Annotated in this window: 43 protein-coding genes, 1 pseudogene and 1 other annotated feature; of the genes and pseudogenes, 42 read left to right on the forward strand and 2 right to left on the reverse strand. The window is 37.6% G+C overall.

Annotated elements, in window-relative coordinates:
• Positions 1 to 435: 435 nt before the first annotated feature.
• Positions 436 to 630 (forward strand) — a binding site (T-box leader).
• 49 nt (positions 631 to 679) lie between these two features.
• Positions 680 to 2,566 carry a threonine--tRNA ligase gene (gene thrS, locus P0N36_RS06365; protein WP_275842009.1) on the forward strand — a complete coding sequence of 629 codons (1,887 nt, stop codon included), beginning with the start codon at positions 680 to 682 and terminating at the stop codon, positions 2,564 to 2,566.
• Positions 2,567 to 2,912: 346 nt separating this feature from the next.
• On the opposite strand, the gene P0N36_RS06370 is transcribed toward thrS, so the two are convergent.
• Positions 2,913 to 4,274 (reverse strand): 8-oxoguanine deaminase, encoded by a 1,362-nt coding sequence (locus tag P0N36_RS06370; RefSeq protein ID WP_275842010.1) that lies wholly within the window; start codon positions 4,272 to 4,274, stop codon positions 2,913 to 2,915.
• A 366-nt stretch (positions 4,275 to 4,640) separates the two neighbouring features.
• Here P0N36_RS06370 and P0N36_RS06375 point away from each other — a divergent pair, with 366 nt between their 5' ends.
• The 36 genes and pseudogenes from P0N36_RS06375 (at position 4,641) to P0N36_RS06545 (ending at position 43,631) form a co-directional block, all read left to right on the forward strand.
• On the forward strand, positions 4,641 to 5,714 hold the full coding sequence (locus P0N36_RS06375; RefSeq protein WP_275842011.1) for a hypothetical protein: 1,074 nt from the start codon (positions 4,641 to 4,643) through the stop codon (positions 5,712 to 5,714).
• 58 nt (positions 5,715 to 5,772) lie between these two features.
• Entirely contained in the window at positions 5,773 to 6,957 is a 1,185-nt protein-coding gene (locus P0N36_RS06380) for a CpaF family protein (RefSeq protein ID WP_275842050.1), read from the forward strand.
• On the forward strand, positions 6,954 to 7,709 hold the full coding sequence (locus P0N36_RS06385) for a type II secretion system F family protein (protein WP_275842012.1): 756 nt from the start codon (positions 6,954 to 6,956) through the stop codon (positions 7,707 to 7,709). Before P0N36_RS06380 ends, P0N36_RS06385 begins: the two co-directional genes overlap by 4 nt.
• A 1-nt stretch (position 7,710) precedes the next feature.
• The gene (locus P0N36_RS06390) at positions 7,711 to 9,144 is read left to right on the forward strand and encodes a type II secretion system F family protein (protein WP_275842013.1); all 1,434 of its coding nucleotides are present in this window, start codon (positions 7,711 to 7,713) and stop codon (positions 9,142 to 9,144) included.
• Positions 9,145 to 9,153: 9 nt separating this feature from the next.
• The gene (locus P0N36_RS06395) at positions 9,154 to 9,354 is read left to right on the forward strand and encodes a Flp1 family type IVb pilin (protein WP_275842014.1); all 201 of its coding nucleotides are present in this window, start codon (positions 9,154 to 9,156) and stop codon (positions 9,352 to 9,354) included.
• Between the two features lie 40 nt (positions 9,355 to 9,394).
• On the forward strand, positions 9,395 to 9,916 hold the full coding sequence (locus tag P0N36_RS06400; protein WP_275842015.1) for a DUF6382 domain-containing protein: 522 nt from the start codon (positions 9,395 to 9,397) through the stop codon (positions 9,914 to 9,916).
• Positions 9,913 to 10,653: a hypothetical protein gene (locus tag P0N36_RS06405; protein WP_275842016.1), complete on the forward strand. Its 741-nt coding sequence runs from the start codon at positions 9,913 to 9,915 to the stop codon at positions 10,651 to 10,653. Before P0N36_RS06400 ends, P0N36_RS06405 begins: the two co-directional genes overlap by 4 nt.
• A 252-nt stretch (positions 10,654 to 10,905) precedes the next feature.
• Entirely contained in the window at positions 10,906 to 12,276 is a 1,371-nt protein-coding gene (locus tag P0N36_RS06410; protein ID WP_275842017.1) for a histidine kinase N-terminal 7TM domain-containing protein, read from the forward strand.
• On the forward strand, positions 12,273 to 12,923 hold the full coding sequence (locus P0N36_RS06415; RefSeq protein WP_275842018.1) for a response regulator transcription factor: 651 nt from the start codon (positions 12,273 to 12,275) through the stop codon (positions 12,921 to 12,923). Before P0N36_RS06410 ends, P0N36_RS06415 begins: the two co-directional genes overlap by 4 nt.
• A gap of 12 nt (positions 12,924 to 12,935) precedes the next feature.
• Positions 12,936 to 14,663 carry a sensor histidine kinase gene (locus P0N36_RS06420; protein ID WP_275842019.1) on the forward strand — a complete coding sequence of 576 codons (1,728 nt, stop codon included), beginning with the start codon at positions 12,936 to 12,938 and terminating at the stop codon, positions 14,661 to 14,663.
• 217 nt (positions 14,664 to 14,880) lie between these two features.
• A complete protein-coding gene (locus tag P0N36_RS06425) occupies positions 14,881 to 15,510 on the forward strand; it encodes a hypothetical protein (protein ID WP_275842020.1) in 630 nt (209 codons plus the stop codon).
• A gap of 267 nt (positions 15,511 to 15,777) precedes the next feature.
• Positions 15,778 to 17,082, forward strand: coding sequence for an HD-GYP domain-containing protein (locus tag P0N36_RS06430; RefSeq protein ID WP_275842021.1), 1,305 nt, complete (start codon positions 15,778 to 15,780; stop codon positions 17,080 to 17,082).
• Positions 17,079 to 17,651, forward strand: a complete 573-nt coding sequence (locus tag P0N36_RS06435; protein WP_275842022.1) for a DUF5317 domain-containing protein — start codon at positions 17,079 to 17,081, stop codon at positions 17,649 to 17,651. Before P0N36_RS06430 ends, P0N36_RS06435 begins: the two co-directional genes overlap by 4 nt.
• A gap of 117 nt (positions 17,652 to 17,768) precedes the next feature.
• Positions 17,769 to 19,502, forward strand: a complete 1,734-nt coding sequence (locus tag P0N36_RS06440; RefSeq protein ID WP_275842023.1) for a glycosyl hydrolase family 18 protein — start codon at positions 17,769 to 17,771, stop codon at positions 19,500 to 19,502.
• Positions 19,503 to 19,561: 59 nt separating this feature from the next.
• Entirely contained in the window at positions 19,562 to 20,401 is an 840-nt protein-coding gene (locus P0N36_RS06445) for a CPBP family intramembrane glutamic endopeptidase (RefSeq protein WP_275842024.1), read from the forward strand.
• A gap of 73 nt (positions 20,402 to 20,474) precedes the next feature.
• Complete coding sequence (locus P0N36_RS06450) at positions 20,475 to 21,521, forward strand: L-threonylcarbamoyladenylate synthase (protein ID WP_275842025.1); 1,047 nt, start codon at positions 20,475 to 20,477, stop codon at positions 21,519 to 21,521.
• A gap of 19 nt (positions 21,522 to 21,540) precedes the next feature.
• Positions 21,541 to 21,981, forward strand: a complete 441-nt coding sequence (locus P0N36_RS06455) for a low molecular weight protein arginine phosphatase (RefSeq protein ID WP_275842026.1) — start codon at positions 21,541 to 21,543, stop codon at positions 21,979 to 21,981.
• Positions 21,982 to 22,025: 44 nt separating this feature from the next.
• The gene (gene rpiB / locus P0N36_RS06460) at positions 22,026 to 22,454 is read left to right on the forward strand and encodes a ribose 5-phosphate isomerase B (RefSeq protein WP_275842027.1); all 429 of its coding nucleotides are present in this window, start codon (positions 22,026 to 22,028) and stop codon (positions 22,452 to 22,454) included.
• Between the two features lie 40 nt (positions 22,455 to 22,494).
• Positions 22,495 to 23,124: a uracil phosphoribosyltransferase gene (gene upp / locus P0N36_RS06465; protein ID WP_275842028.1), complete on the forward strand. Its 630-nt coding sequence runs from the start codon at positions 22,495 to 22,497 to the stop codon at positions 23,122 to 23,124.
• Positions 23,125 to 23,162: 38 nt separating this feature from the next.
• On the forward strand, positions 23,163 to 24,233 hold the full coding sequence (locus P0N36_RS06470; RefSeq protein WP_275842029.1) for a glycosyltransferase family 4 protein: 1,071 nt from the start codon (positions 23,163 to 23,165) through the stop codon (positions 24,231 to 24,233).
• Between the two features lie 28 nt (positions 24,234 to 24,261).
• The gene (gene wecB, locus P0N36_RS06475; RefSeq protein WP_275842030.1) at positions 24,262 to 25,371 is read left to right on the forward strand and encodes a non-hydrolyzing UDP-N-acetylglucosamine 2-epimerase; all 1,110 of its coding nucleotides are present in this window, start codon (positions 24,262 to 24,264) and stop codon (positions 25,369 to 25,371) included.
• 128 nt (positions 25,372 to 25,499) lie between these two features.
• Entirely contained in the window at positions 25,500 to 25,739 is a 240-nt protein-coding gene (locus tag P0N36_RS06480) for an AtpZ/AtpI family protein (protein ID WP_275842031.1), read from the forward strand.
• Entirely contained in the window at positions 25,726 to 26,154 is a 429-nt protein-coding gene (locus tag P0N36_RS06485; RefSeq protein ID WP_275842032.1) for an ATP synthase subunit I, read from the forward strand. The genes P0N36_RS06480 and P0N36_RS06485 overlap by 14 nt, the downstream gene beginning before the upstream one ends.
• Positions 26,155 to 26,197: 43 nt before the next feature.
• Positions 26,198 to 26,929 (forward strand): F0F1 ATP synthase subunit A, encoded by a 732-nt coding sequence (gene atpB, locus P0N36_RS06490; protein WP_275842033.1) that lies wholly within the window; start codon positions 26,198 to 26,200, stop codon positions 26,927 to 26,929.
• A gap of 50 nt (positions 26,930 to 26,979) precedes the next feature.
• Positions 26,980 to 27,255, forward strand: a pseudogene (locus P0N36_RS15660) (ATP synthase Fo subunit C); the annotation flags it as partial.
• Complete coding sequence (atpE, locus tag P0N36_RS15665) at positions 27,244 to 27,501, forward strand: ATP synthase F0 subunit C (protein ID WP_334305350.1); 258 nt, start codon at positions 27,244 to 27,246, stop codon at positions 27,499 to 27,501. The pseudogene P0N36_RS15660 and the gene atpE (P0N36_RS15665), both read left to right, overlap by 12 nt.
• A gap of 70 nt (positions 27,502 to 27,571) precedes the next feature.
• Positions 27,572 to 27,862: an ATP synthase F0 subunit C gene (gene atpE / locus P0N36_RS06500; protein WP_125137112.1), complete on the forward strand. Its 291-nt coding sequence runs from the start codon at positions 27,572 to 27,574 to the stop codon at positions 27,860 to 27,862.
• 43 nt (positions 27,863 to 27,905) lie between these two features.
• Entirely contained in the window at positions 27,906 to 28,487 is a 582-nt protein-coding gene (gene atpF, locus P0N36_RS06505) for a F0F1 ATP synthase subunit B (RefSeq protein WP_275842035.1), read from the forward strand.
• A complete protein-coding gene (atpH, locus tag P0N36_RS06510; protein WP_275842036.1) occupies positions 28,475 to 29,023 on the forward strand; it encodes an ATP synthase F1 subunit delta in 549 nt (182 codons plus the stop codon). Before atpF ends, atpH begins: the two co-directional genes overlap by 13 nt.
• Before the next feature lie 20 nt (positions 29,024 to 29,043).
• Positions 29,044 to 30,567, forward strand: coding sequence for a F0F1 ATP synthase subunit alpha (gene atpA, locus P0N36_RS06515; RefSeq protein ID WP_275842037.1), 1,524 nt, complete (start codon positions 29,044 to 29,046; stop codon positions 30,565 to 30,567).
• Positions 30,568 to 30,574: 7 nt separating this feature from the next.
• Positions 30,575 to 31,441, forward strand: a complete 867-nt coding sequence (gene atpG, locus P0N36_RS06520; RefSeq protein ID WP_275842038.1) for an ATP synthase F1 subunit gamma — start codon at positions 30,575 to 30,577, stop codon at positions 31,439 to 31,441.
• A 16-nt stretch (positions 31,442 to 31,457) separates the two neighbouring features.
• Complete coding sequence (gene atpD / locus P0N36_RS06525; RefSeq protein ID WP_275842039.1) at positions 31,458 to 32,843, forward strand: F0F1 ATP synthase subunit beta; 1,386 nt, start codon at positions 31,458 to 31,460, stop codon at positions 32,841 to 32,843.
• An 11-nt stretch (positions 32,844 to 32,854) separates the two neighbouring features.
• The gene (gene atpC / locus P0N36_RS06530) at positions 32,855 to 33,289 is read left to right on the forward strand and encodes an ATP synthase F1 subunit epsilon (protein WP_275842040.1); all 435 of its coding nucleotides are present in this window, start codon (positions 32,855 to 32,857) and stop codon (positions 33,287 to 33,289) included.
• 177 nt (positions 33,290 to 33,466) lie between these two features.
• Positions 33,467 to 38,329 (forward strand): hypothetical protein, encoded by a 4,863-nt coding sequence (locus tag P0N36_RS06535; RefSeq protein ID WP_275842041.1) that lies wholly within the window; start codon positions 33,467 to 33,469, stop codon positions 38,327 to 38,329.
• 14 nt (positions 38,330 to 38,343) lie between these two features.
• Entirely contained in the window at positions 38,344 to 42,741 is a 4,398-nt protein-coding gene (locus P0N36_RS06540; protein ID WP_275842042.1) for a hypothetical protein, read from the forward strand.
• A gap of 11 nt (positions 42,742 to 42,752) precedes the next feature.
• On the forward strand, positions 42,753 to 43,631 hold the full coding sequence (locus tag P0N36_RS06545; protein ID WP_275842043.1) for an S-layer homology domain-containing protein: 879 nt from the start codon (positions 42,753 to 42,755) through the stop codon (positions 43,629 to 43,631).
• A 29-nt stretch (positions 43,632 to 43,660) separates the two neighbouring features.
• Here P0N36_RS06545 and P0N36_RS06550 read toward each other — a convergent pair whose 3' ends face one another.
• Complete coding sequence (locus P0N36_RS06550) at positions 43,661 to 44,800, reverse strand: class I SAM-dependent methyltransferase (protein WP_275842044.1); 1,140 nt, start codon at positions 44,798 to 44,800, stop codon at positions 43,661 to 43,663.
• Positions 44,801 to 45,062: 262 nt separating this feature from the next.
• On the opposite strand from P0N36_RS06550, the gene P0N36_RS06555 reads away from it, so the two are divergent.
• The 5 genes from P0N36_RS06555 (at position 45,063) to P0N36_RS06575 (ending at position 49,475) form a co-directional block, all read left to right on the forward strand.
• Complete coding sequence (locus P0N36_RS06555; RefSeq protein WP_275842045.1) at positions 45,063 to 46,094, forward strand: peptidylprolyl isomerase; 1,032 nt, start codon at positions 45,063 to 45,065, stop codon at positions 46,092 to 46,094.
• 855 nt (positions 46,095 to 46,949) lie between these two features.
• The gene (locus P0N36_RS06560; RefSeq protein ID WP_275842046.1) at positions 46,950 to 47,162 is read left to right on the forward strand and encodes a hypothetical protein; all 213 of its coding nucleotides are present in this window, start codon (positions 46,950 to 46,952) and stop codon (positions 47,160 to 47,162) included.
• A 139-nt stretch (positions 47,163 to 47,301) separates the two neighbouring features.
• Entirely contained in the window at positions 47,302 to 48,153 is an 852-nt protein-coding gene (locus P0N36_RS06565; RefSeq protein WP_275842047.1) for an ABC transporter ATP-binding protein, read from the forward strand.
• Positions 48,150 to 48,809: a hypothetical protein gene (locus P0N36_RS06570; protein ID WP_275842048.1), complete on the forward strand. Its 660-nt coding sequence runs from the start codon at positions 48,150 to 48,152 to the stop codon at positions 48,807 to 48,809. The genes P0N36_RS06565 and P0N36_RS06570 overlap by 4 nt, the downstream gene beginning before the upstream one ends.
• On the forward strand, positions 48,810 to 49,475 hold the full coding sequence (locus tag P0N36_RS06575; protein WP_275842049.1) for an ABC-2 transporter permease: 666 nt from the start codon (positions 48,810 to 48,812) through the stop codon (positions 49,473 to 49,475).
• Positions 49,476 to 49,796: the final 321 nt, after the last annotated feature.

Raw genomic sequence — 49,796 nt, forward strand, 5'->3', positions numbered from 1 at the left:
TAACTTACGCCCCCCCTTAGGATTAAAGTCTAAAACTAAGTTTCACAAATCAGCCTATGATATATAGATTCCGTTGAAACATTCGGAACTATATATTATAGTCTGAAATTCAACTAAGTAGCTTTACCCTTTAATCCTCAAAAAGATTAAAGTCTAAAACTAAGTTTCACAAATCAGCCTATGATATATAGATTCCGTTGAAACATTCGGAACTATATATCATAGTCTGAAGTTCAACTAAGTAGCTTTACCCTTTAATCCTCCCAAAAGATAAAATTAATAAAAAGTACTTTGTAAGCCAATTGCTGTAGATGCAGATGGCGTGCAAAGTACTTTTTATTATTTTGCGAAACAGATTTCATAGATTTTTGAGGAAACGAACCATAATATATTGACATATGAGCGCCATCTGTTATAATTATGCTATTACATACGAATAAATCGTTGAAGAGACGAGTAAGATGAAGCACGGATTAACAGAGAGAAAATCATGGTTGAGAGATTTTTATTCCTATTCATTTGAAGACTACCTCTGAGAGATTCTAATACAATCCGTTGACTACGTTATCGTCGAATGAAGTGATAGGAAACTATTATTAGGGTGGAACCGCGGGTTGACTCGTCCCTTGCTAATGCAAGCGATGGGTCTTTTTTATTTCATAAAATTAGGAGGAAAAAAATGATTATTACATTAAAAGATGGTAATACATTAGAGTTTGAACAAAAAGTAAGTGTACTGGATATAGCAAAAACCATTAGCGAAGGTTTAGCAAGACAAGCCTTGGTCGGTGAGGTTAATGGTGATATAGCGGACTTAAGAGATGAAGTAAGTGAAGATGCTCATGTCAATATACTTACCTTTAATGACAAAGCCGGTAAAAAAGCTTTTTGGCATTCAGCATCACATTTACTGGCTCATGCTGTAAAAAGACTGTACCCAGAAACCAAACTGGCCATAGGTCCGGCAATTGACAATGGATACTACTATGATCTGGACCGTGAGACACCTTTTTCAGTGGAAGAATTGGCACTCATTGAAGGCGAGATGAAGAAAATCGCATCTGAGAACTTGGAAATCACCAGATTCGAATTACCGAGAGAAGCGGCTATTGAACTCATGAAGGAGAAATCCGAAGACTATAAAGTTGAGTTGATTCAGGATTTGCCGGAGGATGCTAAGATTTCTTTTTACCAACAAGGTGATTTTGTTGATTTGTGCGCGGGCCCTCATATTATTAGAACCAAAGATATCAAAGCTTTTAAGTTGACCAGTGTTGCAGGTGCCTATTGGCGTGGCTCAGAAGATAACAAGATGCTGACTAGAATCTATGGTACAGCATTTCCAAAAGCGAAGGATCTAAAGGAATATCTGGATATGCTTGAAGAGGCTAAGAAAAGAGACCATCGTAAACTGGGCAAAGAACTTGAGCTGTTCACCATGTATGATGAAGGACCGGGATTCCCGGTATTCTTGAACAAAGGTATTATTCTTAAGGACCTATTGATTAAATACTGGAAAGAAATACACAAGAAGAACGGTTATGAAGAAGTGTCAACACCGATTATCCTAAACAAAAGTCTATGGGAAACTTCAGGGCATTGGGATCATTATAGGGATAATATGTATACAACACAAATAGATGATGAAGATTTTGCGGTTAAGCCGATGAACTGTCCCGGAGGCATGCTGGCTTTTAAGACAAAGCAGCATTCTTATAGAGATCTGCCTCTTAGAATGGGCGAATTAGGTCTGGTACATCGTCATGAAATGAGTGGCGCTCTACATGGTCTTATGCGTGTAAGAAGCTTCACTCAAGACGATGCCCATATTTTCATGACAAGATCACAGGTCACGGAAGAAATTATAAATGTTATTAATCTTATTGATGAAGTCTATGCCAAATTCGGTTTCAGTTATCATGTGGAACTATCCACAAAGCCGGAAGGTAGTATTGGCGTACAAGAAGATTGGGATATGGCAGAAGCATCCCTAAAAGAAGCCCTAGATCAAAAAGGTATGGAATATATTTTGAATGAAGGGGATGGGGCCTTCTATGGGCCTAAGATAGACTTTCATTTAAGAGACTGTATCGGACGTACTTGGCAATGTGGTACCATTCAGCTCGATTTCCAATTGCCTCAGAGATTTGAACTTGAGTATATTGAACATGACAACTCCAAGCAAAGACCCATTATGTTACACCGAGTTGTTTATGGATCTATCGAGCGCTTTATTGGAATCCTAATTGAACACTTTGCCGGAGCATTCCCATATTGGCTAGCACCGGTTCAGGTGAAGGTACTACCCATATCACCGGAATTTGATGATTACGCCCAAGAAGTCATGGACAAACTCGATGAACAGGGTGTTCGTGTAGAAGGTGACCTTAGAAACGAGCGTATTGGCTATAAGATACGAGAAGGTGGCATGGAGAAAATTCCATTCCTATTAATCGTAGGCGAGAATGAGCGAAACGCAAGATCCGTCTCCATACGACCCTTTGGTCAACAAAAAAATGACGAAATGTTCTTAGTAGACTTCATCGAAAAAGTCAAAGAACTATAAAAAAGTTAAAGTGTCAAACTCAGTCTGACACTTTAACCATAATAAAAAAATTAAAATCCTATAATAAATGTTGAGGTGATATAGTCACTTCAACATTTATTTTTATGTGTACTTTCAGAAGATTATAAATTGTATCGTCATATATTAAGCAAGGAAATCTAAATTTACTACAGTAAGCCAACATCGACCATGAAGTTCCTGGAAGCAGTGTGTGAGATGGAGCTTGTCAGCATGGATGCTGACCGTCGACTTTTGGTGCATGGATGCACCAACTGGAGACCGTAATCACACACACTGTGGAAGGGTTTTCATGGGACCCACCTATAAAAGCACATTCATTTTACCCTTAACCCCTAACTCTCTTAACCAAATCAACTGCAGTCTTATGAGCATCTTTAGCCATTTGTTCGGTATCGATTTTCTGTAGCTCGCCGTCAATAGAGACAATCTCCCCGGCAACAATAGTCATCTTCGTATATGAATGATTACCAAGACAAACAAGGGAAACCAAAGGATCGTGACAACCGGCATACTCAATCCCGGATAAATCAAAAAGATTAAGATCAGCAGCCATACCGGGCGCCAGATATCCAGTGTCGGTTCTTCCAAGAACCTGTGCGCCGCCTCTTGTAGATATTTTTAGAATATTATAGGCATCTAGACCTTCTGTACCGTACTTAAGATGATTGAGCAAATAAGCCCGTCTGACTTCTTCCCACATATTTGAGCCATCATTACTAGCACTTCCGTCTACCGCAATACTGATATTGGCACCGATATTATGAAGTTCAGAGGTTCTACAGATGCCACTATTAAGCTTCATATTACTGGAAGGGCAATGGGCAATACCGGAGCCATTAAGTCGATGTATTTCATGATCATCTAAGAATATGCCATGAGCATACCAAACATCTTTTCCAACCCAACCTAGATCTTCCATGAGTTCAAAAGGTCTACGTCCATACTTCTCAAGACAGAAGGCTTCTTCATCTAAGGTCTCAGCCAAATGGGTATGCATCATCACCTTGTGTTCTCTTGCAAGTAGAGCTGTATTTTTCATTAGGTCTGCTGTTACAGAAAAAGGCGAGCAAGGTGCCAGTGCAATTCTGGTCATAGCGTAGTCAGAAGGGTCATGATAAGTCTGAATCAGCCTAAGAGAATCTTCCAAAATAAGGGATTCTTCTTGAACAACCGTCATGGGCGGTAAGCCACCATGATCTCTTCCAAGAGACATAGAGCCTCTTGTGGCATGAAATCGCATGCCAATGTCTTTTGCCGCTTGAATCTGTTCATCAATTAAAGTGGAAGGCTGACCGTTTGGAAAAACATAATGATGATCGGCGGTCAAAGTGCAACCGGTGCGCAACAATTCCGAGAAGCCAACCATAGCACCATGGTACACAGCTGTTGGTGTTAGATGCTGCCAGAACTCATAAAGGCCAATTAACCAAGGGAAAAGAGGTTTTTCTTGTACTTCTTTAAGCCCTCTGAATAAGGTTTGATAAAGATGATGATGGGTGTTAACAAATCCGGGTAAAGCAACAAGACCTTCACAGTCAATGACTTTGGTATCCGTTGTTGAAGGGAGATTTACGCCGATAGCTGTGATAACACCATTAACAATAAGTAGGTCCTGATGCTCCAAGTGGTCTTCTTGATTATTAAACGTATAGATGTGGTCAATATTCTTTAATAATAATGATGACATGGGAACCTCCTTGATTAAAAAAACCACAAAAAACCTGCAGAAAGAAAACAGAGTATTTTTTGTGGTTAACTCAACACGTATTTTATTATTTAGATCATTTTGATTCTATAATCTTAAGATAATTATACAATAGTCTACGTTTTGATGCAATCAAATCTATATAATCTATGTCACCTTAGACCAACTTAGCTAGATTAAAGCATACGCTATTAAAAACTGGAAATCATCTCCATTTATAGGTAAATATGTAAAAATGGACAATAAAATCATCATAAACGAATAATATATGTACAAAATATACAAAAACCTCTTTACAATTAAAAATCTGTTCAGTATAATTAGGAGGTCATGTAAAGGGAGGCAATTATGCGATGTAGATTATTAATTGGTGGGGGCGATCAAGAATATAATAATCAATTGATTGAAAATCTGGTTCTTTCTAAAGAAAACCAGTTTGAGATGACAATGTTAAAAAAAGGGGATGGTCTAGAAGAATATCTGAATTTGAATCACTATGATCTCATTTTATGTAGCGAAGAATTAATGCCATTTGTTCAGGGTATAATATCAAAAGAAATGAAAGAACATATGATATTAATGGTAGAAGATCATACGGACTATAATCTTCATGGTTTGCACCATATTTTTAAATATCAAAGCGTTAAAAAAATAGAGTCAATTATAAAAGACCTGTTTCTTAAACGAACAACCAAAGAGTTGGTCAATAAAAAAAACAGTAATCTGAAATTAATAGGTTGCTATAGTCCGGCTGGAGGATCGGGTAATACAACAGTTGCCCAGATTATCGCAGCGTCCAAAGCCAAACTAGGCCATAAAGTACTTTTCTTAAGTCTGGAATCCTTTCCCAGTTATCATCTAAACTACCAAGACAGATCATCAGATAACTTATCGGACTATATGATGCATATCATGTCAAAAAACAATTGGATGATGGGGCTTGAGAAGATGAAGTCTGTGGATTCAATCTCAGGCATTCACTATCTGATGCCCGCTGTCAGCGAAGGTGACTTATCAAGTTTTGAACAGCATATATGGATTACTTGGATAGATTATATGATTGAAAAAAGTGATTATGATTATTTGGTTATAGATTTTGCCCAAGATTTTTTGGGAAAAACCCTTGAGCTTATAAAAAAATGTCATCATAGAGTTTTTAATGTTCGGGGTGACATTAAGGGTTATAAAAAGTGGCTGGTTTTTATGGAAGACCTAAAAAGACTGAGTGAGGATCAAATCCTAAAAGACAAGACCGTGGTGGTAAATAAAATATTGCCAACATCTGTATATGGTGCAGTAGAAGGTGATATAATACTTGATTTTGATGATACCCTAATAAGAGAAATTGGCCAAGGTAAAATACAACTTAATAATCAATCATCCACCTATCAAAAAATCGAAAGGTTGATGCGCAATGTTTAATCAAAAGACAATAAGTGATGACCACTACAAGCATTTATTAGGTGAAGTTCGTAATGAAATGGGATTAATGGATGATGTGCTGGATGATCAAGTGGAAATTATTATTGAAGAGATTTTGAAAAAAATGACACGGACAACCTATCTACCTCTTACAATGCGACTACATCTTAAAGAGAAAGCTTTTAATGCCTTAAGACGCTTGGATATTCTCCAACCCCTTGTAGACGACAAGAGTATAACTGAAATCATGGTTAATGGGGTTAAAGATATCTTCATCGAAAGAAATGGTCATGTGACTCGGTTGGATTATTCCTTTGAATCACAAGAGCAACTTGAAAACATTATTCAGATGATTGTATCAAAGGTAAATAGAGTTGTGAATGAGTCTTCACCTATTTGTGATGCTAGATTGGCAGATGGATCAAGAATCAACGTGGTACTACCGCCCATTGCCTTGAAAGGACCAACCTTAACCATTAGAAAATTTCCACAAAAACCTATTGATATGTCAGACCTTGTGAAATGGGGAAGTATTTCATCAGAAGTGGCTTTGGTACTTCAAACACTTGTAAAAGCCAAATACAATATATTTATTTGTGGAGGTACAGGCTCAGGTAAAACCACTTTTTTAAATGTGTTATCGAATGCAATACCCGATGATGAAAGAATTATTACCATAGAAGATTCAGCAGAACTGCAGATTAATAAAGTGTCAAATTTAGTTAGCTTAGAGACCAGAAATGCAAATGTTGAAGGGCGTGGTACAATTACCATTAAAGACCTAATCAAATCATCCCTTAGAATGCGACCGGATAGAATTGTTGTAGGTGAAGTTAGGGGACATGAAGCGCTGGATATGCTTCAGGCGATGAATACCGGTCATGATGGCTCATTGTCAACAGGACATGGTAATTCTACTATAGATATGTTAAGTCGCCTTGAGACCATGGTACTTACAGGATCAGCCATGCCCCTTGAAGCTATAAGACAACAGATTGCTTCAGCTATTGAGGTCATGGTACATTTGGGTCGACTAAGAGATAAATCAAGAAAGGTTTTGGAAGTTGTGGAGATTGTAACCTATAAAGATGGGCAGGTTGTTATGAATTCTCTCTATACATTTCAAGAAGATGGGCAATCAACTGATGAAGAAGTATCCGGTCAGCTAATTCGAAGTGGTAACCGACTACAAAATCGTGAAAAACTACTTTTATCCAATAGGAAGGAGTGTTTACCCATATGAGTCAGCAAGGTGATATCTTTTATAATAGAAGTGATTATACTAAAAAAGAATGGACCCTTCATATCTTGTGGGGAATCGCTTACTATTTTATTATGGGCATGATTTTTTTCAATCATCTTATGTTTGCAGGTATTGCATGTTTAGGTGTTTACTTTCATATAAAAGAACAAAAATCACTATCCGTCAAAAAAAGAAAATATATTTTAAGAGAGCAATTTCGTGAAGCAATGTATACCCTATCTTCATCCCTGTCAGCAGGAAGATCAGCAGAACAAGCCTTCATACAGACATTAGCAGATCTTCGAATTCTTTATGATCATCAAACGGATATCATCACAGAGTGGTCCCTTATAGTAAAAAAGCTTAACATGAACGAGACCATAGAATCTGCACTTGAGGATTTTGCAATGCGCGCTGGTGTAGAAGATATTCATAATTTTACCGGTGTTTTTATTATGGCCAAAAGAACGGGTGGTGATTTAATTAGAATCATTCGAGAGACAACCCATATGATCAATGAAAAAATAGAGATACAAAAAGAAATAGACTTACTGGTGGTCCAAAAGCAGTTTGAACAAAAAATTCTCTCATATATCATTCCGGGGATGATCTTGTTTTTTCAATTAACATCACCGGATTTTCTCAGCCCCTTGTATGAGACATTTATTGGTCGATTGGTAATGGTTTTTGCACTATTTCTATATCTACTCAGTCGTAAAATCGGAGAAAAAATTGTTACCATAGAGGTGTGATATGTACGAAGTCATAATAATATTTTTTTTGGGGATACATGTACTATATTTTGTCTATGCCAAGCGCACATTACAAGAGGGTGAAGATAGAACGGACTTTTTGTATATTCTTGGTGCGCCTATTTTAAGGCGTCTGTCCTTTGATAAAGTAAAAAGATTGCTGACAGATCAGGAGCTAGAGAAGTTGAGTAAGATATATAGACCGAAGGATTATGAACAAGGTGTTTGTCGATATCAAGGTAACCGAATTGGTTTGATAATGCTTGTACTTTTCCTTGGAGGGCTTTTTGCTTTAGCTATTGGACAAGACCATGAAACTTCAAGAGAGATGGACCCTATAATTGAACGACCCCCATATGACCAAGACCCGGTTGTGTATGATTTGAACTACTTTATAGAAGATGAGGAAAGCCTGGCCGGTCGTTTGCCCGTCAGAGTCGAACCTAAGTTACCGAACAGAGATATGGCGGTTGAGTTACTAAGCATCAACTTTTCTAAGTTAGAACCACTTATGCTAAAAGGGATGAACCCTAACGATGTGCATGAGGATCTATTTCTGCCCAAGAAACCATTTGGAGAAGAAGTTACAGTACGTTACACTTCACTTACGACAGACTACTTAAGCCATGAAGGGGTACTGAAAAGGGATGTCATGGTGCATTCAACACCCTACGAAGTTTCATTATTGGTGAATTTAGGTCTTGGAGAAGTGTCCATGGCTTATGTCTATGATTTTCGGATTAGGCTTAAAGAAACAAGCGCAAAAGAATTCGCAGAAACCATAGAAGACCATGTTGTAAGAACAGAGGACAGAATCATTCTACCGGTTACAACAGGAGAGAGCCAAATTCCGGTGCTCTGGTCAACACAAGAAGTAGGTATCTCTGGATTCAAAATTTTTTTAGTGGCAGTATTAATGGCAATTGTATTTTATATTTTAAAAAAGGGGGAGTTAGATCAGACGCTTATTTCTAGGAAAGAAGAGATTTTGTACGATTTTCCAACCGTGGTAAATAAACTGACCATGCTAATCAACGCTGGTATGACCTTTAGTAGCGCATGGCAAAAAATAGTAGCCGATCATCAGCAAAATAAGATGTCCAAAGGCATACTTTATGAAGAGATGATGTTGGTCAGTCAAGATATCAAAAATGGTATATCTGAGATTGAGGCATTGGAATGCTTTGGAAAAAGAACACAGTGCAAAGAGATTATTAGATTTGTTGCGGTCATCACTCAAAATCTGAAGCGGGGCAGTCAATCTATGACCATTGCCTTAAAACAACTTAGTAGGGAAGCATGGACCATTAGAACAACAACAGCACGAAGACTTGGTGAGAAGGCAAGTACCAAATTGCTATTGCCTATGGGTATTAGCTTAATTACAGTACTAATCATTGTTATGGTACCTACTTTCATGGCGATGAAAATATAGGAGGGTGTTATGCGAAAATTATTTTTTAAAGGTATGTGGTTAAAAAACAAGATGCAAGCAGCCATTAAAGACGAGCGTGGTATGGGGGTTATTGAGATTGCCATCATCATTCTCGTATTAATAGCTATTGGTTTTTTGTTCAAAGAAAAGATTATGCAATTGGTAAATGAACTACTGGATAAAATGAGCGTTGATGGAATAACGCCATAAGGCTTCAAAAGGTTTGAGTTATAGAAATGAGGGTGAGCCATTGATAGAAATCTATCCATTAGAAAAATGTATCTACTATCAAATAAAAATGTGTCAACACAATCAAATTTCAAGTCTGATACCTTTTGAGTATAGTTTTGAAGAGGACGACATAAAAATATACTGGAAACTTAAGGGCTTTGAAGCACTTCATAAAAAAGATAAAAATACATATATTTCAAAAAGAAAAATGGAAAAACTATTATTACATCTTAAAGGAGCCCTGACAGATTGCATGGATTACATGTTGGAGCCTTGTCAATTGAAGTTACAATGGGAAGCCATTTATGTTGACCAAAGTGACAACTATAGATTTATATATTTACCGGTCCGTAATGAGGAAGAAATGAACATAGCAATTAATCTAAAAGGGTTTTTAAGTCAGTTGCAACCGTATATTAATTTAGGTGATGAAGATGTGATGATAAAAATGCATCAATTACGTTTAAGTCTTGAAGCGGAGGATTTTAACCTGGATACCTTTATTCATGAAGCCTTGTCTTCAAGTATTGGATCATTATGATGAAGGTTTTAAGTAAGTATAGACCGGCAATCCTGATTTTGGCCGTCATGGTGTTTCATATACTATTGATTAATGGTTTTCTTATTGGACAAGAAGCCTATCAGGTCGGCCTATACAAAAGTATTGATAAAGTCCTAAATGATGGTCCCTATCACCTTGAAGGTGGAGGTACGCTTATATTGATAGACGCAAACATGGCAAAGCTGAGCAATGAATTATCCATTCACTTTGAGATAGATGGGCATCTTGATTTTAAGAATAAAAATCATGGGTTGCAAATATCATTAAAAGATGCTTTTGGATATGAAAAAGTACCCCTAGGTCGTTACCGAGGATTGGGAAATACACATTTAATCCAGTCTGAAGTAGGCGGTAGAGAAACAATGGATATAAGTGCATTCATCCATCAAATGACTTCTAATGAAGTGACAATAAATCAGATATGGGAAAGTGTTCAAAATGAAATAGAAGTCAACCGTTCATGGATTAAAGATAATCAAAAAAGCTATAATCCAATTAAAAGAGAAGTGGTAACCTATGCTTTAGATCTAGGTTCAATACTGACACAAACGATGATTGAAGAAATGAGCCATTTACTTGCGACATCATTTATGGTTGAAGAAGCTCAGATAAGCTATCATACAGACCAAAAGGGAAATCCAATAGCCTTGGAATTTGATATAAAAACACAACAAGTGCATTTGAAAATGTCAATAAGTATAAATAAGACCATATAGTGACTAAAGTCATCTAATTAAATGACCTAAGGTACTATCAAGTGGCCATAATGACCTGTAGAATTAGAAATAGGACGGGCATAAAGCCCGAAATATAAAAATCAAACCCACAGAACGAGGTTTGTAAAGGATGCATGGGAGAAATAGGCGTGAGCAATCACGTCTATTATTTTGCACCCACATAGATTGTTAAAATATTGTCTTCTTAAGAGGATTATGGTTTAATAAATATAGGACAAGGAGGTAGGTACAATGGAAGGCATTGAACTATATAAAAATTCATGGATTACATTTGTACTGATATTTTCTGCTGCTTATATGATTATCCTTGGTATTGTCATAAGAGTTAAGAGTCAAGGTGGCGCTATAGTCAGATGGTTTCTATGTATCGTTTTTGTCATGTGGTTATGGACTACATTTTATATTTTTGAGCGCTTGGCGCCCAGTGTAGAAATCAAATGGCTGATATCTTGTGTTGAATATATTGCCATCTGCTATCTTGGTTTTTTTGCATATATGTTTTCCAGATCCTATCGCGGCTTAAAGTCGCCGAGTAAATTAAAGCTAGCGGCATTACTTAGTCCACCGACTTTCTTCTACATAAGTGTTTTGACCAACCCCTTGCATCATCAGTTCTACCGTAGCTTTACAATACAAACAGAAATCTATGGCCCACTTTGTTGGGCTTTGATCTATACGACATTATTATACTATTTGGGTGGTGTCTATCATTTTATTAGAAAATCAAAGTACCGATCTATATACAGAAAGCGGCAAATGCTTTACTTTTCTGCAGCAATCATAGTGCCAATTACAATACATATACTAAATACCATTAAGCTCATAGATTTGGACTTCAATATTTCTTTAGTGGTCATGCCCTATTCACTTTTCTTAATCACCATATCCGTACTCAAGTATAAGTTTTTGGATATTCTGCCCCATGCCTTGTTAGATGTTGTTGAGTTTATTGATGATGGTTTTATGGTGATTAATGTGGATAATGATTTAGAGGATTATAATGCCTTGTTTTTTAACCGTTTTATTGACTTGAATCACTGTGAGAAAATGGAAGATGTGATTGATGTTTTTGCCAAAATCGTGGATGATTCAGAAGATCTAGATAATCTAATTCTTGCATTAAAGGTAGGTAAGAACGATTATATTAGTGGAGAAATAGCATTTAAGAAAAAGCAGTCCGACACCTATTTGAACATTCAATATACAACGAAAGCCATCAATGATCTTTATGGATCCAAGATTGCAACCATCATTACCTTCCATGACATTACTGAGATTCAGAATCTGTACCTCGCCCTTGAGAACAAAAAAGAAGAATTAATGGAAGCAAAAAAAAGATTGGAAGACCATATCGCATCCATCCAGCAGTTGACCATAGAAAAGGAGCGTAACAAGCTCATGTCTGAGGTTCATGATACATTAGGACATTCAATGACGGAAGTGTTGGCACTTTTGGAAAAATGCGATTTAATACTTGATCAAAAGGATAATCAATTGCAATTTGAAGCGGTGCTTGAAGAGACAATAGAAAGAGCCAGGAAAGGTCTTGCAGAAATACGAAGTGCGGTCACAAGATTTAAAAAAATGGGGGTAGAAATATGATAAAAGTCATGTGCGTAGATGATCAATTATTACTAAAAGAAACCATGATTTACATGCTTAAACAAGATCCGGATATCGAGGCCATAGATGGAGGCAATGATGGCTATGAAGCATTAAATATTTGTGAAAGCTATCGACCTCATGTTATTTTAATGGATCTTAGAATGCCAAGGCTTGGCGGAATTGAAACGACAACAAAAATAAAAGCGCTATACCCATCCATAAAAATCATCATTTTAACAACCTTCGAAGATCAAAAAAGTATTTTTGACTCTATTGAACACGGCGCGGACGGTTACATTGTCAAAGACATTAAACCAGAGGAGCTTGTATTGGCCGTAAAAAGTGTACATCACAATCTATATGTGATGCACAAGAATGTGGTCAACATCGTAAAAGAAGAAATCATAGATGTGCATAGTAAAGAAAAAGATCAGCAAGAAACCTTAAAAAACTATGACTTAACACCAATGGAGATTAAAATTATAAAACTGATGGTCGATGGGAAAAGTAATAGGGAGATTGCCTACAGCCTGAAGTTCACAGAAGGAACCGTTAAGAATAAAGTGTCAAAAATACTGAGTAAGTTAGGACTAAAAGATAGAACACAAATCGCAGTCTTTGCTATTAAGCACAATCTTACATAGGGGAATAGTCATATGAGTAATGAGATTTTCTATGCAACATTTTACTATACTTTATCTGCGTTTATTTCAATTGCAATTAACGTAACCTTTTATTTAAAAGCAAGAAAAAGCAATCTGCTTTATATGTTTTTAAAAGCCCAAGGTCTAATGATTCTTTGGCTTCTAGCAAAAGTAATGACTAAAACAGTGATCAACGACGATGATGCATGGATATGGGTTGTCATCCAATACATTGGCGTTTGTTATTTTGGTGCAACTTTTTTTGAATTCACCTATTATTATAAAAAAACTAAAAAATTACCAAAGCTTATCAGAGCCCTAATATATGGTATACCAACCATTAACTATGTAATGGTCTTAACCAATAAATACCACTATCTTTTCTTCACATCGGTTACCATTTATCAGAACAGTTATGGATTTTGGTTTTATATTCACACAGCCTTCAACTACATAATGGTAGTCGGTTCCTATTATTTTTTGATTCGTACACTTATGGATAAAAAAGATGAGGTTTCATGGTTGCAGAGCGTCTTATTTAACGTAGGTCTTCTGTTACCAATTGTTGCCAATATTATTCACGTTTTTCGGTTAATAGAGATCGGATTTGACATTACTCCGATTATGTTCAACATCACCTTGTTGATTTTTGGGTATATTGCTCATCATTATCGGTTTTTAGATATTAAAATGGTAACAAGGTCGATGATTCTTGGGAACATACATGAAGGCATCATCATTATGGATAATGACAGAAGAATCATTGAAAAAAACAATATCATTGAGGAGATCACCCAAAGTCATGAAAAATTAAAGCTTATAGAAACAATAGATGAGTTCATTGAAATCGTTCGTCCCAAAATAGAAGATTTTGAAGACTTACATAAAGGTATCAGTCGATGCCTCGATGCCAATGAAAACCGATATACAACAGAATTCAGAATGCAAGTCCATAAGCACTGGCATTGCTATATTCTCAAGTTAGAAAAAATAATAGATCATTCAAAAGATACGATTGGCTATGTATTTAGAATTATTGATATCACAAAATATAATGAACTGCTCACAAGCTTAGAAGCTAAGAACAATGATCTTCAAATAGTCAATCGACAACTTTCTGACAATCTAACAATTACAAAACAATTGGCAGTTGCCAAGGAAAGAAACCGAATTTCTAAGGAGGTCCATGATATCTTAGGTCACTCAGTCACCTTGGTAATATCCCTTCTGGAAAGTTGTAAATATAATATAGGTAAAAACACAGATTTCCTCAAAGAAAAAACAACACAAAGTAAAGCCATCATTAGAGGTGGATTTTTTGAACTAAAAAAATCTATAAAGAGCCAGTCAAAGGATGTCATGGACCTTAATAGTCTTATTGACGATCTAGAAAGGTTAATTAATGATTATGAAAAATCAGGTGTGAATGTTGATTTTTACTACAAACGCACAGAATTCAAATTATCAATTAAAATATACGATGGCCTATATAGGATATGTCAAGAAGCGCTGACCAATGCTTTAAAACATGGGCATGCGAAAAATATAACCATTCGCATTAAGCATAAAGACAGGACAATGGATTTGGTTATTATTGATGATGGAATAGGATCTCTGAATGTAGTCAAAGGCAATGGACTAAAAGGTATGGAAATGAGGGTGGCTGATTTATCCGGATTATTATCCTTTGGCTCACCGGATGGTAAGGGCTTTAACATTCACGCAGTATTGCCGATATAAGAGTAGTGTATGAAGTCAGACCAAAGATAGGCAAAACCCTATAAGGCATAGTGACTAGTATAAGTAAATAGTACTAGGTGGTTACGGTTGTACTAGCATCTTATCTGTACTATAATTTAAATAGGCGAAATGGGAATCTATTCCAGTACATCAGTAATGCAAAACGGCAGCTACTGAAGTAAGAAGCGGATTAACGTTTATTGAGTTGGGGGAAAATATGAATATAGAATCTATAGAAAACTATCTGCAAAAAGTTCAATCTGTTCTCGGTTGTAAGATTACATTGGATCAAGAGGATAAAATTAGTGAGATCCACATCGTATCAGATTTAAGGCGAAGTCCGAAGCAAATCCTTCGTGATATTGAAGCCATCATGATTTCTGAATTCAATATTAATATAGACTATAAAAAAGTATCTATCGCCCAAATACAGAGCGGTTCTCTTAAGTTGGATCAAGATCCTAGACTCAAACTTAAGTTAATAGAGTATAACAATAATGGTTCCAATGTAATGGTTAAAGTTGCTTTGGAAAAGCAAGGTGAAATCTATGAAAGTGAGTTACTAGGTGTACAAACAGCCAATAATTTCAAAAGATTGATTGGCGCGGTGGTACTCAGGGCCGTTGAAAAGTATTGTGATGTCACCGATGTATTTGTTTTTGAAGATGTGAAAAAAGTGAACTTGGCCAACATGGAGGTGATGGTCGTTGCCATGACCTCTGTTTTTAATGGTTCTGAAGAGATATTCACAGGAACAGCCAAGATTCAAAACGACAGCAATGAAGCCATTGCTAGAGCCACCCTAGATGCAGTAAATCGACATGTTTTGCATCTGGATTTAATTTAATTATTAGCCGACTAAATCATAAAACAACAACTTTTTTATCTAGAGGAGCGGAATATAGCCTGCTATTCATAGTGGATATAGCAGAGATCATAAAAATGGAGGCTATATTTCAATGAAAAATATAAAAGTTAAAGCAATGGCTACTATCGTTAGTTTAGTATCATTTCTTCTTGCATCAGGTGCACTTTGGAGTGTGACTAAGTAATACAGTACAGCAAATGACAGAATGATTGGTTTAGTCGGCTTTTAATAATAATGGAGGCAACAATGAGTAAATTAAATGGCTTTATCTTAATACTATCAGGTTTTGCCCTTCTCATATATTTCTATATGTTTGGACAATATGAGTTCTCTTATGAGGGTTTAATTTTTTGGGGTCTCTTGGCGATTGTTTCTGAGACATTTGTAATTGTTTTGCCAAATGGTGCATCTACTTCTGTAGGCATGGCTATTTATTTAGCTACACTTATTACGATTAACCCTCTAGTAGCGATTTTGGTTTCGGCAATTGCTTTTATTTTTCGTTTACCAACGGTTGATGGAAAGCGTAAGCATGTTATCAATATGGGCTTAGGCATTACGACTTATAACATTGCTAGTCATACCATCTTTATTGGCATGATGGGTGTAACATATAATTATTTGATTCATCCAAATACTTCTTTTAATATGATAACAATCATAGCGCTTGTACTTCTAAGCCTGACAGAATTAATCAGTATCATATTTATTTCTTTGTATTTTCGCTTTGATGAATCTCCTAGAAATATTCAATTAATTAAAAGCTTTCTTGGTGCTTTACCTAGCACTTTGGCAATAGGTTCCTTAGGCATCTTGCTGGCTTTTGCAGAATTAAACTATGGTAAGGTGATTGTTGCTTTGTTTTTTATACCCCTGTTACTGGCAAGATATTCTTTTAAGTTATACTTTGATTCTCAAAAAATGAGCATGGAAACCATTCAAGCATTAAATGAGGCCTTGTTAATGCGAGATGCCTATACAAGTGGTCATGCCACAAGGGTGGAGCGGTATGCGGCTATATTGGCCAAAGCCTTAAAATATTCACCAAATGAGATGGAAAACCTTCAAAAAGCAGCCAAGCTCCATGATATTGGAAAGATAGGTATACCTGATGAGATTCTAAACAAAAGCGGTAAGTTATCTGAGGACGAATACACCAAAATCAAGGATCATTCAGCCATGGGTGCTCAGATTCTTAGTAACGTAGATGTCCTTAGAAAGATTTCAGAAGCTGTAAAATACCATCATGAAAGACCGGATGGCAAAGGTTATCCAGAAGGCCTTATCGGGGAAACCATTCCAAGAGATGCAGCCATACTATCTATAGCAGACACTTTTGATGCTATGACCACCGACCGACCTTATCGAAAGGCATTGACACTAGATGAGGCGGTTGAAGAATTAATTCTCTACCGTGGCACTCAGTTTAATGCCAGTCTTGTGGGTATTGTCTTAGAACATGTAGATGAGTTCAGAGTGATTCTTGAAGAGAGTCAAGAAGACCTATCGGATATTTATTATAATGAACCATTAAGTGAGGTCAGCGTATGATTGTTGAAAGCATTGTTCTCTCAATCCTAGTTGGTTGGATTCGAAAAGGTAAACTAAAGCATCTAGGCTTAATAGAGATTAAAGGCATATACCTGTTTTTTGTAGGTGGTATTTTTCAAGTACTACTCTTTACAATGGCGAATCAGGAAGGCAGTGGCATCGGACGTCTGTTCTATGACCATTTTTATATATTGCACTTGTTTACCTACATCATCATCATGGTGCCGATTTTCCTTAACTTGAAATGGCGAGGTCTGAATCTAATGGGCCTTGGCTCAATACTGAATTTCATACCAATTGCAGCCAACCAAGGTAAGATGCCGGTTGCACTCCCGGCACCCTACGCACCCAACTTTGATCTAGGTCATGTTTTACTCGAGTCCGGAACCAGATTTAAGATGTTATCGGATGTTATTTTCATTGGTCCGCCTTATCCTATGCCAAAGATCATGAGCATCGGTGATTTTTTAATCATGGCAGGTGTATTTTGGTTGATACAAAGTGCCATGATGCTAGAAAAAACCAATCATAGTAAAAGCAATAAAATAACAGGAAATGAATCCATATAAATAACCACAGGGTTATAATCAAAAGACCGACAGAAAAAAGTCAGGTCTTTTTAATTATTTTGTAATAAAGTATGGTGTAAGATATGTTAGAATAAGCTTTAAGTGAGGAGTGATAGCTTGTTAAAACTTTTAAGAATGATATCTTTGATTTTTGTGTTTCTTTTGGTTGGTTTTGGAACCAACTTATTTGTAATAAGAAATTTTGATGAGTCTTATTTAATGGTACCCAATATGACCATGGAACCAATTGAAAACCTAATGAAGGGTTTAAGTGAGGATGAGACCTTAGTCATCATTGAGAATATAAGGATCGAGCTTGACCACTATCCTAGATATGTAGATGATGTGGTATATGTACCAATCACTTTTGTAATGGAACACTTTAACGACGGTTTTTACTGGGATAATGAGGAAAAGATACTAACCTATACATCAATCAATGATGTCATACGTATGGAAACAGATGCCTTAACCTACTTTGTGAATAAAGAACCTATTTCTCTGGAGATACCGATTAGAGAATTAGTTCCGGACATACCTTTTATGCCCTTAGAATTGATGAAAAAATTTGCACATCATGATTTCTATTATGATGGAACCATAGATACGTTGACTATAGAAGACAAAAGTTTAGGTGGGACCTATGGTGTGGTTACGCCAAGTACACAGGAATATGGTATTATTCGTTCTTGGAAAGACAAGAAAAGTACAGTAGTCAAAAAAGCTGCAAGTGGTGAAGAAGTCAAGATTTTTGAGGATGATGGCATATGGCTTGAAGTACGAACAAAAGAAGGCTTGATCGGGTATATCCGTAAAGAAGAAGTGGGTGAAAAAAGACTAGTTGCAGGTGAACCCTTAGTTAGGGAAATCTATAACTATGACACAAGACCGACTTTTGATGGTGCATTGAATCTGGCATGGCATCAGGTTACCAACACGACGGCCAACCGCTATTTAGATGATGTATTAGAAGGCGTTCATGGATTAAATGTCATTTCTCCAACATGGTTTCACATAAAAGACTCAGAAGGGAACATTACCAATATTGCAGACTTAGATTATGTAAACAAAGCCCATGCTAGGGGTATACAAGTTTGGGCACTATTTTCAAATCAATTTGATCGTCAGTTGACCCACGAGGTCCTAAGCAGCACAAAAAAAAGAGAAAAAGTAATACGAGAGCTATTGGCTTTATCCGCGCTCTATAATCTAGATGGTATTAACGTAGATTTTGAAAATGTCGGACAAGCAGATGGACCCTATTTTATCCAGTTCATGAAAGAACTGACCCCTTATCTTAAAAACCAAGGCTTGGTGGTCTCAGTAGATATGTACGTACCCTCACAGTGGACAGCCCACTATGGCCGTAAAGAAGTGGGGGAGATTGTAGATTATGTCATGATTATGGCTTATGATGAGCATTGGTCCACCTCTCCAAATAGTGGTTCTGTTGCCAGTATTGGATTCGTAGAAAAAGGGATCACAGATACACTAAAAGAAGTACCAAAAGAGAAGACAGTACTTGGATTACCTTATTATACGAGGTTATGGACTGAAGAAGTAATAGATGGAGAAGTCAAAGTATCTTCAAGAGCTTTTGGTATGGATACTGCCTATCGAATTATGACGGAAGAAGGCGTAGAGTTCAGATGGCTAGAAGACATTAAGCAATACTATGGGGAATATGAAAAAGACGGTAAAACCTATAAGATGTGGCTAGAAGAAGAAAAATCAATTGAAGAGAAAGTGAAGTTGCTTTCTAAGCATGAATTAGTTGGTGTAGCAGGATGGAAGATAGGTTTAGAAAAAGAGGCCATATGGAATGTGCTTAGAAAACATTTAGTACCATAAATAAATCAAGCAACAAGTCAAAGTATTGGACGGGTTGCTTGAAAACATAGGCGGTCGGTATGAAGCGATTAAGGGCTATTTTGGAATGTATATTACTTCTTGGTATCGTGTACTTAATCTATGAGATTATGTATTTTGCATACAATTATATTATTTTTTACGGCTTGCATCAAGGGTGGGAAATGTTACATATTGAAGCGTATACACATCTAGGTGATATAGAAAGTATAACGCTAGAATACGTAAGAGACCATCCCTTGGAATATACCCTATTAAGTTGGCTTGTGGTTGCATCTTCATTTCTAATCGTTGCAGTTTTTTCCAAACAGAAATTAAGTCAAATATTTGCGCTTAGACAGATGAACATGAAAAATAGTTTGGCAAGTATGGTAACAGGCATCGGCTTAGTTTTTTTGATGAATGGCCTAATTAGATTCATTAGTGCGGCAACAGATATTGAGTTTTCATATTTAAGTTCTTCAACTTTTCGGGTCTATAATTTGTGGTTTCTCATGGTAATTGTAGGTATATTGACACCTATATTTGAAGAGCTATTCTTTAGAGGTGTGGTGCTAAGTAGGTTATCTTATGGATTCGGGCCTTTTATAAGTATAATATTGTCAAGTGTGGTCTTTTCACTCAGTCATATGAACCTCGTTCAAAGTATATATGTTTTTCCTGTAGGGCTGTTGGCGGCAATCCTCGTTTATAAAACAGGTTCCATTCTATCAGCAATTTGGCTACACACCCTATATAATATTTTGAACATTTACCTTGCTAAGATTAACTTTTTTCAGTACAATAGTGTACAGCTTTTAATCTTAATACTAATAGGAATAAGTCTACTTGGGGTTGGTTTATACCAATCGGAAGTACAAAATGCTATAGAAACGCCTTAATGGATTCATTTTTCCAGAAAGTATGTTATAATTATACAGGACAATAATCCGAATGAATAGAATACGGTGACCAATGGATACAAGAATTTTGCATATAACACCAGAAAATCAAATTGACCTAATCAGAGAAGCAGCAATGACCTTGAAAATTGGTGGTCTAGTTGCTTTTCCTACTGAAACGGTTTACGGGATTGGTGCGAATGCCTTAGATGCATCCATTGTCAGAAAAATATACGAAGCTAAAGGAAGACCTTCGGACAACCCATTAATAGTCCATATTGGTCATGCACAAGAGGTTGAAAAATATGTAACGGAGATTCCAGAAATAGCCAGACCCTTAATGGAAGCTTTTTGGCCCGGTCCATTAACGATGATCTTCAAGAAGAACCAAGTTATACCGTATGAGATTACAGGCGGTTTGGACACCGTAGCCATTCGAGTGCCGGCACATCCCCTTGCTAGGGAAATTATAAGGCAAACCGGTTTGCCTATTGCTGCGCCTAGCGCCAATATATCAGGAAAACCAAGCCCTACCATTGCAGCCCATGTTATAGAAGACTTAAAAGGTCGTATTGATATGATTGTTGATGGTGGTGACGCTAATATCGGTCTAGAATCAACCGTGTTGGACTTGACATCGGAGCCAGCTGTGATACTTAGACCGGGTGGGGTTACCAAAGCAATGATAGAAGCGATTGTAGGACCAGTGGTTCTAGATCCAAGAGACCTTGGACTATCGGTTGATGACATACCAAAAGCACCGGGAATGAAGTATAAGCATTATGCACCAAAAGGCAGATTGGTTATTTATTACGGCAGCAAAGAAAAAGCCATAGAGGCCATGAATGATTCAGTTCAAAAAAGCTTGAGTAATCATGAAAAAGTCGGAATTATTGCAACAAATGAAGACCGTGAGGCTTATAACTGTCCAACAATCTTAACGATTGGTTCAGAACATGATGCCCATGAAATTGCCTCTAACCTCTTTAAAGTATTAAGACAAATGGATGATTTAGGTATTGAAAAAATACTTACTCAAGCCTTTCATGAAAAAGAGATTGGTGTTGCTACTATGAATCGATTGTTAAAAGCTGCAAATAATGAACAACGCTTTGTTTAGAGGAGAGTATGCGAGTAATATGAAAGATTTAATGTTTGTTTGTACAGGTAATACCTGCAGGTCGCCAATAGCAGAAGGTTTAGCAAAAAAAATAATGGGTAATAACAAGGCGATTATATGCTCTCGGGGTATTTCCGTCAACTTAGAAGAGCCTGCGAATATGAATGCTGTAAAAGCCATGGAAAAAAAACATATTTCGCTTAAGAACCATAAGTCAAAAAGGTTTGATCCTAAAGAAGTAACAGAGAATATGCTTATATTGACGATGACGACCAGACATGAGACATATTTAAAATACCACTATCCGATGTTGGAAGATAAAGTATATGCCTTGTTGCCATATATACAAATGACAGGTGATGTAAAAGACCCCTATGGTTTGGGTCAAGAGGTATATGATCAGTGCGCCGACCAATTAGAGACTGCCATCAGTAAGCTGATGGACCAATTAAGAGCATAATACAGCAGTCGTGTCAAAGAGCACGATATACAAGGAGGAAAAAGATGATAGCAATAGGTTGCGATCATGGCGGTTACGCCCTCAAGCAGGAAATCATTCAGGCATTTGATTCAAAAGGTATTTCCTATATAGATTTTGGGACCCATGACGAAGAAGCAGTGGATTACCCGGATTATGCAAAACAGGTTTGCAGGTATGTATTAGAGCATGAAAAAGCTCAAGGTATATTGATATGTGGAACAGGTATCGGTATTTCCATAGCGGCCAATAGGCATAAGGGTATAAGAGCTGCACTATGTCATGATTGTTTTTCCGCTGAAGCGACCAAACTTCATAACAGCGCAAATGTTTTGTGCCTTGGAGGACGGGTTGTAGGACCCGGACTGGCCTTGAAAATTGTGGATACATTTATTAACACGGATTTTTCTAATGAGGAACGCCACAGAAGACGTGTAGAGAAAATAGAAGATTAGATGCTAAACAAACAAAAGATGATCCTATAGGAGGGCAAAAATGTCAAATGTATTTGTAATGGACCATCCACTTATTCAACACAAAGTGGGTGTCCTAAGAAGAGAAGAAACGGGTTCCAAAGAATTTAGAGAACTGGTTAATGAAATAGCCATGCTTATGTGCTATGAGGCGACAAGAAACCTTCCTTTACGTGACGAAATCGTTCAGACGCCTGTTGCAGAGGCAACGGTTAAACAAATAGCAGGCAAGAACCTTGGTATTGTGCCGATATTAAGAGCGGGACTTGGCATGGTAGATGGTATGTTAACCTTGGTTCCGACAGCAAAAGTTGGTCACATTGGCTTGTACCGTGACCCGGAGACCCTTAATCCAGTTGAGTATTATTGTAAGTTACCTTATGATGCTGCAGAACGAGATATATTTGTACTTGACCCTATGTTAGCAACCGGTGGATCAGCTGTATCGGCCATACAATTCATTAAAGACAAAGGCGTTAGTCGTATCCACTTCATGTGCTTAATCGCAGCACCGGAAGGTGTAAAAAAAGTGCAAGAGGCCCATCCGGATGTAGACATATATATTGCTGCACTTGATGAGCGGCTAAATGACCATGGTTATATCATTCCTGGACTTGGAGATGCTGGAGACCGTTTATATGGAACGAAATAAGTTATATAGAAGTCGGAAAATTTGGAGATGATGGAATAATGGAATTTCTTAGAAACTTGAATATCAATATCATCTATATCATAGCCTTCTCTTTGGCCTTTGGTATTACGGTGTTAGTAACACCCTTTAGTAAAAAGTTGGCCATAAAAGTCGGTGCCATCGATCATCCCAAAGCATTAGGTGTCCATGATAAGCCGATGCCACTTGCAGGCGGATCAGCAATTGTGACCGGTTTCATTTTTACATCCCTTTTAATAGCACCATTAGTTGGTGGTTTTATCTCGATGGAATTTTTCGGACTCATCATAGGAAGCATCATTATAACCATTGTTGGCTTCTTAGATGATATCTATCAGCTTAGCCCCAAGCTTAGAATATTTTTTCAGATTTTGGCAGCTTTAATTGTCGTTTTTTCGGGAACCAGTATTGAGATTCTATCATGGCCATGGGCCAATGGCGGTGTCATACAAGTAGGTTCAATAGGCAATGTCCTAACGGTACTATGGATCGTCGGACTAACCAATGCGGTAAACTTTCTTGACGGATTGGATGGTCTTGCAACAGGCGTGGCATCCATAGCATCACTGAGCTTTATGATTATATCTTTTATTTTTGGACCCCCGGTTATTGTTGTTTTGGCAGCCGCACTTGCAGGCTCCTGCTTAGGATTTTTGCCTCACAATTTTAACCCTGCCAAGATTTTTATGGGTGATACCGGATCTACTTTTTTAGGTTTTACATTGGCCGTCATTTCTATTCAAGGTTTAACAAAAAGCTATACAGTGGTTACCGTCATTGTTGGGGCTATCGTTCTGGGATTACCCATATTTGACACATCATTTGCTATTATACGACGATTGGTTAATAAGCAATCCATATACAAAGGTGACCGCGGCCATTTGCATCACAGACTTGTGGACAAAGGTATCAGTCATAAAAGAGCGGTCTTAACCATGTATGGCGTTAGTGGTTGCTTTGGTATAGCGGGTATTCTCTTTGCCTTAAAAGATTTTTTCTTGGCCTCTTTGATTATTGGCATTATCATGTTTGTGTGGTTAGGGGATATCTTATATACCAACTATCAGAATAAAAAGATTAAAAGTGATTAATTACATATAGAAGCATCGGAGGAAAACCATGAAAGTTATGAGCATATTTGGTACAAGACCGGAAGCCATTAAGATGGGACCGGTTGTAAAAGCCTTGGAAAAAGAAGAAGGCATAGAGAGTATTGTATGTGTAACAGCGCAACACAGAGAGATGCTAGATCAGGTACTTGAAGTGTTTGATATAAAACCGGACTATGATTTGGATATTATGAAGCAACATCAGACATTAACAGACATTACCACAAGGGCCATCAAAGGTCTTGAAAAAATCATGGGAGAAGCCAAACCGGATGTGGTGCTTGTTCATGGTGATACAACCACGACATTTGCAGGTGCACTAGCAGCCTTCTACCATCAAATCGCAGTAGGTCATGTGGAAGCAGGACTTCGAACCTATGACAAATATCAACCTTTTCCTGAAGAAATGAATAGAAAACTGACCGGTAGTATTGCAGACTATCACTTTGCACCAACCGAAACGGCTAAAAAACATCTGATCCTTGAAAATGTTGAAGAAGCCCGTATCGTTGTTACAGGCAATACAGTTATTGATGCCCTATCATCCACCATCAATGGTGCCTATCATTTTACTGTGGATGCACTAAATCATATTGATTATAAGCACAAAAAAATAATCGTCATGACGGCCCATAGACGAGAAAATCTAGGGCAACCCTTAGAAAACATATGTGAAGCCGTTTTAGAGGTTGTTAACCTTAGACCGGATGTTGAAGTGGTCTATGCGGTGCATCTTAATCCGAAGGTTATGGATGTGGCCAATCGTATATTAGGTCATCATAATCGCATCCATCTTTTACCGCCACTCGAGTTAAAAGACATGCACAACCTGCTAGCAAGATCCTATCTGGTATTAACAGATTCCGGTGGTTTACAAGAAGAAGTACCTTCCTTAGGCAAACCGGTACTTGTTCTTAGAGATGTAACAGAGAGACCGGAAGGTGTAGAAGCGGGCACGCTTAAGCTTGTGGGAACGGATAAAACAAAGATTATAAATACAACCATAGAATTATTAAAGGATACAAACAGTTATAATAAAATGTCAAAAGCCGCCAATCCATATGGAGACGGGCATGCATCAGAACGCATAGTAGCATGGTTAAAAGCCAATCACAAGTAAATAGAGCTTGCAAAATAGATAAAATATCGTGAAAACCATAACAATTATTGGTGAATCTTGTGAATATATATTTACATTCGTCTTAATTACAGGTATAATACTATCTTGTAGAAGGGTTGTGAGAAGTCATGAAATTTGATTATCTAAAGAATTTGGCCCTTGTCAGTCAGATTGGTCTATTAATGGCAATACCTATCTTTCTTTGTATCTTTATAGGACACTGGATAGATGGGAAGCTTGGAACCAATGGATTATTCCTGATTATATTCTTAATCCTTGGTGTTTTAGCAGCCTTTCGAAACCTGTTCGTTACCGTACTTAGTAGAGTTGATTCGGGAAAGAAGGGTTCTAAGCATGACAGAAAATAAGTCGATTGTGTGGTCTCTTTCCTGGAAAGTATTGATCATATTATGTATTACTTTTGGCGTAGGCGTTCTGTTGGTAGACGATATAGCTACCTATGCAAGAGGGATATTACTGGGTGGCTCGGTCACCTTGTTAAAAATTAAACTATTAGAAATCACATTGAAAAGAGCAATAAAGAAACCACCTAGTGCAGCTAAGAGTTATATGAGTGTGCATTACATGTTACGCTATGTGGTTACATTTATCGTTCTTTTTGTGGGTATAGCCATACCTAATGTAAGTGGTGTGGCGGTTATTCTAGCACTTTTAAGTTTGAAGTTAGCGGCTTATTGGCAAGGTGCCCTTGAACCAAAGGTGCCGGTTGATGGCTCTATTGAATTCTTAGAGTGGGAGGATGATGAAGAAACTGACTTTTAAGTCTAAGTAGTCTCAAATGTCTAGCAAAAGGAGATGATCACAGATGGATTTTAGCATTCATGTTGCCAAAGTAGTCCGTATCGGCAGCTTTGAGCTCTGGATCACAGAATCAATGATTAACTCATGGATCATTTGTGGCGTCCTAATTTTAATTGCCTTGATTGTAAGAAATGCAATTAAAAACCCCAAAAAAGTACCTGAAGGCGTTCAAAATGTTGTCGAATTTCTAGTGGATACACTGGATAACTTTGCCGAAACGACTATGGGCAAGCACGGCAGAAAATTTGGATCCTTCTACGGTTCTATGATTATTTACATACTATTATGTAATATATCGGGGTTGTTTTTAGGACCAAACATTGGCGCACCACCAGCTGGAGAGCCAAAAGTATTAATTGATTTCATGAGACCCCCAACCGCTGACTTTGCACTAACATTTGCATTGGCCATGATTACGTTCACCATGGTCCAAGGTTTTGCCATCAAGGAAAAAGGTACTTTTTCTTGGTTAAAAGGCTTAACCGAACCCTTGTGGCCTTTAACGCCACTTAATGTTATTGGAGAGTTGGCCAACCCAATATCCCTTAGTTTTCGTCTTTTTGGTAACATATTAGGTGGAACAATTATCATGGGATTGTATTATAATCTACCCTGGTTTGCACTAATCGGCATTCCTGTAGCCTTACATGCGTATTTTGACATATTTGCAGGTGTGTTACAGGCTTTCATATTTGTTATGCTGAGCATGACATTTGTTGCCAGTGCGATGGATTAGAATGGTCACATTCAGTAAAGTGAGGTGAAAAAATGGATGGCCTTTTTGAAATGATTCTTAATTTTCTAAATAACACAGACAGATTTGCTTTGATTTTATCAGGTTCGGCAATTGCAGCCGGTTTGGCTATGGGCGCAGGTATCGGTCCTGGTATTGGTCAAGGTTTTGCAGCAGGAAAAGCGGCTGAAGCGGTTGGAAACAATCCGGAAGGTGGTAGACAAGCAACCATCGTCATGCTACTTGGCGCAGCTGTAGCTGAGACTTCAGGGATATTTGCACTGGTTATTGCCATCATCATGTTGTTTGCCAATCCATTGGTTGGCAGAGAAGGAACAGCGGTTGTTCTAGCAGCAAGCGCTATTGGAGCAGGACTTGCCATGATTGCAGGTATCGGACCGGGTATCGGTCAAGGTTATGCAGCAGGTAAAGGCTCTGAGGCCGTTGGAAAACGTCCTAAGTTACAAAGTCAGATCATAAGAGCCATGTTGTTAGGTCAAGCAGTTGCTCAGACAACAGGTATATATGCACTGATTATTGCACTAATTTTATTGTTCGTTAACATTTTCTTCTAGGAATAGTAAATAGAAGAAGTCAATTTATAACAAAAATCATAAACTTATTGAATATAAGGAGGATTTAAAAATGTCAGATGTAAATCAAATCGATGGAAAAGCGTTAATATTAGCAAGTTCAGCAATCGGAGCAGGTTTAGCTATGATCGCAGGTATAGGTCCTGGTATCGGTCAAGGTTTTGCAGCAGGTAAAGGTGCAGAAGCGGTTGGACGTCAACCGGGTGCCCAATCCGATATTATCAGAACCATGTTACTTGGTGCAGCGGTAGCGGAGACAACCGGTATCTATGGTCTTATCATTGCCATCATTTTATTGTTTGCGAACCCATTAATTACGAAATATATGGAATTAAGTCAATAATCCGGTATAACTTTTACCCTTTAACGAAAGGAGGAAAGGTGAATTGAATGGTTTAAATATGGTAATGCAAAATCTTTCGACTTCCTTACCACAACTTAATGCACTTCCAGAGCCTTATGTTATCTTTTTTACGGAACAAACCATTATTCAAGTCATAGCCCATATACTTACTGTATTGGTATTATTTTATGTACTTGGAAGGCTACTTTTCAAACCTGTAAGAAATATTTTGCAAAAAAGAAAAGAAGAGATTGCCGATGAATATAAGCGCATAGATGAAGATACAGAAGCATTGGCAGCCCTTAAGACGGATTATGAAAGCAAATTACAAAACATCCATCAAGAGGCAGAAAAAATACTTGCACATGCAAGAAAAAGAGCTATTGAACGCGAAGATGAGATTATAAAAGAAGCAAAAGATGAGGCAGATCGATTAATAAAAAGAGCTCACCTTGATATTGAGCGTGAGAAAGAGCAGAGCAAAGACGAGATGCGTCGTGAGATTATCGGTGTTGCAACTGTAATGGCAAGCAAATTTGTTGCAGCGTCCATCAATGATGAGTTAAAGAATCAACTTGTAGATGAAACCCTTGCAAGTATTGGAGAATCCTCATGGTTGAGTTAGTAGCAAAACGTTATGGTTCAGCAATCTTTCAGCTTGCCGAAGAAAAAGATGCTGTAGATGATTTGCAAAAGGATATTCTGTTAATTCAAGAAAGTTTTTTAGATGAGGGTTTGATTGAATTTCTAAGTCATCCCAAAGTTTCTATGACAGATAAGATCAAATTACTTGAAGACACATTAACAGATAAGATTGGCCAAGATCTATTAGGCCTTATGATTCTAATCTTAAAGAAGAACAGACAACAATACATCTCTGATATCTTGAAAGAAATTCTTGACATGATAGACACCTATCAAGGTAAAGTGAAGGCTTATATTGAGTCTGTGGATGAACTGAGCAGTGAGAAGAAAAAGCAGATTATCGATCAATTGGAAAAGTCAACAGACAAAAAGATCATTCCAGAATACAGAATTGACAAAACCCTTATAGGTGGCTTGTTCATTCGAATTGGAGATCGGGTTATTGATAACAGTATCAAAGGACATATGCATACAATGTCTAAGAAGCTGTTAGAGACTAAAATTAATTTTTCGTAGAAAGGCGGTGTGACCTCGGTATGAATTTGAAACCAGAAGAAATCAGCTCAGTGATCAAAGAGCAGATTAAACGCTACAAAACCGAATTAGAAGTTGCCGATGTAGGTACTGTAATTCAGGTTGCCGATGGTATTGCCCGTATACATGGCTTAGAAAACGCTATGGCAGGAGAGCTACTTGAGTTTCCTGGTGACGTTTATGGTATGGTTCTTAACCTTGAACAAGACAATGTTGGTGCCGTGTTAATGGGATCAGACAAGGGTATTGGTGAAGGTGATATTGTAAAAGCCACAGGACGGGTTGTAGAAGTACCAGTCGGTGATGCATTAATGGGACGTGTTGTCAACGCAATTGGTCAGCCAATTGACGGTAAAGGTCCGATTAGCACAGACAAGTTTAGACAAGTTGAAAGAGTTGCACCTGGTGTTATCGAGCGTAAGTCCGTAGACACCCCACTTCAAACAGGTCTTAAGGCGATTGATGCCATGGTGCCTATTGGACGTGGACAAAGAGAGCTCATCATTGGAGACAGACAAACAGGTAAGACAGCGATAGCTATTGATACAATTATGAATCAAAAAGATTCCGGTGTATTATGTATTTATGTAGCCATAGGACAAAAAGCTTCAACAGTTGCACAATTGGTTAAAAAGTTAGAAGAGAATGGCGCAATGGATTATACGACCGTAGTTGCGGCCAACGCCTCTGAACCAGCGCCACTTCAATTTATCGCGCCTTTTGCAGGTTGTGCGATTGGTGAAGAATGGATGGAAGAAGGTAAAGAAGTCCTTATCATTTATGATGATTTATCCAAACACGCAGTTGCCTACAGAGCTATGTCACTACTGCTTCGTAGACCACCGGGACGTGAAGCTTATCCTGGAGATGTATTCTATTTGCATTCCAGATTGTTAGAACGTGCCGCTAAGCTTTCTGATGAGCGTGGTGGTGGATCTTTAACCGCACTGCCCATCATTGAAACACAAGCAGGCGACATTTCAGCCTATATCCCTACAAATGTTATTTCCATCACCGACGGTCAGATTTTCCTTGAGACAGAGATGTTTAATTCAGGGATTAGACCTGCAATCAACCCCGGACTATCCGTATCTAGGGTTGGTGGTGCCGCTCAGATCAAAGCCATGAAGAAAATTGCCGGACCCATTCGTGTTGAGCTTGCTCAGTACCGTGAGTTGGCAGCTTTTGCTCAATTTGGCTCAGACCTTGATAAAGAAACAAGAGATCGTCTAACACAAGGTGAACGTATTATAGAAGTACTAAAACAAGCTCAATACAAGCCTTTAAAAGTTGCAGAGCAAATCGTGATTCTATACGCTGCGACTCGAAAATTCTTAATGGATATCGAGCTTGACGATATACATAAATTCGAAACTGGACTAATGGAATTTGTTGAAACCATGTATCCGGAAATCTTAGCAGACTTGATTAAAGATTCAGGTTTGACAGATGAGCTTGATAAGCGTCTTGAAGACGTGATTGGTGAATTCAAAACAGACTTCATGAAGAAGAGTGAAGAGGTGTAATTAATCGATGGCATCAATGCGTGATATTAAACGAAGGAAAAATAGCATACAGAGCACCCAACAAATCACCAAGGCGATGAAGCTGGTTGCAACTGCCAAGCTACAAAAGGCAAAGGTGCAAGCGGTCAAGACCAGACCTTATTTCCATAAAATGCATGGTACCATCACTTCAATTTTAGCCCAAAGCGGTCAAGTCAGCCACAAGTACCTAGACGAACGAGAAGGTAAGCATAATACCTATATCGTAGTTACATCCAATAGAGGATTGGCAGGCGGATACAACAATAACGTCTGTAAAATGGTAACGACTCATCGCGAAGAAGGCGAAGATGCAAGTGTAATTGCAGTAGGACGTAAAGGAAGAGACCTTCTAAAAAGAAGAGGTTTTAACATCATTGAAAGTTATAATGAAATGGTAGATATGCCCGAGTATGGTGATGCAGCAAAGATCGGTACAGAGGTTCTCAAACGTTACGTAAGTGGTGAGATTGATCATGTTTATATCGCTTATACGTCCTTTGAGTCTACTTTGAATCAAGAAGCAAAACTCATTAAGCTTTTGCCTCTTGACCTTGATGATTTTGCAGAAGAAAAACCGGACGAAGAACATTTGGAATCCGGTATCAACTATGAGCCAAGTGTAGAAGAAGTGCTAGATAGCATTATTCCACAGTATGTCAATAGCATTATATTCGGTGCCTTAAAAGAATCCATTGCAAGCGAACATGGTGCACGTATGACAGCCATGGACTCTGCAACGAGCAATGCATCGGATATGATTGACAAGTTAACCCTTCAATACAACAGAGCCCGTCAAGCATCTATAACCCAAGAGTTATCTGAGATTGTTGGCGGTGCAGAAGCACTAAAGTAAAGGAGTGAATAGAAAAATGTCAAAAAACGTTGGAAAAATCACTCAAATTATTGGTGCGGTATTAGACATTAAATTCGAAACAAGTGAATTACCTCAATTATACAATGCCATTACAATCGAGAGAAAAAACGATATACCTTTGATTGTTGAAGTAGCGGGTCACCTTGGAGACGATATCGTCAAATGTATTTCAATGGGTGCAACAGACGGATTGATAAGAGGTATGGAAGCCGTCGATACAGGAAGCCCAATAAGGGTGCCTGTAGGTGAGGAAACACTTGGCAGAATGTTCAATGTAACAGGGGCAGTAATCGACAGTAAGCCAGCACCTGTTACAAAAGATAAGTGGTCTATACACCGTGAACCACCAAAGTTTGAGGAACAATCTACAGAATCAGAGATTCTTGAAACAGGTATAAAAGTTGTTGACTTATTATGTCCCTACCAAAAAGGTGGAAAAATCGGTCTCTTTGGTGGTGCAGGGGTAGGTAAGACTGTACTTATTCAAGAGTTGATTAGAAATATTGCAACAGAACATGGTGGCTACTCCGTTTTCACAGGTGTTGGAGAGCGTACCAGAGAAGGAAATGACTTATACCATGAGATGGCAGAATCAGGGGTACTTGATAAAACCACTATGGTGTTCGGACAAATGAATGAACCGCCAGGGGCACGTATGCGTGTTGGTCTTACAGGCTTGACGATGGCAGAGTACTTTAGAGATGAAGGTGGTCGAGACGTTCTTCTATTTGTTGATAATATTTTCCGTTTTACCCAAGCTGGATCTGAAGTATCCGCCTTACTTGGACGTGTGCCAAGTGCGGTTGGTTATCAACCAACGCTAGCAACAGAGATGGGTATGCTCCAAGAACGTATCACATCAACAAGAAAAGGCTCCATTACTTCTGTACAAGCGGTATACGTTCCGGCCGATGACTTAACAGACCCAGCACCGGCAACGACATTTGCCCATCTAGATGCAACGACAGTTCTATCTAGATCTATTGTCGAACTTGGTATATACCCCGCTGTTGACCCATTGGACTCAACCTCTAGAATACTTGACCCTATGATTATTGGGGAAGAGCATTATAGTGTAGCCCGTGGCGTACAAGAGATATTACAAAGAAACAATGAGTTACAAGATATCATAGCCATTTTAGGTATGGATGAATTATCAGAAGAAGATAAGACTTTAGTTATGCGTGCAAGAAAGATTCAAAGATTCTTGTCACAGCCATTCTTCGTAGCTGAGACATTCACAGGTCTTGAAGGTCGATATGTACCTTTAAGCGAAACCATTCGTGGTTTTAGTGAAATACTTGAAGGAAAACATGATAGCATACCGGAAAGTGCATTTCTAATGGCAGGAAATATTGACGATGTCCTTAGTCGTGTATAGTAGGTGATTTTATGGCGACAAACAAAATCGAATTACATATTGTAACACCGGATCGTGAGTTTTTTACCGCAGAAGTGGATGCTTTGTCTTTTAAGACAACAGAAGGTTTCATAGGTGTACTATATGACCATATTCCTTTGATAACAACACTAACCAGTGGTAAAGCTGTGTTTAAAAATGATAAAGACACATTTGAAGCGGTATTGCATAATGGTTTCGCAGAAATTGGCGAAGAAAAGGTGACCATACTGACCGATGCAGCTGAATGGGCAGATGAGATTGATATGGACAGGGCCTTATCTGCTAGACAGCGCGCCGAGAAGAAGCTTGAAGAAATGACCCATCATGATGAAAAACATAAAGAAGAAGGCGTTGTTCAAGCACAAGCATCACTCCTTAGAGCTTTGGCTAGGATTGAAATAGCACAAGCAAGGCAGGACAAATAAGAATATAATACTAATTAAAAACAACAAGAGGCTGTCCTACTGGGTAGCCTCTTGTTATTAATTTGTAATATACCTTTTATCTGATTTCGGTAATCATATGAGCATCCTTTGCCGATATACATAAGAGTCTTTCTAAACATAATTTGATGACTGAATATAGAAAAGGTGGAGCTTCATATGAAAACGTTAAAATATAAGCGCATCATCATAGGCATCTTAATCATAACATTAGTGGCCATACTTGGGATCGTACCCATGGAGCTAGAAGCGGCTGATGGTACTTTGATATGGAGAAAACTAGATACAATGGACACCAACTTCACCATTATTAATAATAAGACCGGTGACAATGAGATTTTATTGGAGTTGGACTTATCTGTCACAGGCAATTATGCCTTATTTTACCATCTAGAAGACGGCCGTCAAACAGAAATCCGGTTTCAACAAGCCTATGAAAAAGTGGATGTGAAGTATTTTGTTAGAGAAGATTTAGGCGCGACCAATGTCACCCAAGATCTAGTCTCTAATTCTTATTTGCAAATGGATTATAATCTTACAGTGCCGGATTGGCGCTTTGATGGCGCCAAACTGGTTGGCCCCTCAGGCGGCTTAGAATTTAGCATCCCAAGATCTGCTAGCTCACAATACCCTGGTGTTGCCTTTGAGGTGGATAACAAAAGAGTCTATATCAAGTGGGATTTTCAATTAGGAAAAGCCTTTGTACTCATAAGAAACTATAACAAGGGCTTTATTATGCCCGTAAGTTATGCAAAGCCAAACGGAACGACTGAGAACATTAAGGTTCTCAAAGGTCTAGAGGGCTTTACTGTCACGCCGACCCATCTAAGAGAAAATGAAGCAGGGACAGCCAACATAGAGATTAAGCCCATAGCACAACCCACAGATACAGGCAATAAACCAGGGAACAGGCCTGGACTAGATATCAAGTTCAAACAACCCAAGGAACTGGATAATGATACATGGACCTATGATTATGAATTAACCAATTTAAGTGACATAAGCGCTATCATTGAACTGGATGATATCGGCTCCGATTCCTATCTGGACTTTAATTTTAGACTCAAAGACTTTGGAGATTTGGACGACAGCAACCTGGTTTATGCACTGGATGTAGATGATGCTGACGCTAATGTAGATGTCGGTTATGACTATGACTCAGACACCCACGAGTACAAAGTAAGACTGGTTAAGGACAACTCGGACCTATTTGATGATGGCAAAACCATTCAATGGTCAGAACTTGAAGCCAGTCGTATTTATAATGTCAATATTGGTTTTCAAGTGGATCTGGATGCAATCGGTTTTGAAGATTATGGCTTTACCGGTTATAGACCTGTGAATGGTTTCGGGTATACCTATATGGCATATGAACTTAAGCGGGCTAACGCAAAAGAAGCCTATCTGGACATTGTACCATACGATATAGGTAGTCAGGGGGATGTGGAATATATTATCCTCTATAGTAAAGTTGTTAAACCCGAACTGGATCCAAACGGTGATCTGTGGCTCAAGAATTATCATTCTACGACTGGGGACAATGATGAGATTTTTATCCCTGTACCATTTCAAAGCACATCATCACAAGATGCCTATCAGGTATTTGTGAATTTTGCTGGGGTTCAGATTCGATCCCAAGTGCTAAATTATAAGGCAATTGATGATCAGAACGTACCTCCAACCACACCGGCCATTCGAACCATAGAGAATGTCATCGTAGTACCTCCGCTGGATGAGACAGATAACCCAACCAAAGTCGAGATGGACTTGGTATGGGATGCCCCAACCAATAAGACAGTCAAGGAACTGGATGACATATTCAAAGATGGTGGGTCACTTTTTTATGAATTGTCAATTAATGAAGTGCCTACAAATAACGCGAGCAACCCTTATCAAGTCATCAAAGTATTTGAAGTCTATAAAGAGGATAATGTTTATAAGCTTAGACAATCCAGTGATGTACCTGGAACGCTACCAACACCATCTGAACAACTCAACTATGCATTTGGGTATAATAAAACCGATGAACGCCTTAGGTTAAATAAGATTGTTCTTTATGAGAATGGTGCTTGGATTAACACTCTAGATACGGTTATTGATGAAGAAGCAGTAGAACCCTATGTAGTATCAGATTCCCAAACACCCTATGATTTTGAATTTCCGGGGGTCAATTACTTAAGAATCAAAGCCATCACAGTAAAAGACGGTGTTGTATCTGAATCCCAGATGTCCATACCGGCCAGTCTTTCACTAAGTATGGTTACTTATGATATTCCAATTGTAGACACATTGACATATGACCCATTATATGGCAATGTCCAAGATCGTTCAACAGGTGTCACTTTAAAATGGCATACAGTGGATGTAGCTAACTATGAAAGGAACATGCTAGAACCCATTAACAAAGCCATAGAAAGTATTAATTACAAAATCTATATCTCAGAAGCATTGGATCAAGTTTTACCATTAAACGAAGATGACTCGGAATATGAACTGCTGGACATAACCAATGAAGGATTAATGCTTATTGGTGACGACGCCATCAATGAACTAAGAGACGGTGAAGTGGTTTACTTTGTACGTTCAACACCCAATGGCACCAATACCAACTTAAGCGTAGATGTTCAGGGCCTAGATGCCAATAAAACTTATTACATTCGGATTGTAACACAGCTTGAGATTACCGACGATGAGATAAGAGAATCGGACCCATCCAGTGTACTAAGTGCTACAGTACCTCAGACCCCTATACCACCGGGAGATGAAGAGATTTTCCCATTAGCGCCTGAAGGCTTTACAGTTGATTATGCCGATGAAGGTTTATTAAATGCAGGCTTAACATGGTTCTTACCAGCAGCCATGGCATTTGAGGATGATCTAAACGGTTTTGAAGTTTTAGCCATTGAAGACAGGGCACTTCCTGAGAATCTATCAGCCAAAACAATAGGCATTACAGATATATTAGATGGCTCAGAGTTAAGTAGTGACGTTGTTGAAGGATGGCGCATCTACAAACATGAAGGCATAACCTATTTGAAAAAATACAACAGACAGACAGGTTTATGGGAAGATAAGGACCTGGCTTTACTTGTTATTGAAAACAATCGCTTCTATTTGATTGATGATGCGAACGCGCCTAACAAAGTCAATTACTACTATGTACGATCAACAAAAATGGAAGGTGAGTTTGTCACGAACACATCACCTTGGGTTCCAGGAACCTTAACCACAGCACCTGTAAAAGGGCCTATCAATCTAATCGTTGACTATGAATCTGGTTATACTTATGAATCTAAGACAGCGTTAATCATTCGTTTTGACGCACCTATACCCGAGATGAATCAGATTGGTTCAGACTATCGTATTGAAGTCTTTGTAAAAGGGGAAGATGATTTGGATTATACTATCACAAAGTATCCGGCCGTACTTCTTGGAGATACAACAGGTGGTCCTGTAGGCTATAAAAGATTGCATTATAGGATTACAGATTTAAAGCCGGGTAAGACTTATAACATCAAGGTTAGAATTGAGGATCGGACAAAACCGGAAGAAATATTACCGGACGGATCCAGAGTATATCCGAAATCACCCTATTCCGAAACCGTTGTATCAAGAACAGAATTTGATCAAGAGAGTTACGATAAGGAAAATAAATACTATGAATATATTGATTACTACTTAAGAAAAGCGGAAGCTTTAAAACAACTTATTTACTTTAAGATAACCGATACCAGTAGAGAAACAGCGGTAAAATACCGTGAGAATTATGGAGAAGGTATCATAAAAAGAACTATAAATGGTGAGCTTACTCTGTATTCCGATAACAAAGCCACCAATACTTATTATGTACCGTCCAACTCCCTTGAGGCAATAAACGGACACAACGTAACCATAAAAATCCAAAGTAAAAATCAAGTGGTTGGTATAAGACCCAGAACCCTAGGTGTCAACATCAGCAAAGAAGTAGGTGAGATGGTAGAAGAGATTAAGCGCTATAATAGCACTTATAAAGATTACTACTTAAGAATAAAGATTCATACAGATACTTTTACCGGAAAGATCAACAACATTACCCCTTCCAGTGAAGTGGTACAAGTTGAGCTGGCTTTGGTAGGTAGTTTTCAATTAGAAGAAGAGATTGATCGGCTTATGGTCAGCACCTTAGACAGTGTTATTGCCAGTAATAGGGCAGGATTGATTGTGGATATTGAAAACGAACTAAAAAAAGGCATCAATGATACCCAACTCATTGGAATAGTCGATCAAAGGGTTAAGAAGGTGGAGCAGGCTTATATAAGTCAGGCATCCAATCTATATTTTAATAACATCAGTTCGAATGTGACAACCATCAGCCAACCAAGTAAAGCCATATATATTGCCTTAGCACCCATAAAAAGTCCGGCCAATAATGAAATCTACACCAGAGAAAACAACGTATGGAAAAAAGTAAACAGCACATATTTTAATAATAGACACTATGTAGATGCCCTAAAGCTGAATCCTTATATTCTCTTACCATCTTCTAACACATCTGTGGATTTGGTACAGCTTTATGCACAAGATGGTATTGATGTCATCAATTATTATAATCTATCCAGTATTTTTACGGCCAATGATTTTCAAAGTCCAACGAAAGCAATTCAGAAATACCAGTGGGTATCAGCTCTAGCAAGACTCATAGGTGCGCCTGAAGGTCAGGATACGGCGGATTATTTGAGAAACAGAGGTATTAACGCAACAACATTAAACAGCTATCAAACATTAAGGAAGGACCAAGCCTTAGGCTTGTATATAGACACCTATGCCTATCGACATAAGATTAATTTAAACCGAGTTGTTATCACCAATTACAATATTATATCGGATATTGGAGAGGCAGATGCAGCACTTAGACAAAAACTCATTATTGGTGCTAACTTAGGCATTATTAAGCCTGAGGGTGGTAGAATAAGTCCAAGTCAAAACATTACGATGAAAGAAGCCATGCAACTATTGATTACACTACATAAGGGCTTGAATTGATGGGAGGTACCAACATGAAAAAACGAATAGCATGGATACTGACTTTGGCAATAATAATGAGCACCATGAGCATAAGCTATGCCAATATACAGTTACCTGTGGACAGGCTTAATATTGACAATATCTTTTTTGTCGTTGGAGAGAATATTATTACAGGCGATCCAATCATCAACCCAACTATGTTCATCAGCTGGGAAGATCCGGATGAATGGGCAGCTGGGGATATTGTACATACGCCTGAGTTTTATGAAGTGATTGTAAAAAACATAACCCTAGGAACCAGTACAACCATTCGTGTTAACGCCGGATCAGCGGAGTTTATTAACAAGACGATGGAAGTGCATAATAAGGTGAATCTTCAGACCGGTAGTTTCTATGAGATTAACATTCAACCTTATCACTATCATATTGTAAATAACAATGGTACAGATGTTTATGTCTTAGCACCATTAGCCCAAGCACCTGTAAAAGCTTACGGTATTACAGACATACAGGTTGATTTTGAAAGCAATGAGGATTCCATACAAGTCATTTGGGATGATTTAGGTTTGCCCGAGTTTCAGTACCGTATAGTATATGCCTTGGGTGATTATTCCAGCCGTAGCAAACAAGAACTGCTGAACAACAAAGAAGGGGAAATAACAGGATTATCCATCGATAGAGATGATGTAACTTCCTTCTATGATCCAGTAGCAAGACGTCAAAAGTTATCTTATACCATCAGCAATAACATTTATCCGGGACAAGTCTATTCAGTTATGGTTGAACCGATGGTGGACTATTACAATGGTTATACCATTGTAAGAAACCGTAATTTCCCTCTTATCAAAAGTCTATCGACCAATGTAGAACTTTCTTTGGTAGAAGATGGGGATTATTTACGCCTGCAATGGGAGATTCCGGCCAGTTTTAGAGTAGGGCAGGCACAAGAACAGTATGAACTTGTTGAAGCCGTCCTTATGGAATATCAAGGTGGTAGAGGACGTAATTTGGTTATTTTCGATGGAGAAGCAGCGTCTATTGGCTACTATCGATTGCAAAAACCCATTATTGAAACAGAGTATGAATTAAAATTAACCTATAAAGCAGTAGATGACACATCCAAACCTCCCATTGAGCCTATTTCCAATCGTCTACGCTATGTGCCTTCAGAATTTTTGATAAAACCAACAAAACCCTATGTACCCAATGTGATATCTCCAAGTATCATACAAGATTTAAAACAAGGTAATACACTAGATCAGATTAGAACCATACTATCTGAGAAGTATTTGATACCTGGGTATAGTTATACAGGCAGTGTGGATGATCTTATCGGTCAAAACGTGACCTTTCATGTCGATGCTTACAATACAGCCATTAACTTTACTTGGGGTGCCTTTCAGAGAATCGATGTTAATCCGGCATCAAGCACTTACGGTCAAAATATTTATGATACCAATGTGTATTATGATATATGGGTAACAGATGAGCTTAGCACACTGGCCTATGCAACACCGATTGTAAATGAAGTGCGCTATAATTCAACGACAGATAATCGTGTACTCCTAAATTCAGAGAACAAAATCATTGGTTTTAGAGAGCAACTTAATTTTTATTACGACACAAGCCAAAACGAGATTATAGAAATCAAACCTAATGAAATATACTATATTAAGGTGCAGGCAAAAAAAATAACATCTCAAGGCACCTTAGTATCTGACCCTACGATTACAGCCATATACTATACCTACGGTGGTGATGCTTTTGAACCACCAACCATAGCCAAGCCACCTCTTAAAGTCAAGGACAGTGAGACCACACAGACAGGGGTGACTTTGAATTGGAAAGAATCATGGCACGAAGTAATTGGGAAAAATGTTGACCTAGATAACCCACTAAGCACTTGGCAGCATCAAGTATGGGTAGAAGACGATGGAAGCATCCATATCACACCTGTATCAGGCGCCGAGTACTTCCCGGTGTATTTAGGTAATGAAGAGATAGAGAAGCTACAAGCCCATCTAGACGGCATTGTAGGGTTAGACCCTATAGAACTTATACAAAGAAAGGTGGACCTTGGAAATGACGACTTTGGTGTTTCTGATGTTAAATATAAGTTTTTAAAGATACCCTACCAACAAGTTTTAGAGACCATAGCAACCAGACAAAATGTCAATCCGGCATTTTCCTTTGCAGATTATTATGACGAACTGATAAAAAATGACAAAGATGGAACGACACCATTAACATGGATTGACATCACACCCTATTCAGATACTACGGATAATACCTATTTGGCCTATAGAGAAAATGGTTTAATAGCTAATACATCTTATTTGTTTATACTCTATCCATACAGAGAAATGTTTGGTAACGAGCTCTTATATGCCCATTATCCCACACCAATAGTGGTGTCCACCAACCCTGAACCTGTTGTTGTCACACCCGATCCAACAGTACCATCGGTTTACATAACAGGCTATACATCTTCTGATATTACAGTTACATGGAAGTATAACTTAGATTTTGAATATGAACTGGTATATGGTCGAACCGATGACATTACGAAAGCAATCCCTGTACCAATCACATTACCGACCAATCAGTTGGATCCTGGCTATCCTCAAGATGGCGCCTACTTTGATGTTCTTGTAGATGATTTATTTCCATTGACCAGCTACTATTTCTGGGTAAGGGCAAAGCAGACAAGTAACAACAAGGTATCTCAGTGGAGTAATCCTGTGTTAGGCCAAACAAGAGACGCTGTGGCACCTATTCCACCAAGAGGGGTGGGGATAGCTCCAAACTCAAGAACACAGATCCATGGGTATGATAAGAGTGTAACCGAGGACTATATAATTATTGATTGGATTAAAGACTTAAGTGATGTAGAGGTGAAGGCGGACTCAAAAGTAAAAACAAACTATACCTATATCATGGAAGTGGCAGATAACCCTAAGTTCATAGACCCAATTTACATTGAAAGTGCGGGAGGAGACGGGGATGTCATACCAAGTGGTGTAGAGATTCTTGAGAAGAACCTGGTCAAAATCAATGACTTGATTCCCAATCGAAATTATTACATTCGGATGAAGACCCGATTGACCATAACCGGTAGTGAACAAGGCCAATTACTCATAAAAGAATCACCCTCCTATACCATACCCATTAGAGTCATCACTTTAGCATCCGGAAGTGAATATGATGGGTACAAGGATCCCGGTGCATCCATATTACCTACAGAAGATTTTGAATGGATTTATAATCCGGGTCAAGCTTCTTTAGAATACCGTTTTAGAGAGGATGGCACAGATGCTTCCGGCGGAGCAGATAACTTTGTAAATCAACGCTTGATTTCTAAGCTAATTAGGGACAAGGCATATGAATATGTTATAGATTTGAATCGTTTTGAAGATAAAAAAATAAACAGCCGTAGAATCACCATACCCTATACTGTTATAGAGGCCTTTTTGAAGTATCAGATTAAGTTAAAAATAGAAGCCGATGATTTGACCATTGAGATGCCTGCAAAAGCCGTTATGGGAGCCATTAATAAGCAAGTAAGTGCCCATGGTGTGGCACCAAATGTCATTATTGATATCCAGAATCTGGATTCAGCGACAACCATAGCACAGATTCAAGAGGTCGCCTTAACAGCTATAGCCAATCCGAAGCAAGTGGTTATATCTGTTTCAAGCAATCGGCAAGTGGACACCCTTCGTTATCTGGACCAACCAATGGGGATTGGTCTAAAAACAACATCAATATACGACCTAAATAACTCAGATACTGCATTATATGTTAAAGATGCCAATGCGAATTGGTCAAAAGCGAATAATGGCCGTTATAGTACAGTAAATGGAGTTATGTCTTTTGAAACCGCAGATGTCGGCAGCTACGGTCTTTACGCTATCAGCCGTCCAACCAACATAAGCGGCATACATGCGGCACCGGCCCATTGGTCAGAGCCATATAGACGTGATGTCTACAACCGTTATACAATAAAAGGCATACAAAACTATAATCCAAATGGCAACATCAGTGAAAAAAATCTGGTACAAGCGGTGTATGGCTCTGTAACAGAAGCAGATACAATTGATTTATCTATGTTGCTCTCGAATCAAAACATGACTACCTTACTTCGCTCAGGTATTAAGACAAACGAAAGCCAGACAAAACCAACAGTTACGAGAGAAGAAGCATTAAGTGTATTTGTACGTAGTTATGAGATCATGAACAATACCACCATTGAATTGGATACCACCATCTACAATAGAATCAGAAACGATCGTAATGTTAGTCCTAGCTATTATACCAATCTGACGAAGGCAGCAACACTCGGTCTTATATCAGATACTAGCACCATAAGACCTAAGGACACCATGACTTATGGTGAGTTTTATACCATTTGGTCAAGGACCTTAAGATAATGGGAGGGCTGATGATACTATTTATGAAAGCATTTAAGAAAAGTCTCATAGGCATATTGGTGATGGTTATGGCCTGGGGAATACCGGTCATGGCCGCACCTAGAGTTATTAGTGAAGTACAAGTTCTTTCAGACCACAGTGCCGTCATCAAACTCACTTGGTCAGATCAAGTCACTAAGACGCCAATCACCATAACAACATGGCGATTTACAGAGAGTCATACTTTAGAAGTGTTTTATATTTTAGAGAACAAAGAAGGAGAAAACTGGGATGAGAGGCTCATCAGTCATCCCACCTATACTTTCCCAATGAAAGTATTTGTTACACATGAAGGAAGAGGTCAATTGCAGCTGGCAGATATAGAACCCGGACAGAAGGCTTATGGCGCTATTATGAACCTCTACCACAGAGGTATTATAAATGGTTATCCGGATGGTAATTTTAGACCTATGAATCCGGTTACAAGAGCAGAATTTTCCAAAATGCTTCTTATGACAGCAGGCTATGCTTTAGATACCACCACACCATCTAATTTCAGCGATGTCAGTCAGGATCACTGGTTTAGAAGCTTTGTTATGACCTTAGCGGCAAGAGGTATCATAGAGGGTAAAGGCAATCATATTTTTGATCCTCAAGGCCATATTACCATAGGCCAGATGCTGACAATCCTTAGTCGTACCTTCAGAACATATGAAACCAACAATCCATACGCATACAGCTTGTCCAATCATTGGAGCAATGCATATTTTTTAGATGTGGTGAACCAAGGTTTAGTCCAACCACAAGATCTTTATTATAATCCATATACACCGGATAAAAAAGCCACACGAGAAGACTGTGCAGTTTTGTTATCCAGGGTACTGGAACAATTACATGATGTCACGAGATAATGAGGATGAAAACACCAATGTAGTCCAAGTTATAATTTCCGTAGGGTTAGATCACTACCAAGGTAATCTTCAAGCGCATCAAAACCGGACAAATCGATAGCACCCTCCTTCTTAGAATCTGCTTTGATACCACGTATCAGCAGATTCTTTGGTGTGTGGGTCATATCAATAAACTCAAGAATCTGCACCTCATACCCATTGGCTTTTAACCAATTGGCACGCATAGCATCCGTAAAAAGCGCAGCCACTCTTTCTTTGATGATACCATAGGAAAATAAGTCTTTTAGAGGTTCTATGTGGATTTGATGGTTAAGCTCATGCTGACAGCATGGTACGGAGAGAATGACTTGAGCCTTCCAATCGACGGCTTTTTTAAGAGCAAGGTCCGTTGCTGTGTTACAGGCATGTAATGTGACCATCATGTCGATGTCATGTCCGGATGTATAGTCGACAATATCCCCTTGTTCAAAATGAAGGTGATCATAGTGACATTTTTTAGCTAAGGCGTTACAGTCTTCTATGACTTTTCCTTTGAGATCCAAGCCGATGATATCAACCGACTTACCTTTGATGGCGGTAAGATAGTGATAGAGCGCAAAAGTCAAATAAGATTTACCACAACCAAAATCAAGAATCTTAATACGCTCTTTTTGGTCTAGAACATAGAGCACATCATCCACCATCTCAAGAAAGCGATTAATTTGTTTGAACTTGTCATATTTTTTCTTAAGGACTTGACCTTCAGGGGTCATGACCCCCAGTTCTACCAAATAAGGAATGGGTCTACCCTCTGGCAATAGATATTGTTTCTGACGGTTATGGCTAAGATTAGGCACTTTTTCAAAACGGGCCTCCGATTTTTTTAAAGTCATATGTCCCTTTTTGTTAATCAGGGCATGCCAAGTGAAGTTACTGGAAAAACCATCCATCTGCTTGAATATATTCTGGTCCAAATACCCATTTAACACAGTCAAAGCATCTTCAAAACCATAATTTTTGTGAAAAACTTGCGTTGCCGAATAGGATTGGAACTGAAAAAGCAATTGGTCACCTTTTAAATATGGCTTTATAACCACTTTCTTAATGGGGTGTTGTTTGAGCCTGGGGTGGCTTATGATAATCTGATGTAGTTTTACATTAAATTGCTTTTCTATAAAATCTCTATACATAAATAACCTCCTAGTATTATTTTCCCAGTTATAAGATTTCTAACCACAAGATTTTTGGTAATAAACTGGTCTTCAAGTTCTATTATAATCGAGTAAAGCAACACTGGCAATGTGGCAGATTGATGGCAAGGTGAGGTCATTGTGATGACAGTTTGTTAAAATGGTTGATTTATAGAAGGAATTCCGATAAAATAGAGTAGCTAGTGGAGAAAAATGAAGGTGTTTTTCGATGAAGTCAAAATAGGCAAACAAGGAGCTAAAAATGAAAAAAATAATGTCATTAATTGTAGCAAGTATATTAGTTTTAAGTCTTATGACGGCCTGTACATCAGGGGATTCTGTCATGACGGTCAACGGAGAGTCAGTACCTGTAGGTGAAGCTATATTCGTATTACGAGAATTAGAAGCGATGTATGAGTCTCAATATGGACCAACCATATGGGAACAAGGTTTTGAAGGTAAGACCTTTGATGAGATTGCCAAAGAAGCGGCGATAGATTCTTTATCAAGGTTACACATATCAGCTTTAATAGCGAAAGAACGTGGCATTGAATTAACAGATGAAGAGTTAGCAATAATCGATACAAGAATGGATGAGTATCTGCTTACAAAATCAGAAGAAGTCTTAAAAGAAGATGACATCAGTTTAGAGAATGTTAAGACGATTTTTGTAAACAATGCATTAGGTGAAAAACTAATGGATTTAGAACTTGAAGATTTTATTGTTAATGAAGAAGAACTCACCTTAAGTTTACAAGGCGATGTATCCTACCAACAGATTTTGCAATATGGATATGATGGTGTGTTAGAACAAGTTCAAGCGCAACATATATTAATCGCCAACAAAAATGAAGACGGAACAGAGAAAGAAGGGGCCTTAGAGTTAGCCAGGGAGGTCTTAGCCAAGGTAAATGCTGGTGAAGATTTTACGGAACTTGTAAAGACGTATTCAGAAGATCCCGGCAAAGTAGAAAATGATGGTATATATACCTTCTATCAAGGTGAAATGGTACCTGAATTTGATGCGGCAGCTTTTTCAATGGAAAACGGCGAAATCAGTGACTTAGTTGTCAGTGACTTCGGCTACCATATCATCAAAAAAATGGACCATATATACCCATCAGAAGAAGAAGTTATGAGTGTAAAAGAGTACGAAGGTTATATTAAAGATCAATATGCCAGAAGCCAGAAACAAGGTGAATTTGATCAACTTTTTAATGCTTGGAAAGAAGATTATACAGTTGAAGTTAACCAGAAGGTATGGGATAAGGTTGTCACCACCAACAAGAAGTAAACCGTATTTTCTGTGCTGTAGCAAGATATAACATCTAGAAAGTCATAAATGTTGACATAAAAAAGGGGGCAGTCGGATAATAATTATATTATCCGACTGCCCCTTTTTTTAGTATCTAATTTTTCATATATAACGCTGTGGACCGGATATCTCAAAACCTTAGTCTCGCCATACTGTATTTCCAATAATCTCCATATATGTAAAAAAATTACAATAATAATATTTGAATTACAAAATATACCTAAAAGTGCTTTACTTTTATAAAAATAATTGTTATGCTATGATAAGCACTAAAAAATTAATATATAGTCTTAAAGACGAGCAGAAGTAGTTATTTAGTAGATATCTGAGGTGACAGAAAACAAGTGTTAATCTTTTTATGGGAGAAAAGATTTGTAAGTTAGGATTGTGATAAATAAATCAAACGATGATATAGGAGAAATAATTAAGAATGGAATTATGTATTAATAAGAGAGAATTTAATGAGTTAACGAATCCCTAAGTATAGTACATAAACTGAGAATATAATATTGAATAATAGCCATGATTCATGAGCATTTTCAGGTCTTTGAGAATACCTGAATTAAGATGTTGGGCTTCCATTGATGGCCATAATAAGAGGCTTGCAATATTCTATGTAGAGATAGTAAATAGGCTCCTGAATACTTTTAAACATAGTTAATTTATCCTTCTAGGCATCAAGGCCTAAGGTAAGATCAAACTGTTTGTAGAACTCCCCCAAAATGGTATATATTGGAATTAATACAAATTTGTAAATGAAATGTGGTATCATCAGTTCCGAGCGAATCTCGAGAACGGAACTGTTATACATAAAAATTTTAGGAGGAAATTGAAATGAATTTAAACAATGATATGTTCCAAGAACTTACAGCAGAAGAAATGCATAATATTGATGGTGGAGATTTTTGGAAAAATGTAGGTAACTTGGGAGTGGCTGTAGGTGCAACTGCGATTGGAATGGCAGCATTGGTTTCAGCCCCAGTGTCAGTGCCAGTTGCAGCTGCCTTTATTGGTGCTTCGACAGCATGGGCATTATATAACAGTTAATTTTTGAAAAATGTTCTATCATTTATGACAATACTAGTTAACTTATAAATGATAGGACAATTTTTATTAGGTAATTGTGAAATTATTTCTGCTTAGTAAACGCCTAACGATTTTTTATAATAAAAGGAGAATAAGTGGAATGGAAAATGTTTTGGATGTTAATAATTTGGTTAAAGAATATAAAAATTTTTCATTGAAAGAATTAAATTTTTCATTGCATAAAGGAGAAATAACAGGTTTTATCGGGCAAAATGGTAGTGGTAAAACGACAACAATAAAGTGCATTTTAAATCTAGTTAAATGTGAAGGGGAAATAAAATTATTTGGTAAGAACAGTTTGGATTATGAGAAAGAATCTAAGGATAATATTGGAGTAGTGTTTGATGAGTTACCATTTGATGATTGTTTAAATGCGAAAGAAGTATCTAAAATTTTGAAATATATATATTCAAATTGGTCGGATGCTGTATTCAAAGAATATTTGATTAAATTTGGTTTGTCATTTAATCAAATATTAGGAAAGTATTCAAAAGGAATGAAAACCAAACTCTCACTTGCAGTTGCCTTATCTCATAAAGCTCAATTACTTATATTAGATGAACCAACAAGCGGTCTGGATCCGGTCTTCAGATGTGAAATTCTGGATGAATTAAAAATGTTTGCAAATGAAGCAGATAATGCAGTTTTATTCTCAACACATATTACGAGTGATTTGGAACAAATAGCAGACAATGTACTTTTTATCCATAAAGGAGAAATTGTGTTTTGTGAAAAAAAAGAAGAATTGCATAAAAAATATTTGACTATAAAGAACAATAAGACAATTTTAAATGAATTAGTACAGAGTGATATAATTGCATATAAGTCTATAAATTCAGAAGTTGAAGTCTTAATAAGATATAGTGAAAAATACATAAAGGAATATAATGCTAACAATCCTTCTATTGATGACATAATGCGAATTTACAGTGAGAAGACGGTGACTAAATGAAAGGTGTTTTTGAATACTTATGGATGATAAACAAAAGCAATATTAAGTTCAATTCAGTAAAAAATTCAATGTTTTTTTTCCTCATTGGTGCAGTAATCGTAAGTGCAAAAAAATATGCGCTATTTAACTCAAATGAAGCTGCACTAATTATTTTGATATTTTTGTTTTTTATTTTAGTAACAAACGCTAATTATTTTACTAGTAACTATAGAAGAATTAATATAGTCCAATTTGATAGATTTATTGCTGCAACTTCACTTGGGTATAGATCACTTTTAGTGGGGCTAATGTCCTTTAATTTATTACTGAATACGATTGATTTTTTTGTATGTATATTGGGAGTAAGTTTATTAAAAATTGTTTTTGCGGTAAACGTTGTTTATGAAATGAAGTTGCTATTTTATATATTTCTTTTATATACTATTTGGACACTTTTACTTGTACCTCTAGTTGTATACTTTAAGGACGGAAAAATAGCAGTCGTTACACTTACATTAGTTTTTATGGTTATCAATATAACGTACTTAAAGAATGACAATATAAAGGGTCTATTGATACAGTATGGCAGCTTAGTATTTTCTTTGGTAACAGTTTGTATATTATTATTTATAATAGTATTAAAGGTGTCAGAAAATTTATGGAAATGCGGTGAATAGATGATAGGATTAATCCTTCGAGATTTATATATAAATAAAAAAAGCTTATTAGCAATGCTAGTTATGATTTGTATTAATAGTGTTTTTTTATTTAACCAAATTAAAAACACAGGCGATTTTATAGTTATGCTAAATGCAATGTCTTTTGTTATTATTTTTATGTTATGCGCTATGGGTGAATATGTAAGTGTTGAAAAGTCGAACAGAAATTGGAAAAATTTCTTATATTCTAGCCCGTTAGATGTCAAAACAATAGTCGGACAAAAGTATGTTTTAATTTTGATTTTTATTTCTATTGGATTAATTATTTCAATGGCATATGTTTTTTTGATGAATTCTATTATGGGTTTTACATTAATCTTTGAGAATGTATTGGGAATTATTTATTCAATCGTTATTGTGTTATTAAATAGTGCGGGACATAAGCCGTTAGAATATAGATATGGTGAAAAAAGAGCTATGATTTTTACGACGATTTTCATAGTGTTGATTGCAATTGGAATGATAGTATTATTTTCGACGACTAAGATAAGAGTTAGTCAGTTGGAAAGTATGTATAATTTTTTGAAAGGATATACTGCTTTGTTGATGTTACCCTTTAGCTTAATCCTATTTGGAATTTCTTATGCAATTAGTGTGTGGATATTTAATAAATATATAGAATAATGGTTAAAGGGTCAAAACTAAGTTTCACTAAATTCACATACCATATATAGATTACATTGATACATTCGTAACTATATATGGTATGCGAAAGTTCAACTATATAGTTTTGACGCCTTAACCAATAATTGAACGTCAAGCATTTCCGTCATGTCGTTCTTTTATTAAGTTAGTGGATAAGAATTTAATCAATCGGTTTGAAGCTGCTTGTATTAGAGCCTTAGCTTATAGACCAACACAAAGCCTCAAAAACATACACATAATCTTTAAGTCAGGTCAAGTTCGAGTGAAGGCAGAGAACAGTGAATCCCCTCCATCAAACAA

Source organism: Petrocella sp. FN5, assembly GCF_029210395.1.
Classification (GTDB): Bacteria; Bacillota; Clostridia; order Lachnospirales; family Vallitaleaceae; genus Petrocella.

Coding starts and splice junctions, on each gene's coding strand:
- P0N36_RS06405 (WP_275842016.1), top strand. CDS start 9,913: ATGATGAAGGTTTTAAGTAAGTATAGACCGGCAATCCTGATTTTGGCC.
- wecB (WP_275842030.1), top strand. CDS start 24,262: ATGAAAGTTATGAGCATATTTGGTACAAGACCGGAAGCCATTAAGATG.
- P0N36_RS06550 (WP_275842044.1), bottom strand. CDS start 44,800: ATGTATAGAGATTTTATAGAAAAGCAATTTAATGTAAAACTACATCAG.
- upp (WP_275842028.1), top strand. CDS start 22,495: ATGTCAAATGTATTTGTAATGGACCATCCACTTATTCAACACAAAGTG.
- P0N36_RS06390 (WP_275842013.1), top strand. CDS start 7,711: ATGTACGAAGTCATAATAATATTTTTTTTGGGGATACATGTACTATAT.
- P0N36_RS06425 (WP_275842020.1), top strand. CDS start 14,881: ATGAATATAGAATCTATAGAAAACTATCTGCAAAAAGTTCAATCTGTT.
- atpE (WP_125137112.1), top strand. CDS start 27,572: ATGTCAGATGTAAATCAAATCGATGGAAAAGCGTTAATATTAGCAAGT.
- P0N36_RS06545 (WP_275842043.1), top strand. CDS start 42,753: ATGATACTATTTATGAAAGCATTTAAGAAAAGTCTCATAGGCATATTG.
- P0N36_RS06410 (WP_275842017.1), top strand. CDS start 10,906: ATGGAAGGCATTGAACTATATAAAAATTCATGGATTACATTTGTACTG.
- P0N36_RS06435 (WP_275842022.1), top strand. CDS start 17,079: ATGATTGTTGAAAGCATTGTTCTCTCAATCCTAGTTGGTTGGATTCGA.
- P0N36_RS06430 (WP_275842021.1), top strand. CDS start 15,778: ATGAGTAAATTAAATGGCTTTATCTTAATACTATCAGGTTTTGCCCTT.
- P0N36_RS06370 (WP_275842010.1), bottom strand. CDS start 4,274: ATGTCATCATTATTATTAAAGAATATTGACCACATCTATACGTTTAAT.
- rpiB (WP_275842027.1), top strand. CDS start 22,026: ATGATAGCAATAGGTTGCGATCATGGCGGTTACGCCCTCAAGCAGGAA.
- P0N36_RS06450 (WP_275842025.1), top strand. CDS start 20,475: ATGGATACAAGAATTTTGCATATAACACCAGAAAATCAAATTGACCTA.
- P0N36_RS06565 (WP_275842047.1), top strand. CDS start 47,302: ATGGAAAATGTTTTGGATGTTAATAATTTGGTTAAAGAATATAAAAAT.
- atpG (WP_275842038.1), top strand. CDS start 30,575: ATGGCATCAATGCGTGATATTAAACGAAGGAAAAATAGCATACAGAGC.
- P0N36_RS06445 (WP_275842024.1), top strand. CDS start 19,562: ATGAAGCGATTAAGGGCTATTTTGGAATGTATATTACTTCTTGGTATC.
- atpC (WP_275842040.1), top strand. CDS start 32,855: ATGGCGACAAACAAAATCGAATTACATATTGTAACACCGGATCGTGAG.
- P0N36_RS06380 (WP_275842050.1), top strand. CDS start 5,773: ATGGGATTAATGGATGATGTGCTGGATGATCAAGTGGAAATTATTATT.
- P0N36_RS06555 (WP_275842045.1), top strand. CDS start 45,063: ATGAAAAAAATAATGTCATTAATTGTAGCAAGTATATTAGTTTTAAGT.
- P0N36_RS06575 (WP_275842049.1), top strand. CDS start 48,810: ATGATAGGATTAATCCTTCGAGATTTATATATAAATAAAAAAAGCTTA.
- atpB (WP_275842033.1), top strand. CDS start 26,198: ATGGATTTTAGCATTCATGTTGCCAAAGTAGTCCGTATCGGCAGCTTT.
- P0N36_RS06485 (WP_275842032.1), top strand. CDS start 25,726: ATGACAGAAAATAAGTCGATTGTGTGGTCTCTTTCCTGGAAAGTATTG.
- P0N36_RS06540 (WP_275842042.1), top strand. CDS start 38,344: ATGAAAAAACGAATAGCATGGATACTGACTTTGGCAATAATAATGAGC.
- atpA (WP_275842037.1), top strand. CDS start 29,044: ATGAATTTGAAACCAGAAGAAATCAGCTCAGTGATCAAAGAGCAGATT.
- P0N36_RS06395 (WP_275842014.1), top strand. CDS start 9,154: ATGCGAAAATTATTTTTTAAAGGTATGTGGTTAAAAAACAAGATGCAA.
- P0N36_RS06570 (WP_275842048.1), top strand. CDS start 48,150: ATGAAAGGTGTTTTTGAATACTTATGGATGATAAACAAAAGCAATATT.
- P0N36_RS06385 (WP_275842012.1), top strand. CDS start 6,954: ATGAGTCAGCAAGGTGATATCTTTTATAATAGAAGTGATTATACTAAA.
- P0N36_RS06455 (WP_275842026.1), top strand. CDS start 21,541: ATGAAAGATTTAATGTTTGTTTGTACAGGTAATACCTGCAGGTCGCCA.
- P0N36_RS06560 (WP_275842046.1), top strand. CDS start 46,950: ATGAATTTAAACAATGATATGTTCCAAGAACTTACAGCAGAAGAAATG.
- thrS (WP_275842009.1), top strand. CDS start 680: ATGATTATTACATTAAAAGATGGTAATACATTAGAGTTTGAACAAAAA.
- atpD (WP_275842039.1), top strand. CDS start 31,458: ATGTCAAAAAACGTTGGAAAAATCACTCAAATTATTGGTGCGGTATTA.
- P0N36_RS06375 (WP_275842011.1), top strand. CDS start 4,641: ATGCGATGTAGATTATTAATTGGTGGGGGCGATCAAGAATATAATAAT.
- P0N36_RS06470 (WP_275842029.1), top strand. CDS start 23,163: ATGGAATTTCTTAGAAACTTGAATATCAATATCATCTATATCATAGCC.
- P0N36_RS06480 (WP_275842031.1), top strand. CDS start 25,500: ATGAAATTTGATTATCTAAAGAATTTGGCCCTTGTCAGTCAGATTGGT.
- P0N36_RS06420 (WP_275842019.1), top strand. CDS start 12,936: ATGAGTAATGAGATTTTCTATGCAACATTTTACTATACTTTATCTGCG.
- atpH (WP_275842036.1), top strand. CDS start 28,475: ATGGTTGAGTTAGTAGCAAAACGTTATGGTTCAGCAATCTTTCAGCTT.
- P0N36_RS06415 (WP_275842018.1), top strand. CDS start 12,273: ATGATAAAAGTCATGTGCGTAGATGATCAATTATTACTAAAAGAAACC.
- P0N36_RS06535 (WP_275842041.1), top strand. CDS start 33,467: ATGAAAACGTTAAAATATAAGCGCATCATCATAGGCATCTTAATCATA.